This is a genomic window from Rhizobium ruizarguesonis (genome assembly GCF_017357285.1).
GTDB lineage: Bacteria > Pseudomonadota > Alphaproteobacteria > Rhizobiales > Rhizobiaceae > Rhizobium > Rhizobium ruizarguesonis.
This window is the reverse complement of the sequence record NZ_CP071678.1, coordinates 2,429,894-2,487,564: the sequence shown is the minus strand read 5'-3', so window position 1 is coordinate 2,487,564 and position 57,671 is coordinate 2,429,894. Positions and strand designations below refer to the sequence as shown.

Genomic DNA, 57,671 nt, shown 5'->3' with positions numbered 1-57,671 from the left:
GTATGGGCCTGGATGCTGCTGCGCTTCCTGCTCGGCTTCTTCGCCAATCCGCTTTACGTGATCAGCGAGACCTGGCTGATCTCGCTCACGCCGGCGTCACGCCGGGGCCGTATCATGGGCCTCTATTCATCGATCGTTTCGGGTGGGTTCGCCATCGGCCCACTGTCGCTTGGCCTTACCGGCGCCGAGGGTTGGCCGCCCTTCATGATTGGTATGACGGCCTTCCTTTTCTGCGGCCTGATCGTGCTTGCCGTCGCCCCTCGTCTGCCCGGCATGCCTGATGAAGGCGAGGCAACATCGGTCGGCAGTTTCTTCCCACTGGCGCCGCTGCTGTTGTTGGCGGTTTTCACGGCTGCCGCCTTCGAGCAGATCCTGCTTTCCCTATTCGCGGTCTATGGCGCAGCGCTCGGCAGCGCCGAAGAGCACATCGCCTCGCTCATCACCTGCTTCATCGCCGGCAATGCCGTGCTGCAGATTTTGCTCGGGCGCATCGCCGAACGGCTCGGCTCGACGCGGACGATGTTATTCTGCGTCTTGGCTTGCCTGGCCTGTTGCCTGCTGCTGCCGCCGGTCTTCACCACGTGGCTTATCTGGCCGCTGGTTTTCGTCTGGGGCGGGGTCTCGTTCGGGATCTACACCCTGTCGCTGATTCAGCTCGGCGAGCGTTTCACCGGTCAAGCCCTAATCGCCGGTAACGCGGCCTTCGCCTTGGTATGGGGCATCGGCGGCATCGTCGGCTCGCCCGCGACAGGACTGGCGATGCAACTGATCGGACATCAGGGTTTGCCATTGTCCCTTGGCCTGCTCAGCTGCATGCTGGCGGTGTTTCTGACGGTTAGGAAATGGCGGGGCTGATCGAGACATTTGCTCGTGCCGCCCTTCCCCTGACCTCATCTGCCGACCACCTTTGAAGAATTGCCATTTAATCTATAACACGTTATATAACATCCAATACAAATGAGGAGTCGGCATGGTCGAGGATGTGGTCCGGACGCTGGGATTTCTGTGCATGGGCAGCCGGCTGCGGCGCATCGGAGAGAGGCTGCAGGCCGATACGCAGCAGGTCATCGACGAGGCCGGTCTCAGCATCCAGGCGGGCCAATATCCATTCCTTGCGGCGATCGACCGGGCCGGACCGCTGACGATCGGCGAGCTCGCGCAGGCGGTGGGCATCACCCAGCCCGGCGCAACGCGGACCACCGGCCAGCTTCTCGAACTCGGTTACGTCGACATGCAGCCGGCACCGGATGATCAGCGTCGCAGACTGGTCTCGCTGACCGACAAGGGACAGGACCTCATCGATCATTCAAAGAAGGTGATCTGGCCGCGCATCGCCGCCGCCGTTGCCGATCTCTGCGGCGATCTCGACGGACCGATCCTCGAACAGCTGGCCGCCATCGAAGATGGGCTTGCGGCGGCGCCGCTTGCGCGCCGCAGCCCTGCCAAGGGGGAAACACCATGAAACATATCCTCGACCGGCCGATCTGGAGCGCATTGGAGACCGCGCATGCCGATCTTGCCGAAGGCGGCAAGTCCGCGCGGCGATACCCAGTCTCCATCGTGCCCTTCGCGGCGTCCGCCGACGACACGCCGGAGAGCCTCGACGCCCTGGAGAACCTGCCTTCGCAGGCGGAGAGCATGATCCTCGTCGAATCAGGTCCGATCGCCATTCCACCGGGTCTCGCCATTGTCACGGAAGCATCGCTGGTCCAGATGGTAGCCGAGCGGCCCCATGAGAGGCTTTCGGATACCCGCATCCAGCCGCTCACCGAGGCCGATGCCGCCGACATGCTGGCATTGGCGACACTGACCAAACCCGGGCCGTTCACGTTGCGAGCCCAGAGCCTCGGCAGCTTCTGGGGTATCAAGAGTGAAGGCCGCCTGGTGGCGATGGCCGGGCAGCGGATGCGGCAAACAGGCTTCATCGAGCTCAGCGGCCTTTGCACCCATCCCGATTTCCAGGGACGCGGCCTCGGCACCCTGCTCTTCCGTTTCGTTGCCGGCGAGATCGCATCCAGCGGCGACACGGCCTATCTGCATGCCTATGCGGCGAACACATCCGCCATTTCGCTTTACAAGACACACGGCTTCGCGCTTCGGTCGGAGATGAACATGCGCGTGGTCAAACGCCGGTCCTGAGCGGTGCTCACCACCTATCGTACCGCCACCGGCAGCACTTCGAATTTCCAGAATTTTTCGGGGCTGAAATAGGCCGTGGCAAACGCGCGGATATCCCCGGCGGTGACCTTGCCGTAGCCGCTGAGACTATCGCGTATCCGGTCCAAACGACGCGAGTCCTCTTGGGCGTGGTGCAGATATGCGATCCAATATTCGTTGCTCTGCTGCTGATGCTTCAATGTCTCGATGATGGGTTCCCGGGCGCGCGCGAGCTCGTCTTCGGAAACGTCATGCGACCGCAGATCATTGGCGGTCTCGTCGACAAGTGCATAGAAGCGCGCAACCTTTGCCGGGTCGGTCTCGACGTAGAAATATGCGTAGCCGTAGCCGGGAACTTCCCTTGAAAGCTCAACATCGCCCTGCAGGGCATAGCTTGCTCCCTCTGCAATGCGAAACTGGTCGATCAACCTGTTTTGGAAAATCTGGGTGGCAATATTGGCGGTGAAGGACCGCGGCAGATCGGAGAGCAAATCGCCGATGGAGGCCCCTACGGCGGCAGCGGCATTATCGGCCCTACCGCTATGGGTCTGTAAAACGGGTTTCTCGGTCGTTGCCGGAAAATGCACGTCGTCCCGATCGTTGCTCGACGCCGTCTCCGGGCGCGGCGGCAAAGCCCCAAAGGTTTCAGCCGTCAGCCGGATTGCGTCATCCACGGTTACGTCGCCGACGATGGTGATGTCGATCGGGCCATTGGAAACCATGGGTCGGAACAGCGCCTCGAATTCGTCTGGTTTGGCGGCGGACAACTGCGCGCGGTCGGGGAAGGTCCAGCGCGGGTCGCCGGAATGCACAAGACCTGCGAAATCGCGGCTGAAAACGCCGCCGGGCGACGCGTCATACTGATCGAGGCCGCTCAAATAGGCCTGCTGCACACGCTTGAACGCCTCGGGGCGATAGGCGGGATCGGAGGTGTATGCGCTCATCAGCTGCAGCTGCGTCGCAAGATCTTCAGTCCGTGTACGACCGTCGAACCTGAAGGAACTGTCGCCGACCGAGAAGTCGACGCCGACAATGTTGGCCGTCAGCGCTTTCTGTATATCCTGGTAATCCATGGCCTTTACGCCAGACAGCACGACGGCCGGAGATGCCCAGATCGCGGCGGAACGGTCGTGCGGCAGGTCCAGCCGACCGCGGCCGATATCTTCGCGCACCAGCACTTCGTTGGCACGCAGCCTGGTTGGCTTGACGGTAAGCCGTACACCGTTGGAAAAGCGCACCATGGTCAAGCCGAGATCTTCAACCGCACGGCGTTCGACCACAGCGCCCGGTTCGCCGAAATGGGTGTAGGGCCAGGCGACGTCAGTTGCACCGGATGGTGCCGAGGCGGCAATGGCCTTTGAAGCGTCATAGACTTGCCGAACCGTGTCGGCTCCACCCTCAGGTGATTGGTCCGCCTGTAGCACGACCTGCGGACCGTTGCCGGAGAAAGCACGCTGCAAGGCCCGATTGACCTCGTCCGCCTTGACGCCGTTCGTCATCGTCTCGAACATCGAGAGGTCTTCGGCGGGCGAGGTGAAGACTTGATCGTCATCGACGCTTCGAGCCAGCATGGAAGCAATGTCGGTGGTCATCCGCGTCGCGGCTCCGGCCGCAGCAGCCTGCAGGGCCGAGCGATATTCGCGGATTTCGCGATCGATCTCCGCCTGCGCAACGCCGAACTCCTGGATCCGGCGCTGTTCCTGGTCAATCGCCGTGAGCGCCGCCTGCCATTTGTCCGGCTCCGAATTCGCCGCGATCAGGACGACATGGGCGGAATCGAGGAGATCCTGGGAGCCGACGTCTGCACCGATGAAAGGGGCATCCGCCTTGCTGGCGATGGCGCTCACCCGACGTTTGAGCACCAGGAAACCGAGATCCTCAATAAGCTCAGCGCGGCGCTTGGCGAAGGTGTCAGGCGCGGGGTCATAGGGACGCGTCCAGGCGATCTGTATGCTGGTCATGCCGCCGGGAACGACGATGACCTCGGCGCTTTCGCCCTTCGTCACAAGCGCGCCAAGACCCGCTTTTGTCGGCGCCGGACCCACGGCCTTCCAGTCGCCGAAGCGCTGCCGGATTTCGACTTCCATGGCGGCGGGGTCGATATCGCCCACCACTATCAGCGTTGCCCGATCGGGTCGGTAATTGGCCCGGTAATAATCACGGACGAGGTCCACGGGCGCATTGCTGATGATGTCGGCTTTACCGATCGGCGCGCGCATGGTCGCGCGCTGGCCGGCGAGCAGCGAATTCATGATTCCGAGTGACGCGCGATACTGCGGCGTGTCGCGCAGCCGCTCTTCCGACAGGATGACGCCGCGTTCGCGATCGAAGGCGCCGGCCTCGAGGGTCAACTCGCTCGCCGTTTCTCGCATCAGCATCAGGCCCGTCAAAATTGTGTCTGCATCGACCTCGGGCAGATCGAGCGCATAGACGGTCTCGTCATAAGAGGTATGCGCGTTGGTGTCCGGTCCAAAGGCCAAGCCCTTGCGCTGCAAGATACGGATCATCTCCCCTTCGGCGACATGTGTCGAACCCTTGAAGGCCATGTGCTCGAGAACATGCGCCAGGCCCTGCTGGTCGTCGTTTTCATCGAGCGAACCGGAGCCAATGCGAAAGCGGATCGCTGCCTGTCCGGGCGGCGTGACATTGCGCATGATCGCAAACCGCATACCGTTGGCGAGCGTGCCAAAATGCACATCGGACTCGGCTTGCATGTCGCTTTGCGTTTGTGGCCAAGACACGGACGGGCCGTCCGCATAAGCTGGCGACGTGAAGTTTGCGACAAGCGAGACCGCCGCAAGAAACAACCACGCCGTGGAGCATTCCATTTTCTTGTGAGACATGCTTGTCCAGGTGATGAGAATGAAGAGGGCAGATGGTGTCAATCCGACTATTCCACAGGTTGCATTTCCCAGCAACGTCCATGTTTGTAATGAACAAGAAGTAGATAACTCTGCCTAGAACAGGATGATTTTAGGCCCGGTCGGCCTAAAATCTGAATCCTGTTCTCAATTAAAGAGTAGAGCATGATGTCGTCCGAAAACCGCTCACACTTTTCGGCATCATGCTCTGGGTGTCAGACCAATGTCATCGAATCCGCCTAAGGGATTACGCCTCGATGCTGTCACCAGGAGGCGTTTTCGATGGCGACATTGGAGCAGGTCGCGTTCAGGGCAGGATGCTCGCTGGCGACCGCAAGCCGCGTTCTCAACCGCAACGGACCGGCCAGCGATCTGATGGTGCGCAAGGTGCGCCGTGCGGCCGCAGAACTCGGCTATCGCCCGGCCGGCCTGTTTGCCGGGCGGCTCGGGCGCAGGCCCGTGGTCGGCGTGCTGATCCCGAGCATCACCAATCCGGTCTTCGCCTCGTCGTTGTCGAGCATTCAGAACCGCATGCTGGTGGCCGGCCACGGCGTCCTGATCGCTCAGTCGAATTACGATCCGGCGCGCGAGGCCGATGCGGTCGCAGCCCTCCTGAACGACCGGCCGACCGGGCTGATCCTCACGGTCTGCGATCCCTCGACCAGCGAGGCGCTGCTTGCGAAGCTCCCGCCGACCGTGCTGCTCAACAACTTGCCGACAGCGCAGTTTCCGGCGGCCGTTACCGCCGACAATCGCGGCGCCGGCCGGGAGATCACGACCTTCCTGATCGGCATGGGCCATCGCCGCATTCTGTTTCTCTCCGGCAATTTCGCCGCCTCCGACCGCGCCCACCTTCGCTACCGTGGTTATCGCGACGCCATGGCCGAGAACGGGCTGACACCCTTCGATGCCGTGCAGATCCCCTTTGTCAGCGGCTATGACCAGCTCGATCTTGGCGTCACGATGACTTCGCTGGCGCCAACGGCGATCATCGCCTCCAACGATCTGCTGGCGCTCGGCGTCATCGGTGCACTGAAGCGCGAGGGGCTGTCGGTGCCTGGGGATGTTTCGGTCGCCGGCTTCGACGGCATCGCCATCGGCCGGCTGATCGATCCACCGCTGACGACCATCGAAATGCCGAATGCGAGCATGGGCGCGACGGCTGCCTCGCTGCTGCTCGACATGGCGGAGAATGCCGCGCCCGCCCGCCATCTCGACGTCGCCTATACGCTGCGACGCGGCGGCACGGTGCGCGCCATCTGATGCTTGCAAAACAAGAAGGCCGCCACACGCTCGGCGTGGCGGCCCTGCCCTTTCCTCGATGAGGAAGGTGATCAGCTGCGCGGCAGCATGTCTTCGACGTCAGCGGCTGCGTCGTCGAGCGCTTCCTTCGGTTCGGCCGACTGATCGACGATGCGCGAGAGGTTGTCGACGATCGTCTGCGTAACCTTGACGCCGTTCGAGCCGGGGAAGGCATACCACGGGATCATCACCGGCATCTGGCTGAGACCTGCCTGGAACAGCGGGTTCTGCTTGTAGAAATCGCCGAGATAGTCGGCCGATTTCGCGGCAAGCTCGTTGTTCGGGACATAACCGGTGCCGGGCACGACGACGGAGGCGCCATAGGGACCGGCGGCGAATTTGGCGAACTTCCAGGCGGCATCCTGCTTGGCGCCATCATGCGTCAGGATGACGACGGCGTTGCCGCCGGTCGGCAGATGTCCGTTCGCCGGATCGATCAGCGGGATCTTGGCGGTGCGCAGATCGAACTTGTTGCCGACATTCTTGATCGTGTTGCGCAGCGCGCCTGTTGTCTGGAACTCGAAACCGACCTTGCCGGCTGCGAAAGCCTGTTCGCCGGCGGCCTTGGTGAAGACGGGCATGCCGCCTTCGGTAACCAGGCGATGCAGGACCCCGACGGCCTTCTGGCCTTCCGGGCCGTTGAAGGCGACCTTGCTTTCGTCGTCGCTCAGCATCTTGCCGCCGGCGCCGAAGAGCAGTGCCGAAAACATCCAGTCGTCACCCTGCCAGCGGAAATCGATGCCATCGACGCCATTGCCGAGCGCCTTGATCTTGCCGCCGAGCGCGATGACCTCGTCCCAGGTCTTCGGCGGATTTTCAGGGTCGCCGCCGGCCGCCTTCACGAGATCGGCGTTGTAATACATGATCGGGTTGGAGGTCGCGAAAGCGAGGCCCACCTGCTTGCCCTTGACCTGGGCGAGCTTGAGGATCGTGTCGGAAAAGCCCTGCTCGGCCATGTTGCCGTCCTTCTGGACGAGCGGACCGAGGTTGACGGCGACGTCGCGTTCGTCGAGCATGCGCAGGCGGTTGAGGCCGATGAAGGTGATATCGGGCATTTCGCTGGTGCCGACCTGCCGAAGGATCGTCTGGATGCCTTCTTCGTAGGTCGCCGACGGGCTGGCGAACTGGATCTTGATATCGGGATTTTCTTCCATGAACTTCTTCGAGATCGTGTCCATCACGTCCTTGAAGAAGCCCGGCATCGGGTAGTGAACCGTCAGCGTCGTCTCGGCATGCGCGGGAAGCGCGATTGCCATCGATACGGCCGCTGCGGCGAGAAGCTGGGTGATATGTTTCATCGCTCGTTCTCCTGGGTTGAAACCGGTCAGCCTTTGAGACCGGTCATGGTGATGCCCTCGACGAAGCGCTTCTGCGCAAGCAGGAAGGCGATGACGAGGGGAAGGGTAATGATGAGGGTCGCCGCCATCAGCGCGCCGTAGTCGTCGCCGGCCTCGGCGGCGCGGAAATACATCAGACCGAGCGGTGGTGTGGCATAGTCCTGCTTGCTGATGACGATCAGCGGCCAGTAGAGATCGTTCCAATGGGCGACGACCGAGAAGATGGCGAAGGCGGTAACCGCCGGCCAGGCATTCGGCACGATGACGCGGGCGACGATGCCGAGTTCCGACATGCCGTCGAGACGCGCGGCATGGATCAGATCATCCGGCATGGCGCGGAAGAACTGCAGGAACATGAAGATCGCGAAGACCGAAATGGTGAAGGGCGCGACAAGTGCGGCATAGCTGTTGAGCAGCGCGGCGCGGTCGAAGGCGACATAGAGCGGCAGCGCGGTCGCATGGATCGGCACCAGAAGCCCGAGCATCACCAGCACCATCATGGCGCGGGCGGCGCCGAAGCGCAGCTTTGCCATGGCGTAGGCGCAAGGGATCGCCACCAGCACCTGGAAGAAGAAAATCAGCCCGCAGACGACGACGCCGTTCCACAACAGCCGCGCCATCGGTACCCGGCTCAAAGCCTTGGCGAAATTCTCGGCATAGGTGAAGTGCGCCGGGATCAGCGACAGCGACGAGGTGAAGATGTCGCTTTGCGCCTTGCCCGCCGTCGAGATCATGAAGACGTAGGGCGACAGGAAGATGATCGCGCCGAGGGAAAGCAGGGTCAGGCGGATGATCCTGCCGAGGGAAAAAGCGTTGAACATCATGTGTAATGCACCCGGCGATCGAGGACGCGGTACTGCAGGAACATCAGCACCACCAGGATCAGCAGGAAGACCACCGTCATCGCCGAGGCATAACCGACGCGCAGATAGACGAAGCCTTCCTGGTAGATCGTGAAGAGCAGCACTTCCGACGCCTTGTTCGGGCCGCCCTCGGTCAGCGTCTTCACAGTCTCGAAGACCTTGACTGAATTGGTGATGCTGATGGTGATGACGAAGAGCGTCGTCGGTCCGAGCATCGGCCAGGTAACCAGCAGGAAGCGGTCGAGGGAGGATCTGGCCCCATCCACTTCGGCGGCGGCGTAAAGCTCGCGCGGGATCGCCGTCAGTCCGGCGAGGAACAGCACCATGTTGAAGCCGGCCGATTGCCAGACGCCGATGATCGAGAGGCTGTAAAGCACGGTGCCGGAGCTGCCCAGCCAGTTCGGACCGGGAAGCCCGACGAGGGCGAGCAGCGCATTGATTGGGCCGATTGTGGGGTGGAACATATATTGCCAGACGGTCGCCATGGCGACGATCAGCGAGGCGACCGGCAGGAAATAGGCGGTACGGAAGAAGCTGCGCGCCTTCGTCTCGCTCTCGATCAGCATGGCGATGCCAAGGCCGAGAAGGATCGAAATGGGTGCGACGATCGCGGTATAGACTGTCGTATTCCACAGCGATTTGCGAAACGTCCGGTCGGTGATCAGGTGCGCGTAATTCTCGAAGCCGACGAAACGAAACTTGCCGTAGCCGAGTTCGAAATCGGTAAAGCCGAGCACGATGACTGATACAACCGGCAAAAGCACGAAGAGAAACAGCAGGATCATCGCCGGCATCACCAGCATCCAGGCGATGCGGGCCTCGCTGCGCCGATGCGCCACGGTGGCATCCTGCGGCATGGCCATGGAGATGATGCTAGCCATGCGCCCTCTCCCATTGAGAGTCGCCCGCAATCAGCCCGGCATCGCCTGTTGCAACGCTGCCGGCCAGCCGGGTGCCGTCCTCGGCAAAGATCAGCGTGCGGCCGGGCGAAAGCCGCAACCCGACCGGATCGCCGGCCGCAAGGCCGGAGGCTTCGGAGGGTTGAACCTTGGCGACGATAGTCTCGCCGATCGCCTCGAGCCGGCAATGGAGGATGACCTCGGAGCCCAGGAATTCGACGCGTTCGATCCGGGCGGCAAGGCCGTCATGCCGGCTCTTGGAAAGAAAGACGAATTCCGGGCGAATGGCGAGCGTGACCGGCGTCTTCCTGTCGGGTGCGTTTTCAAGCATCAGGCGCAGGCCGCCGCAGAGAATGACGCCGCCTTCGGCAAAGGCCGGCAGCAGATTGATGCGCGGCTGGCCGATGAAGCGGGCGACTTCGATATGGGCGGGATCGTCGTAGATGACCTCAGGGCTGGCGATCTGCAGCAGCTTTCCGCCCATCATCACGGCGACACGGTCCGCCATCGACAGCGCTTCCGCCTGGTCATGGGTCACATAGAGTGTCGGCACACCGGCGCGGCGATGCAGGTCGACGATCTCGCCGCGGGCGTGGACGCGCAGGTTGGCGTCGAGGTTGGAAAGCGGTTCGTCCATCAGGAAGATGCTCGGCTGGCGCACCATGGCGCGGGCCAGCGCCACGCGCTGACGCTGGCCGCCCGACATCTGGCCGGGCTTGCGGTCGAGCAGGTGATCGATCTTCAGCGATGTCGCCATATCCCTGACGTCGCGGGCGATCGCCCTGCGGGTGGCGCGCTGGCCCGGCATCAACGACCCGATGAAGGGCAACCGCTGCATCCTCGACAGCCGGCGCATCGCCAAGGGCACGGCGATATTCTCAGAGGCCGTCAGATGCGGATAGAGTGCGTAGGACTGAAAGACCATGGCGATGTTGCGGTCGGCGGCCGCAACGCCGAACATATCCAGCCCGCCGATCAGGATCTCGCCTTGGTCGGCATGGTCGAGGCCGGCAAGGACGCGCAACAGGGTGCTCTTGCCGCAGCCGGAGGGGCCGACCAGCGCGATGAATTCACCGGCGGCGACATCCAGGCTGACGCCATCAAGGATCTGGTTGCCGCCGAACGCTTTGGTGATGCCGCGAAGCGAGAGCGCGCTCATTCGACCGGTTCCCGCGGCTTGACCGCCTGGGGGTAGACTTCGTGGACGACATCGTCGAGCACATGCGCGGTCATGCCGGGAACGGCGACGATCGTGCTTTCGACACCAGTATCGAACTCGTGGACGACCGCGCCGATCAGGCGCTCGCCCGGCATCTCGCGCTCCATCTTGTCGATGATGAAGGCGGCCGACGGACCCCATATCAGTTGGGTATTGCCGAAGCGCCCCTGCCAGGCCCAGTGGAGATGGCCGCTCGCAAACAGCGCCACGTCATGAGCCGCGATCAGATCATAGAGCCGCCGGCGCTGGGCCGGGCGAACGCTCCAATATCCGGTATCGCCTTCGTCGGGTGCATCGACGAATAGCGGCTTGTGCGCGAACAGCGCCACGCGCTGCCCTGCCCTGTCGGAGAGCGCCTGGTGAAGCCATTCGAACTGCGCCTCCTCCTCGTCATCCTCATGACCGAGAAGCAATGAGTTCAATCCGATGAAGCGCCAACCGGCCGCATCCTCCAGCCAGCGGTCGTCGCCGGCAAGGCTGCGCCAGCGGGACAGCCGCTCGGCATTAATGGGCTGGTCCGATCCCTTGAGGTGGCCGACATCGTGATTGCCGGGGACGATCAGCATCGGGATCGACACCTGACGCATCAGGTCCATCGAGAAGGTGATATCCGCGTCCTTGTCGGCGCCATCGACGGTGAGATCGCCGGTATGGACGATCAGGTCTGCGCCGGTCTCTTCGATCCACGTCAGAAGCGGCGCCCAGTTGCCGTTGAAATGCGGCTTGGCGGGACTGAAATGGGTGTCGGTGATCTGAATGATTTTCATGGGGCGCGTCTCCGAGACCTCGGCAGCGCGTCACGGGCGCTCCCTTCTCGTGCCCTCTCTAGAAGGCTCCCATGTCAATCACACAGCTGAGGTTTTCAGCTGTTTCTCAGTTTTGACATCAATCTGTCATGCAGACCAAGGCTGCTCGCGGAAACCGGAGGAGCCTTGGGCTGTGTTTGGAATTAAGAACACGCGGGCTCTTGCAACATTGTGTTGCAATCAGTGCCGTGGCGCGTTTGCGGGAATGGACGATACCGTTGCCGAGACAGGATCGCTTGCAGGAAAGCTGTCCTCGAGGCCTTCATCGAGTTCCTCTTCCAGCGTTTGCCTGTCGCCGGCCGAACGCGCGCTCGGCTGGCCGATCAAGCCCTTGCTGCCTTCGTCGAAATTGCCGTTGCTCAAGGCATCGTAACGGTTGATGCTGCCGTCTGCTTCCCCGCCGGCAAAGGCGGTCAGCTGAACCATCATGACCTTGGCGTGGTGGACCGCCGTCTTATCGTCGAGTTCGCCATGGGAGTTGTCGATTTTCACGGAAATCGATTCTCCTCTCTCGCCCAAGAATTCGACAGTGAAGATGTCGCCGGCTTGTGTCACCCGAGTATCGATCAACTGCATGGAAACCTCCTGTGTTCATGCACCTCAACGGCCATCCAGGTCCGGAGTTCCACTGCAATGCCAACGCTAGGCGACACGCCCTTGGGACAATGACCCAGCTCGGAACAAAAAACGCCTATGCGAGTTCACAGGCAGGTCAACAGGTCGTATCCATGCCGAAATTGCCGCTATCGCCTTCTGAGAAATTCTCCTTCTCCAATATTCCCGCAGACCAGAAACTCGCTTTGATATCGAGCTATTCGGAGGCGCTGCGTAAGCTCGCCAGATCGACCGAGGCGGTAGGACGCGCAGATATGCTGCCGAAGCTGATCCAGGTGGCGGACGGACTGGACAGTATGGCAACCACGATTGCCGAGACGGAGGCCGGAGCCGAGGTGATGGGGCGCGCAGCGCGGCTGATCCGGGCGACCGAGGGGATGCTGGCGTCGATGTCCTCGTCGTCAATCATCCACTAAAGCGCGTCGCAATCTTTCAGATTCGCTCCTTGCGCTTTAGGTCTTTGTTTTTAAGCATGTCGTTAGCGCAAAACCGCGGCACACTTTTGCGCGACATGCTTTAATGTCCCCCTTGCGAGAATGACGGGATAGATGCGGCGACGACACCTTGTCCTTAAGCCTTATGGTTAATTTATTAATAATTCAGGGTTTATAAACGGAACCAGACGGCCTTTCCGAGTGTTGATGGTGCGCCGTGGAGGAACCCTGATGATCCTGAAAATCCTTGCCCCCAAGATCGACGCCGATTGCCATGACACCGGCACCTGGCCCGATGGGATCTTCGCCGAAAACCGCATCGATCTTTCCGCTCGCCGCGATGGCCGTCGTCGCTCGCCGCACGAGCGCGACTACGGCAATGACAGAAAAGTGGAAAATCTGCCGCTCGGCTTTGCCTGACCGTTCCGTATGCGTCAGAGACTGCGAAAGACCAGAACGCCTGATGCCGGCAGCACGGCATCGAGCACTCCCGCCGTTGCTCTGATTCTTCCGCCGCCGTTGCCGACGTTCCAGCCGCCATATGCGTGAGCATCGGTATTGAAGATCTCCTCCCAGAGATCATCTCCCAGACGTTCGCTGTGCAGCCGATAGCCGTGTTCGAAGGGAGCGTCGTTCAGCGACCCCACGACGAGGAAATCCTCGCCGTCATTCCATCGATGAAACGCGATCACCCGATTTTCGTCATGAACCAGGGGAATGGCGATGTTGCGGGATCGAATGGCATCCTGATGGACGCTGAGCGCGATCAGATCGCGATAACAGCTGATCATCCCTGCCCCGCTGCCATCAGCTTCGCCGAGAATATTCTCCCGGTTCTCGAGGAAATCATTGTAGCGATAGGGCTTCTGTGCGCCGATTTCCTCGCCCATGAAAAACATCGGCGTCCCCGGTGATAGCAGCGTCATCGCCGCCGCGAATCGGGACCTCGCCTCTGCCCACGCCCTGGTCTCGCCGACAACAGGCGCGAAATTGACCGCGATAACCGCGGTTCGTGCCGATCCTTCACGATTGCCGCAATCGTCATGCGACTGGTTGTAGACCACCTTGGATCGCGCGCTCGTCTGCAATGCGCCGGCAAGAGACGACATGGTCAGCGCCCGCTTGTCCCCGAAACCGGCATTCTTCAACAGCTGTGCCTGTGCGCCGCCGTGATATTCGACGAGGTTGTGATGAAAATCGCCATACCAGGTGGCATCGAAGCCGAGCCCGTCGCCGGTCAGGCTCGGCTCCGTCATCGCCGACCAGTCCGAATAATCCTCGGCCGTCAGGAAAAGCTGCGGCTTGATCAGCCGCATCGTGCGGGTCCACTGCTTCAGAAACTTGGCCCCGAAGGCAGCGGCCCGATCGGCGCGCCGGCCATCGGCATGCAGGACCGGATATTGATGGATCGAACTTGTCTGATCGAGCCGGAAACCATCGATATGGCAGATGGAGACGAGGAATGCAGCGCTCGAGATGAAAAGCTGTCGCACGGCTTCCTCATCGAAGCGAGGCGCCCATCCCGTCGAAATGTTGTCGATGTAGCCGCCCCTGGGATCGGCATAGTCCTCGGGACGTCCCTCGTACCAATAGTAGATATTGCGGGTGTGATCGTTGGAATCATAGGCCCATTGCGCCCGCTCGCCATCCGGATCGAAGTGGTTGTAACAGACATCGAGGATGACGGCGATGCCGCGCTGGTGGCAGACCTTGACGAACATCTTCAGCCGGTCGGTGCCGCCGGCCCCCTGGTCGGCGGCAAAGAAATGCGACGTGCCGTAACCCCAGTTGGCCCGGGTCTCGAATTCCGCAATCGGCAGCAATTCCACGGCGTTGACGCCGAGTGCCGAGAGATGCTCGACGAAGACGATGGCATCATCAAGCGTGCCGGGCGCGGCCTTGCCGAAACCGAGGGCGCCGACGTGCAGTTCATAGATCACCAGATCCTCGAGCCGATCCGGAAGCTTTCGACCGCCGGCGAATTCGTCGGCCCAGAACGCCTCGGCGGCAAGCTCCTGCCCGGACGGGAGCACCACCCGCTTCGGGTCGCAGACGACCGAACAGCTTTGCGGTCCGTCCAATGCCGCCGGCGATCCGTGATAGATCGCTCCATCGGGATCGAAGTCTCCCGCGCCGATCTGCATGAGGGACCAGATATCGGTGCGGTAGGCGAGCGATCCATCATCCCTGGTGACGCGGTACATATAGGGCGTGCCGACCATGCTGTCGAAGTCGGAAAGGCCGTGGTCCTCGCTGGTTTCAACGCTCCAGAAGCCATCAACGGTCCTGCGCATCCTGATGGTTGCGACCGTTCCGGTCCCGTCATCGGCGATATAGCCAATGGCGGGATCGGCGAGCACGAGCGAGACGTCCCTGGCATTCGGCGCCCAGACCGAAAAGCGAATGCCGTCTGCACTGTTGCGCCTTTCAACCCGGTTCGCCCCCAGACGGCCGATCCATGTCAGATAATAGGTCTGCGGCGCTATCCCCTGCTGGAGATCGAAGGAGCGTTCGCGACGCGTCGAATTCTCGTCGTCCACTTCGGCGGCGATTGCCCATAGGCCGGAAGCGCCGGGTCGATCGAGTTCGATCCCCCAGCGAAAATGCGCGCCGATCTCGTCATCGGGAAAGGGAACCCTGATGACAAAGACATCATAGCCATCCTCGTCACGAGAGCGCTGCATCGGGTGAGACGTCCAATCATTCGAGGGGCGGCCTTGTTCGTCCCAACTGCCGCGGAGACGGACATTGTCGAACGCCATGGAGGGCAAGCCGCAGCGAAACCGGAATTGAACATTGACGGTCATCGGATCCTCCAAAACCATGTCGGATTTCTCCAGACTCTGCCTATGGGCCGTCCCACTCGCGCATGATCAGCCGCCCGAACGAAAAAATGCAAGCGAAGATTACATAATAAATACAATTCGAATTGAGCCACATTCGCAACAATATATCATGGATAACGAGTCATCGCCGCACGATCCTCCTCGTGTATTAAATCGAATTGGCAGCCACAAATGGGGATTCTTTCCCATTGCCACTTCCCTCGTAAACCGGGAGAAAAGCTTATGGCTCAAGCCGTTAGAATAAACGATATTATTCGTTCCTTTGGAATTGATACGCATATCGACTACACCGACGGAAAATATTCCAATGTCGGAGAAGTTGTTAAGGCTCTCGACTATCTTGGCCTTGATACCGTCCGCGATCATGCCCCCAACTCCGCTTCCGACCCCAACGGCCAAACGCATCTCGGCGATACGGCCGAAGCCGGCGTGCAATTCGTCTTCAGCGCCCAACGGGAAGTCGACCCCGCCGCCGTCGCCCAGCGGCTGCATGGTTTCGTGCAGGCCCATCCCGGATCGGTCGTCGGTATCGAAGGTCCGAACGAAGTCAACAACTGGCCGGTCAGCTATCATGGCCTGAGTGGCCAGGCCGCAGCGGTCGCCTATCAGAAAGACCTCTCTGCCGCCGTCAACGCCGATCCCTTGCTGAAAAACATCCCCGTTCTCGGCTTTACCGGATATACGGTCGCTTCCGCCTCCGACTACACGACGATCCACACCTATGCGAAGGATGGCGACCAGCCATATTCATGGCTTTCCCGAGAATCCGGCGTTCAGCGCGCTGCCGATCCGGGCAAGCCGCTGGCGATCACCGAGACCGGGTACCACACCTCGCTCACCGCCGACACCAATGGTGGCTGGGAAGGCGTCAGTGAAGCGACGCAGGCAAAACTCCTGCTCAATACGCTGATGGACGGCGCCGCACTTGGATCGAAACAGACGTTCATCTACGAGCTGCTGGACGCCTATTCCGATCCGCAGGGCACCAATCAGGAAAAGCATTTCGGCCTTTTTCATCTCGACTATTCCGCCAAGCCGGCTGCGACGGCGATCCACAATCTGACCGAAATCCTTGCGGACGACGGCGCTGCGAAGGCGAGCTTCAGCACGGGGACCCTCAATTATTCGATCGACGGCCTGCCGTCCTCGGCCCGTAGCCTGCTGACGGAAAAATCGGACGGAAGCTACCAGATCACCATCTGGAATGAGCCCGATATCTGGAACCAGTCCACCGATACAGCCATTCAGGCTATGACCACGGCCGTCAAAGTCAATCTCGGCGCCGCGTTCGGCTCCGTGAAGGTCTTCGACCCGCTGACCGGAACGACGGCGATCAAAAGCCTCAGTGATGTCTCGTCGCTGACGGTTGATGTCGTCGACCATCCCGTTATCATTGACATCGAAAGCGGCAGTGCCAGCACGCCGCCGCCGGCCACCGGCCATATCTATGGCGGCACGGGCAACGACATATTCACCGTGAGCAACCCCGCTCAAATCGTCGACGAAAGCCGGGGCGGCGGAACCGATACCGTCATGTCGTCGATCAGCTTCAGCCTCAAGGATACGGCGCATACGATCGGAAACGTCGAGAATCTGACGTTGACCGGCACCGCCAATCTGAACGGCACCGGAAATGGCCTGGCGAATGTTCTCGTCGGCAATTCCGGCAACAATATCCTCGATGGAAGCACCGGCGCCGACCACATGTCGGGGCGCGCCGGCAACGATACTTATGTGGTCGACAATGCCGGCGATTTTGCCGATGAAACAGGCGGATCCGGTATGGACACCGTCAAGGCTTCGACTTCCTTCAGCCTGGCCGATCTGAAGCGCACGGCCGGAACGATCGAGAACCTTGCCTTGACCGGAACGGCCAATCTCAGCGCGACGGGCAACAACACGTCCAACGTGCTGACCGGCAACGACGGCAGCAACAGTCTCAATGGCGGTAAAGGCGCCGACCAGATGAGCGGCGGGCTCGGCAACGACAAGCTGATCGGCAAAGCCGGCGCAGACATTCTGACCGGCGGCGGAGGGGCCGATTCCTTCGTTTTCGACGTTAAGCCCGACAATGTGAGCATCGACAAGATCCGGGATTTCTCCTCGGCGGCCGGCGACAAGCTGCTGCTCGACCATTCGATTTTCGCGGCACTCAGCCTATCCGGATTTTCAGATGAGAATTTCGTTGTCGGAACGAAAGCGCTCGAAGCTGACGATAGACTGATCTACGACCAGGCCAGCGGCATTCTATCCTTTGATGCGGATGGAAGTGCCGCGGGTGCGGCAATCCATGTCGCCGATCTCGACAATTCTCCGGCGCTTCACTTCAAGGATTTCGTGCTGATCTGACCCGGCCAGGCCCGTCGCTATTCGACGGCGGGCGGCCGCACCACGTGCGTTTCTAAAGCGCGTCGCGATCTTTCAGATTCGCTCCTTGCGCTTTAACTCTTTGTTTTTACGTATGTCGTTGCCGCAAAACCGCTGCACACTTTTGCGCGACATGCTTTAGTCTCCTCTTGCCGGCATGAAATTCCCGGCCACATTCTCCGTTGACGCCACTCGTGCCGCAACGGAGAAGCCTTTGCCCTGGATCGCCTATATCGCCCATTTCATCGCCGCGGCATTTCTGACCAACGGCGTCCCACATTTCGTCAACGGCGTCAGTGGCAGGCCGTTCCGCATCCCATTCGCGCAAGGGGCAAAGCTTGGCTCGCCGACAGCCAATGCCGTCTGGGGCTGGGCGAATTTCCTCATCGCCTTCCTGCTCTTTGCCAATGTCGGGCCGCTCTATATCGGCACGCCGGGCGATACGATCTTCGTGGCGGCCGGCATGCTCGTCACCGGCATTCTGCTCGCCCGCATTTTCGAGGGCGACGCCAGATAGTAACTTGCATGATGATAGTTACTGCTATAATGACATTAGCCATGCAACGGACGAGCTTCAGCGACTTCAAATGCCCGGCGGCGCGCGCGCTCGACAGCGTCGGCGACTGGTGGAGCATGCTGATCCTGCGCGACGCCTTCCAGGGGCTTTCGCGCTTCGACGATTTCCAGAAGAGCCTCGGCGTGGCGCCGAACATCCTGACGCGGCGGCTCAAACATCTGACGGAAAAGGGGTTGTTCGAACGGCGGCTCTACCATCAGCGCCCTGCCCGCTACGAATATCTGCTGACGGACAAGGGCCGTGATTTCTTTCCTGTTCTGATGACGCTGTTTTCCTGGGGAAGCCGGCACATCCCCGAAGAGGACCTCGCCTTTCTCTTGGGCGATGCCGCTTCCGGCAGAGAGCGCCAGACGATGCTGGTCGATGCGCGGACCGGCGAACCAGTGACACCAGAAAACACCAGCCTGCTTGCAGGCCCCGCCGCCGATGATGAAGTGCACGAGCGGATCGCCCGCATGCGCGCCTGGTATCTCGGCATCGACGCCTAATTCAAAAAGTTACAGAGTCCTTTGCGCGTCTGAAAAACGCGCGGCGCTGTCGGAGGAAAATACAATGGATCGCATCGTTGTCACCGGCATGGGACTTGTCTCGCCACTCGGCACCGGCGTCGAGCCCGCCTGGAAGCGTCTTCTCGACGGCGGTTCCGGGCTGAGGGCGCTGGCGGAGGATATCGTCGGCGAACTCTCGGCCAAGGTCGGCGGTATCGTTCCCGACGTCGCTGGGGATGCGCAAGCCGGCTTCGATCCAGACCGTTACGTCACGCCCAAGGACCAGAAGAAGATGGACCGCTTCATCCACTTCGCCATGGCGGCGACGGAGCAAGCGGTAAAACAGGCTGGCTGGATGCCGACCGACGAAGGCGAGCGCGAGCGCACGGCAACGATCATCGCGTCGGGCGTCGGCGGCTTTCCGGCGATCGCCGAAGCGGTGCGGATCGGCGAAACGCGTGGCGTGCGGCGACTGTCGCCTTTCACCGTGCCGTCCTTCCTCGTCAACCTTGCCGCCGGCCAGGTCAGCATCCGCTACGGCTTCAAGGGGCCGCTGGGTGCTCCGGTGACGGCCTGTGCGGCCAGCGTCCAGGCGATCGGCGATGCGGCGCGGCTGATCCGCTCCGGCGAAGCCGATGTGGCGATCTGCGGCGGTGCCGAGGCCTGCATCGACAAGGTGAGCCTTGGCGGCTTTGCCGCTGCGCGTGCGCTTTCCACCGGCTTCAACGAGACCCCGGAGCTGGCATCTCGGCCCTTCGACACGGCGCGCGACGGTTTCGTCATGGGCGAAGGCGCCGGCATCCTGGTTATCGAAACACTGGAGCATGCACTTGCCCGCGGCGCCACACCGCTCGCCGAACTCGTCGGCTACGGCACGGCGGCGGACGCCTACCACATGACCTCAGGCCCCGAAGACGGCGACGGCGCCCGCCGCGCGATGGAGACGGCACTCAAGCAGGCGAAGATCCCGGCTTCGCAGGTCAGGCATCTGAACGCGCATGCGACCTCGACACCGGTCGGTGACAGGGGCGAGATCGCGGCGATCGGCACGGTCTTCGGCCGCGACGGCGGCATTGCCGTCAGCGCGACGAAATCGGCGACCGGCCACCTGCTTGGCGCCGCCGGCGGGCTGGAAGCGATCTTCACCATCCTTGCGCTGCGCGACCAGATCGCGCCGCCGACCCGCAACCTGGAGCATGCGGATCCGGCCGCCGACGGCATTGATATCGTCGGCAAGACAGCGCGGCCGCTGGTGATGGACTATGCGATTACCAACGGTTTTGGCTTCGGCGGGGTGAATGCCAGCGCTCTCTTCCGGCGCTGGTCGTAAAGTCCGCTTTTCTTGCGTCAGAAATCGCCTACACTTCTGCCTGTCGGGGGATCGTTTCCCTGACAGAGCCGGAGATCAATCCATGCGCGCCTTCTTCGCAGTTCTCATCCTGTGTGCCGCATCCGCCCTCTCCCCCGTATCGGCCCGCGCCGAAGATCCGATCGACACGACGCGGACGATGATCGAGGAACAGATCAAAGCCTTCCTCAAGGACGATGCCGAGACCGCCTATTCCTTCGCCGCGCCCGGCATCAGGGCGATGTATCCCGACAAGAACCTGTTCTTCGCCATGGTGAAGAAGAGCTACGAGCCGGTCTATCACCCAGGCAACTACGCCTTCGGGCGCAGCCGCTCGATCGACAACGGCGCGCTGATCTATCACGAGGTGCTGATTTCGGGCCGTGACGGCAAGGACTGGACGGCGATCTACCAGATCACCCGCCAGCCGGACGGCAGCTACGGGATCAACGGCGTGCAGATCATGCCGGACGCGGACAGCAAGGGCATCTAGGGTCAGGTCTTGTTAGTCACAGCCAGAAGATGACAGAAGCTGCAAGCAGATTGCAGAAAAGAAGGTGTGGTCGCATCGGTCATAGCGTGTTGCGATGCGCCTGCAATCCTTGAGTTTGACGAATAAGTTCTCGACCTTGTTGTCTGCGACGACAGAGGACTTTGTCGTAGACGTATCCTTTGCTCCGGCTTTTGAAAGCGGGAGCAGGGCTCCATGCCCTGTCGAGGAGCTCTTGGCGGAGCCAAGTGCTGACGTAAGCCCTTATCGGCGATGAGGCAATCGCTTGGCAACGCGTTGTGCACGACCGGACACCCTTGTGGTCGCTCAGCTGGCCTTCAGAGCAGCATGATGATCAGCCGGCCGTCATCATCGCAGACGGCATAGAGCTTCGAATTCAGTCCGCCCTTGGTTCGCCCGTATAACACTTGCATTTACGTCTCCTTAAGCTGAGCCGAAATCAGTTTCTGCCGTGCAGGTCTATTTGAGCTTGAGAGTTTTGGCCATAACCAGGAATTTCACTGGCCGGCAAAGGCTGATGCGCGTGCGAAACGCAAGCTCCCGTTCCGTTCGATGTTGGCGCAGGCGCCGGTTTTGCTCCGGATACTGCCCGGTCCTCACCTCCCGCGATCATCCTACCCGCCAGCGAATAACGCTTCCTGAGGGACAGGATTGGCTTTTCAATCAAGTGCCAAGAGACTGCGGCGACGCAGAGGACGATAGTGCCTGCCATCAAAATCAGCATGACAATGCCGACTACCGTGCCGACGAGGATCGGCGGCCCGAGCATGATAGCGAGTTGAATGAAGGGCACATGGTAGAGATAGACGCCATACGAATAATCGCCGCCCTCCAGAATCTTCGGTAGTGCCAGGTGCGACAGGCCGGTATAGATGGTGATGTAGGTAAGGACAGGCATCAGCACTAGGCGATTTGCGACACTTTCAGTTGCACTCATTTCGAGCAGGAGCATGGCGGTGAGCGCAACGGCAATGCAGGCAGCAAACAGAATCCTGCTCATCGGGATCCTGTGGCGCAACTGATAGGCAAGGATGCCGCACAGGAAGGCCGTGATGAGTTGGGCGCCTCGGCCGACGAAGAGCGTATTTAGACCCGAAACGTCCCCTGCCTCCGCAGACGTGAAATGCTCGACCGCAAGGCCCGCGACGACAAAGGCCGCTAGCAGCAGGACGGTTGCCACCGCCCGCCGCACTACACCTGTGAGCATCATGACAGACATGATGATGTAGCAGTTGATCTCCCAGGGAATGGTCCACAGTGCGCCGTTGACCTGCGGCACCGGGTGGCCTGTGAAGACACCTGGCAGTTCAAAATGCGCCCAGCCGATAATGTTCAGCATATAGGCGAAGAAGCCCGCATCGGTGAAATATTCGCCGAGCGGCAGCGTGGTAACGGCCGGACCAATGATGAAGGCGCACACCAGAATATCGACCGCGAGCGCCGGAACGATGCGCAGGGCGCGATTGAGCAGGAAATTTTGCAGGCTGAGACGCTGGGCGCTGCCGGTGATCAGAAAGCCGCTCAGGGCGAAAAACATCGGCACCAGGCTGTATTCAAGGAACCACAGCACCGGGCCGTGCGCCAGCGCCCAGTGGCCGGAATTGGTGAGAACGTGATAGAAAACGATGGAGAATGCTAGCGCAATACGCAGAAAATTGAAGCCCGGCCCAAAGCCCCCATAGTCCGCCAGCATCGCTCCAAAGCTCTTCATCACACTCTCCGCAAACGCGACGCCTACCTGGCAAACCCGTCGTCCTGGCGGCGTTGAGGAAGCCGCCAGGACGACGTGGCGCATCTTTTGGATGCACCTTACGATGCGTTCCTCAACGAAAGGTAAGGGGGAGAGGTGGGCGTGCGTTGAGAGAGCATTGTTTTTGGACGCGGCGAGGCTCAGGACTCGTTAATCAGAGCCAGAAGATGACTGTTGGTGCGATGTAGATAGCTGAGAAGAAGGTGTGAACGCCTCGGTCGTATCGGGTTGCGATGCGCCGCCAGTCTTTGAGCTTGTCGAAGAGGCCTTCCACCTTGTGACGTTGGGTCGCCGCCGCGGTGATCGGCTTTGCCGTCATGCCGGGCATTGCGCAGGCGGAATCCTTTTCGAAGCTTGCAGGGCAGAATTATGCCATCGGCAAATTCAGCAAGGGGAAGACCGGCGCTACGGCTGGGTCGTTTCGAACGGTAGCAGGCGGTTCTTCTGCCGGCTGGATGCCAGCCTGGCCTATGTCAACGAGAAAGGGATGGTGAGCATCCTTTCAAGCGGACGGCTCATCAAAGTGCACCGTGCTACGTTTGAGGCATCGATCGGTGTTCCTGACCCGTCAATACCGCAATGGAGCGATCTCAGGCCGGCCTCGTCAAGCTGGCTGATGTCGGGAGCTGCACGGCTGCTCGCTGATTAACCGAGGGGCACTATACGGGTTCGAGATCGCCCCTCGCCCATTCCTCCTGCGTTTCCGCCATGAAATCGGCGAAGCGGCCTTCGGCGATCGCTTTGCGGATGCCCTGCATCAGTTCCTGGTAATAAGCGAGGTTGTTCCAGGAGAGGAGCATGCCGCCGAGCGCCTCGTTGGCGCGGACGAGATGGTGCAGATAGGCGCGGGAATAGTCGCGCGAGGCCGGGCAGTTCGACTGTTCGTCGAGCGGGCGCATATCCTCGGCATGGCGGGCATTGCGGATATTGACCTTGCCGCGGCGGGTGAAGGCCAGGCCATGGCGGCCGGAGCGGGTCGGCATGACGCAGTCGAACATGTCGATGCCGCGAGCGACCGATTTCAGGATATCGTCCGGCGTGCCGACGCCCATGAGGTAACGCGGCTTTTCCAGAGGAAGTACCGGCAGCGTCGTTTCCAGCATCTGCAGCATGACGTCCTGCGGCTCGCCGACCGCCAGGCCGCCGATCGCATATCCCTTGAGGTCGAGCTGGCTCAACGCCTCGGCCGAGCGGATGCGCAGCGCCGGGATATCGCCGCCCTGGACGATGCCGAACATCGCCTTGCCGGGCTGCTCGCCGAAGGCGACCCTGCAGCGTTCGGCCCAGCGCAGCGACATTTCCATGGCGCGCTCGATCTCCTTCGGTTCGGCCGGCAGCGCCACGCATTCGTCGAGCTGCATCTGGATGTCGGAGCCGAGCAGCCCCTGGATTTCTATGGAGCGCTCCGGCGACATATGGTGCAGGCTGCCGTCGACATGCGACTTGAAGGTGACGCCCTGCTCGTCGAGCTTGCGCAGGCCGGACAGCGACATGACCTGGAAACCGCCAGAGTCCGTCAGGATCGGATGCTCCCAGCGAATGAGCTTATGCAGGCCGCCGAGACGGGCGACACGCTCGGCCGTCGGGCGCAGCATCAGGTGATAGGTATTGCCGAGGATGATGTCGGCGCCGGTCTCGCGCACCTGGTCGAGATACATGGCCTTAACAGTGCCGACGGTGCCGACCGGCATGAAGGCCGGCGTGCGGATCTCGCCGCGCGGCATGGAGATCTGGCCGAGGCGGGCGCCGGCATCGGTCTTCTTCAGGGTGAATTGGAAGGTGTCGGTCATCTAGTCTTTCCGGAAGAGAAGGCTGGCATCGCCATAGGAATAGAAGCGGTAGCCCGTCTGAATGGCGTGGTCATAGGCGGTACGCATGGTCTCGAAGCCGGCAAAGGCCGAGACCAGCATGAAGAGCGTCGAGCGCGGCAGGTGGAAATTGGTCATCAGCATGTCGACCGCCTTGAAGCGATAACCCGGCGTGATAAAGATGCCGGTGGCGCCGCTCCAGGCGCGGATTTCGCCACTCTCTTCCGCCGCACTTTCGATCAGCCGCAGCGAGGTCGTGCCGACGCAGACGATGCGCCCGCCGCTTGCCTTGACGGCGTTCAGCCGTGCCGCCGTCTTGGCGCTGACCGTGCCGCTTTCGAGATGCATCTTGTGATCGGCGGTATCGTCGGCCTTGACCGGCAGGAAAGTGCCGGCACCGACATGCAGCGTGACGAAATGGCGTTCGATGCCGGCGCTATCGAGCGCATCGAACAGCCTGGGTGTGAAATGCAGGCCGGCGGTCGGGGCGGCAACGGCACCCTCCTCGCGAGCATAGATCGTCTGGTAATCCTCGCGGTCGCGCGCGTCCTCGGGACGCTTGGCGGCGATATAGGGCGGCAGCGGGATATGGCCGACGGCGGCGATCGCCTCGTCGAGCGCCGGGCCGGAGAGATCGAACAGCAGCGTCACCTCGCCGGCCTCGCCCTTTTCCTCGACGGTGGCGTCGAGCGAGCCGAGGAAGCAGCTCTCGCCGGAATGGCCGAAGGAGATGCGGTCGCCCTCCTTGATGCGTTTGCCCGGCCTGGCGAAGGCCTTCCAGCGGCTGGGGTCGATGCGCATGTGCAGCGTTGCGGAAACCTGCTGGCCGCCGGCGCCGTCGCGATGGCGGATGCCCTCGAGCTGGGCGGGAATGACCTTGGTATCGTTGAAGACCAACGCGTCGCCGGCCCGCAGGAACGACGTGAGATCGCCGACGCGATGGTCCGACAGGCTGCTTTCCGCATTCGGATCGATGACGAGCAGGCGCGCGCTGTCGCGCGGCTCGGCGGGCCTCAACGCAATGCGTTCGTCGGGCAGATCGAAATCGAAAAGGTCTACGCGCATCAGGGCACTTTCAGGCAAAGCGAAACCCGCCCCACGCAGCTATGCGCAAGGGCGGGTTTGAGCAGAAATCACAATCAGACGTCGGCGGCAACCCGCATGGAGACGATCGAGTCCGGATCGGAAACCGGCTCGCCGCGCTTGATCTTGTCGACGTTGTCCATGCCTTCGATGACCTGGCCCCAGACGGAATACTGCTTGTTCAGCCAGGGCGCGTCGGTGAAGCAGATGAAGAACTGCGAATTAGCCGAGTTCGGGTTCTGCGAACGGGCCATCGAGCAGGTGCCGCGCGTATGCGTGGTCGCCGAGAATTCAGCCTTCAGATCCGGCTTCGAAGAGCCGCCCATGCCGGCGCGACTGGGATTGAAGGTTTCCGAGCCCTTCTTGCCGAATTCGACATCGCCCGTCTGGGCCATGAAATCCTGGATAACGCGGTGGAAGACGACGCCGTCATAGGCCTTCTCGCGGGCGAGTTCCTTGATGCGGGCGACATGCTCCGGGGCGACCTGCGGCAAAAGCTGAATGACAACCTTGCCCTTGGTGGTTTCCAGAATGACGGTGTTTTCGGGATCCTTGATCTCGGCCATTTGCCTTCTCCTCTTGTTTCTCTCGTAACTTACTTCTTGCCCAGGGTGACTTTGATCATCCGGTCGGGATTGCTGACTTCGCCGTTCTGGCCTTCGCCCTTCTTGATCTTGTCGACATTCTCCATGCCGGAGACGACCTTGCCAACGACGGTGTACTGGCCGTTCAGGAACGAACCCTCGGCGAACATGATGAAGAACTGCGAATTGGCGGAATTCGGATCCTGTGAGCGGGCCATGCCGACCGTGCCACGCACGAACGGGGTCTTCGAGAATTCAGCCGGAATGTCAGGCATGTCGGAGCTGCCGGTGCCGGCAAGGCTCGCATCGAAGCCCTTCTCCATGTTGCCGAACTTGACGTCGCCGGTCTGGGCCATGAAACCGTCGATGACGCGGTGGAAGGCGACGTTGTCGTATTCGCCCTTCTTGGCCAGCGTCTCGATCTGGGCGACATGCTTCGGCGCCACATCAGGCATGAGCTGGATGACGACAGGGCCGTTCTTCAACTGGATGGTGAGATAATGATCGGCCGACTGGGCGAAGACATCCCCCGCGAAGGAGGCGAGATACAGCACGCCGGCAAATGCGAGATAGAAGAGTTTCATGTGGGCTCCGTTGCGGCGGGTTCCGCCTAGTCTTTGTTCTTACTAGTTTGGGCGCTTGGATGTGAGGGCTTGCAAGACGGCGGCCGGCACGAAAGCGCTGACATCGCCGCCCATGGCGGCGATCTGGCGAACCAATGTGGCGGTAATAGGCCGGGAGGCCGTGCCCGCCGGCAAAAAGATGGTCTGGATATCAGGCGCCATCGTCCGGTTCATGCCGGCCATCTGCATTTCGTAATCGAGATCGGTGCCGTCACGAAGGCCGCGGATCAACAGCGTCGCACCATGGGTGCGGGCGGCATCGACCACCAGATTGTCGAAGGCGACGACGGTTATGTCGCCGGTCTTGCCGGGCAGCGCTTGCGCCAGAGAACGGCGGATCAGCTCGGCTCTCTCTTCGAAGGAGAAGAGCGGCGCCTTGCCGGGATGGATGCCGATCGCGACGATCACCTTTTCGGCGACGTTCAGCGCCTGGACCAGAACATCCACATGTCCATTGGTGATCGGGTCGAAGGACCCAGGATAGAAAGCTGTCGTCATGTGGCCCGGCCGTTGGTTTGACGCCTTTTGTCACGGATGCTGCCTTGCCGCAAGTGATTTGGCCAGTCGTTCCGGGCGACTGAACGACGGATGAATGGCCCGTTCAAGGCCGTTTCAGGCACGATCTGCTTAATTCGCATCATCAAAGCAGCCGATGCCATTCCGGCATCCGGCGCTCCCCGAAAGACCAAGTCCATGCTGATCGTGCTCGTTGCACTTGCCGTCGTTTTCTCTCTCGCCGCCGAGATGGCCTATGGCTATTTCGCCGATCGAGACGAGGTGCGCTGGGTACGACCGGAGCTCGCCGAGCATGCGGCGATCGTGCGCGCCCAGGGCCGGCTGCGCGAAGCTTCGAATCTGAACGCCAGATGAACGAGACATTCAAGGTCGCTTCAGATCGCCATTGGTAAACACCCGATCAACATCCGGCGGAACCATTTTCAGACGGATGCGTTCATTCAACCGATACATAGATGCGGCGCGGAAGGAATAAAAATGCCCGGTAAGATTACGATGATTAACGTGCTCTGGATGGTAATGGTCACGGGCATGCTGACCGCAACTGTCGCTCTCTATGATCAAAAGGTCGATACGTCCAAGGTTTATGGTCCCTATGCTTCGGCCCGGACGGCCGTGCTGGGCCAGTACTGAGGGGCGAGAACGCAACTCCCCAGGAAAGGAATGCCTATGTTCACGATCTTGACAGTGCTCACCGCCCTTATCAGTGTCATGTTCATCGTGTCTGTGGCCTCAACGATTTCAGCGCTCCGGCGCGAAGGCGAAGAGGTGAAGGCGCTGAACGACAAACATAGAGCGTTCTGACATTCCTCCCTTGCCTACACCCTCTTCCCACCCTTGAGCGGCACCCTTCCGTCGCCAGGCCCATTCAAAGCCGGATGCATCAGCGTCCGGCTTTTTCTGTGGCGTGGTCCCGAACCATCATCCGATTTGAAAAGCAAAAGGGCGGCTTGAAAAGAAAAGGGCGGCTCGAAGCCGCCCCATTCACTTGATCACTCTTCGGCAGGCCCGGCAGGCCCGGCAGGCCCGGCCGGATCGCCATCGGCAATCGGCGCCCCGTCGCCACCACCTTCGTCGGCAGCACCTTCGTCGGCAACAGCGACGCCTTCGGCGACCTCGACAGCCTCTTCCGTCTCGTCCTCCTCCGGCTCGCTGATGCGCTCGACGGAGACTACCTTCTCGTCCTTGGCCGTCGAGAAGATGGTGACGCCCTTGGTGGCGCGGCTGGCTATGCGGATGCCGCCGACCGGTACACGGATCAGCTGGCCGCCATCGGAGACCAGCATGATCTGGTCGCCATCATCGACTGGGAAGGCCGCGACCAGTTCGCCGATCTCGGTGGTCTTCGAGGTGTCGGTGGCGCGGATGCCCTTTCCGCCGCGGCCGGAAATGCGGAAGTCGTAGGACGAAGAACGCTTGCCGAAGCCCTTTTCGGAAACGGTGAGCACGAACTGCTCCAGCGCCTTCAGCTCTTCGTAACGCTCGTCGCTCAGCTGTCCCTCTTCGGTGACTTCCTCGCCGACCAGCGCGATCTCCTCGGCCTCGCCCGTCGTCAGGCGCCGGTCGTTGGCAGCGCGCTTCAGATAGGCGGCGCGTTCCCACGGCTCGGCGTCGACATGGCGCACGATGGTCATCGAAATGATGCGGTCGCCGCCGGCAAGCGAGATGCCGCGCACGCCGATCGAATTGCGGCCGGCAAAGACCCGGACGTCGTCGACGGAGAAGCGGATGCACTGACCGAGCGCGGTCGTCAGCAGCACGTCGTCATGTTCGGTGCAGGTCTCGACGGAGAGGATTTCGTCCCCCTCCTCCTCGAGCTTCATGGCGATCTTGCCGTTGCGGTTGACCTGGACGAAGTCCGACAGCTTGTTGCGGCGAACCGTGCCGCGCGTCGTCGAGAACATGACGTCGAGATTGTCCCAGCTCGTCTCGTCCTCGGGCAAAGGCAGGATGGTGGTGATACGCTCGCCGGGTGCGAGCGGCAGCATATTGATCAGCGCCTTGCCGCGTGAGGTCGGCGTGCCGATCGGCAGGCGCCAGACCTTCTCCTTGTAGACGATGCCACGCGAGGAGAAGAACAGCACCGGCGTGTGAGTATTGACTACGAATAGCCGGCTAACAAAATCCTCGTCGCGGGTGGTCATGCCGGAGCGACCCTTGCCGCCGCGGCGCTGGGCGCGGTAGGTGGTCAGCGGCACGCGCTTGATATAACCGAGATGCGAGACGGTGACGACCATGTCTTCACGGGCGATCAGATCCTCGTCGTCCATTTCGAGACCGCCATCGACGATCTCGGTGCGGCGCGGCGTGCCGAACTCGTCGCGGACGGCGATGAGTTCATCCTTGACGATGGTCTGGATGCGGACGCGCGAGGAGAGAATATCCAGGTAATCCTTGATTTCCTCGCCGATCTTGTTGAGTTCGTCGCCGATTTCGTCGCGGCCAAGAGCCGTCAGGCGGGCAAGGCGCAGTTCGAGGATGGCGCGGGCCTGCTCTTCCGACAGATTGTAGGTCAGGTCCTCATTGATGCGATGGCGCGGATCGTCGATCAGACGGATAAGGCTTTCGACATCTGCCGCCGGCCAGCGGCGGGTCATCAGTTCTTCGCGGGCCGACTGGGGATCGGGCGCCTGACGGATGACGCGGATGACCTCGTCGATATTGGCGACGGCAATGGCGAGGCCGACCAACACATGGGCGCGGTCACGCGCCTTGCGCAGCAGGAATTTCGTTCTCCGGCTAACGACTTCCTCGCGGAAAGAGACGAAAGCGCGCAGCATGTCGAGCAGGGTCAGCTGTTCGGGCTTGCCGCCGTTCAGCGCCACCATGTTGCAGCCGAAGGACGTCTGCAGCGGCGTATAGCGATAAAGCTGGTTGAGGATGACCTCGGCATTGGCATCGCGCTTCAGCTCGACGACGACGCGATAACCCTGGCGGTCGGATTCGTCGCGCAGGTCGGAGATGCCTTCGATGCGCTTGTCGCGCACCAGCTCGGCCATCTTCTCGATCATCGTCGCCTTGTTCACCTGGTAGGGAATCTCGCTGATGATGATCTGCTCGCGGTCACCGCGCATCGGCTCGATGGCGGCAACGCCGCGCATGATGACGGATCCGCGGCCGGTCTCATAGGCGGATCGGATGCCGGCACGGCCAAGGATCTTCGCACCTGTGGGGAAATCGGGGCCGGGAATGATCTGCATCAGTTCCGGCAGCTCGATTGCCGGATCGTCGATCAGCGCGACGCAGCCGTCGATGACTTCGGAGAGATTGTGCGGCGGGATGTTGGTCGCCATGCCGACGGCGATGCCGCCGGCGCCATTGACGAGCAGGTTCGGGAACTTGGCGGGCACCACGACCGGCTCGGAGAGCGTACCGTCGTAGTTGTCGCGGAAATCGACGGTTTCCTTGTCGAGATCGTCGAGCAGCGAATGGGCAGCCTTTTCGAGGCGGCATTCGGTGTAACGTTCGGCCGCCGGCGGATCACCATCGACCGAGCCGAAATTGCCCTGACCGTCGATCAGCGGCAGCCGCAGCGACCAGGGCTGCGCCATGCGGGCGAGCGCATCATAGATCGCGGAATTGCCGTGCGGATGGAATTTACCCATCACGTCACCGGTGACGCGGGCGCATTTGACGTATTTCTTGTTCCAGTCGATACCGAGCTCGGACATGCCGTAGAGGATGCGCCGGTGCACGGGCTTCAGGCCGTCGCGCACGTCGGGCAGCGCGCGGCTGACGATGACGCTCATGGCGTAATCGAGATACGACCGCTGCATTTCCTCCATGATGGAGATGGGCTCGATGCCTGGCGGGAGCTTCCCGCCGCCGGGGGGTGTTTGCTCAGTCAAAACAGATCACGATCTCTTCTAGAATCACTTGAAGATTTATAGCGGAAAGCCTGTTGCCACGCCAATTTCACAGCGCGTTTTGAACAGGCTTTTGCGGCTTAAAGACGGTAAAACATACAAGTTGCGCGGCCAGACCGGACAAATCCGCTGCGGGCCGCCGCGGGATATTTGCCAAATCGGAATCCCCGCTTCACAATCATAAAAAACCACACACCCATATGGGGTTCCGGAGAGCCGATGGCAAGCGCCGACCAATTGATCAACGCCTTCACGACGCTGCTCGTCACCATCGATCCGCCGGGGCTCGCACCGATCTTCCTGGGCCTGACGACAGGCATGAGCCGCAGCGAGCGTACGCAGGTGGCGCTGCGCGGCTCGACCATCGCCTTCATCATCCTCGCCGTCTTCGCGCTGTTCGGCGCGGGCGTGCTCGGCGTGCTCGGGATTTCGATCGGCGCCTTCCGCATCGCCGGCGGGCTGCTGTTGTTCTGGATCGCCTTTGAGATGGTGTTCGAGAGGCGGCAGGAGCGCAAGGAGAAGGCGACCGAGGCGGCGATCACCAAGGATCACATCGAGAATATCGCCGTCTTCCCCCTCGCCTTGCCGCTGATTGCCGGTCCGGGTGCGATCTCGGCGACGATCCTGCTTGCCGGCACGCTGGCCACCTCGATCGGGAAAGCGCAACTGATCGGCGTCATTGCCGCCAATCTGCTGCTGACCTTCCTCATGCTGCTCATCGCCGAAAGGCTGGACCGTTTCCTCGGCGTCACCGGCCGGGCGATCCTGACACGCCTTCTTGGCGTCATCCTCGCTGCCCTTGCCGCACAGTTCGTCGTCGACGGCGCGAAATCGGCGTTCAATCTGATCAGCGCGACGCCGCACTGAAAACGGCCGTAGACGATTGAGGCCGATCCGATCTGAACGATCTGCCGCGAGATCAAAGAAAAAGAGCATGACGCCGTTATAGACGCCATGCTCTCCACTCATTCACAAAACCAGGAAAGCCCACCGATCAGAACGGGATGTCGTCGTCGAGATCCCGCGAGAAGTTGCCGCCACCGCCACCGCCGCGGCTCGGTGCTGAGGAGGGAGCCGGGGCGCCGTAGTCGTCGCCATAATCGTTGCCGCCACCGGCGCTGCCACGGCCGCCGCTCGCACCGCCGCCTTCGCCGCGGCCGTCGAGCATCGTCAGCGTCGAACCAAAACCCTGCAGCACCACTTCCGTGCTGTAACGGTCCTGGCCCTGCTGGTCCTGCCACTTGCGGGTCTGCAGCTGGCCTTCGATATAAAGCTTGGCGCCCTTCTTCACATATTGCTCGACGACCTTGCAGAGGCCCTCGTTGAAGACGACGACAGTGTGCCATTCGGTCTTCTCACGGCGCTCGCCGGAATTGCGGTCGCGCCAGGTCTCCGAGGTCGCGATACGAAGATTGGCGATCGGCCGGCCATCCTGAGTGCGGCGGATTTCGGGGTCTGCACCGACGTTTCCAATCAGAATTACCTTGTTCACGCTACCAGCCATGCTTCTCACCCTGCCTGCCGCCCTGCCCGGCGGCGTTTAATCGATCGGCGCACCTTAAACCATCACGGACCGCCGATGCGCATGGGCGGCATTTAATCCACATGTTTATCCATCAGAAAGCCGCATGCATCCATCAGGAATTTTGTTCTTTATTTGTTCTAGTTTATCCGTATGATCCTGTCAACAGAATCGAAAACCTTGAGCCCTTGCGAATATTCAGCCTCGACTCGCCCGTCGGCATCACTAAATAAGGGCTGTTATCCAGAAAACCAAAGCAGAGACGATGAGCGAACTGAAGACGATCTCCATCCGCGGCGCGCGCGAGCATAATCTCAAGAGCATCGATCTCGATCTGCCGCGTAACAAGCTGATCGTCATGACCGGGCTTTCGGGTTCGGGCAAATCCTCGCTCGCCTTCGACACGATCTATGCCGAGGGCCAGCGGCGTTATGTCGAGAGCCTGTCGGCCTATGCCCGGCAGTTCCTCGAGATGATGCAGAAGCCCGATGTCGACCAGATCGACGGGCTGTCGCCGGCAATCTCGATCGAGCAGAAGACCACCTCGCGCAATCCGCGCTCGACGGTCGGCACCGTGACCGAGATCTACGACTATATGCGCCTGCTCTTTGCCCGCGTCGGCGTTCCCTATTCGCCGGCGACCGGCCTGCCGATCGAGAGCCAGACCGTCAGCCAGATGGTCGACCGTATCCTCGATTTCGGCGAGGGCACCCGTCTTTATATCCTTGCGCCGCTCGTGCGCGGGCGCAAGGGCGAATACAAGAAGGAACTGGCGGAGCTGATGAAGAAGGGCTTCCAGCGCGTCAAGGTCGACGGCCAGTTCTACGAGATCGCCGAGGCGCCGGTGCTCGACAAGAAGTACAAACACGACATCGACGTGGTGGTCGACCGCATCGTCGTGCGCTCGGACGTTTCGGCGCGCCTGGCGGACAGTCTGGAGACCTGCCTGAAGCTCGCCGACGGGCTGGCGGTTGCCGAATTCGCCGACAAGCCGCTGCCGCCGGAGGAGACGTCGGCCGGCGGTTCGGCGAACAAGTCGCTGAACGAGACGCATGAACGCGTGCTGTTTTCGGAGAAATTCGCCTGCCCGGTCTCCGGCTTCACCATTCCCGAGATCGAACCCAGGCTCTTCTCCTTCAACAACCCGTTCGGCGCCTGCCCGACCTGCGACGGCCTCGGCGCTCAGCAGAAGATCGATGCGGATCTGATCGTGCCCGAGCCCGAGCGGACGTTGCGCGACGGAGCGATCGCGCCTTGGGCCAAGTCGACCTCGCCCTATTACAACCAGACGCTGGAAGCGCTCGGCAAACATTACGGCTTCAAGCTGGGCACGCGTTGGAACGATCTGTCCGACGAGGCCAAGGATGTCATCCTCAACGGCACTGACGACAAGATCGAATTCCATTACGCCGATGGCGCCCGCTCCTATACGACGCAGAAGAATTTCGAAGGCATCATCACCAACCTCGAGCGCCGCTGGAAGGAGACCGATTCCGCCTGGGCGCGCGAGGATATCGAGCGCTTCATGTCGGCCGCCCCCTGCCCTTCCTGCAATGGCTTCCGCCTGAAGCCGGAGGCCTTGGCGGTGAAGATCGACACGCTGCATATCGGCGAAGTGACTGGTATGTCGATCCGCGTCGCCCGTGACTGGTTCGAGACGCTGCCGGCAAGCTTCAACGCCAAGCAGAACGAGATCGCCGTGCGCATCCTCAAGGAAATCCGCGACCGGCTGCGCTTCCTCAACGACGTCGGCCTGGAATATCTCAGCCTGTCGCGCAATTCCGGCACGCTGTCGGGCGGCGAAAGCCAGCGCATCCGGCTTGCCTCGCAGATCGGCTCGGGGCTGACGGGCGTGCTTTACGTGCTCGACGAGCCGTCGATCGGCCTGCATCAGCGCGACAATGCCCGGCTGCTCGACACGCTGAAGCACCTGCGCGACATCGGCAACACCGTCATCGTCGTCGAACATGACGAAGATGCGATCCTGTCGGCCGACGACGTGGTCGATATCGGCCCGGCAGCCGGCATTCACGGCGGCCAGGTGATCGCCCATGGTACGCCGCAAGACATCATGGACAATCCGAACTCGCTGACCGGCAAATATCTCTCGGGCGAACTCGGCGTTCCGGTTCCCAACGAGCGCCGCAAGCAGAAGAAAGGCCGCGAGATCAAGGTGGTCGGCGCACGCGGCAACAATCTGAAGAACGTCACGGCGGCGATCCCGCTTGGGGTCTTCACGGCGGTGACCGGCGTTTCGGGCGGCGGCAAATCCACCTTCCTGATCGAGACGCTCTATAAATCGGCGGCAAGGCGCGTCATGGGCGCGCGTGAAAACCCGGCCGATCACGACCGCATCGACGGCTTCGAGCATATCGACAAGGTGATCGACATCGACCAATCGCCGATCGGCCGCACGCCGCGCTCGAACCCGGCGACCTATACCGGCGCCTTCACGCCGATCCGAGATTGGTTCGCCGGTCTGCCGGAGGCGAAGGCCCGCGGCTACCAGCCGGGCCGCTTCTCCTTCAACGTCAAGGGCGGACGCTGCGAGGCCTGCCAGGGAGACGGCGTCATCAAGATCGAGATGCACTTCCTGCCCGATGTCTACGTCACCTGCGACGTCTGCCACGGCAAGCGCTATAACAGAGAGACGCTCGACGTCACCTTCAAACAGAGGTCGATCGCCGACGTGCTCGACATGACTGTGGAGGAAGGCGTCGATTTCTTCGCGGCGGTGCCTGCCGTGCGCGACAAGCTGCAATCGCTGAAGGATGTCGGCCTCGGTTATATCAAGGTCGGCCAGCAGGCGAATACGCTCTCGGGCGGCGAGGCGCAGCGCGTCAAGCTTGCCAAGGAACTGTCGAAACGCTCGACGGGACGCACGCTCTACATTCTCGACGAACCGACGACCGGCCTGCATTTCCACGACGTCGCCAAGCTGCTCGAAATGCTGCACGAACTGGTCAACCAGGGCAATTCGGTGGTGGTGATCGAACACAATCTCGAAGTCATCAAGACGGCCGACTGGGTGCTCGATTTCGGCCCCGAAGGCGGCGATGGCGGCGGTGAGATCGTCGCAACCGGTACGCCCGAAGCGATCGTCAAGGAAAAGCGGTCCTATACCGGACACTTCCTGAAGGAATTGCTGGAACGGCGCCCGGTGAAGAAGGCGGTTGCGGCGGAATGACGATGAGGCCAGCGTCACCCGATGATCTGGAAACGATCGTGACGCTGACAGCCGCCGCCTATCGGCCCTATACCGAACTCTTCGGCGCTCCGCCGATCCCGGTGACGGAGGACTACGCGCCGCGGATCGAACGCGGCGAGGTCTGGCTGCGCGAGATCGGCGGGCAAACGGCCGGCGTGGTGGTCCTCGAACGGCATTCCGATCACCTCATGCTGTTCAGCATCGCGGTCTCGCCGGCCTTTCAGGGTGCCGGACATGGGCTGGCCATGCTGCATTGGCTGGAGGGCAAGGCGCGGGAATGGGACGTGCCGGAGATCCGGCTCTACACCAATGCGCGGATGGAGCGGAACATCGCGGTCTACAGCGCCTTCGGGTTTCAGGAAACGGGTCGCCGGCCGAACCCTTATCGGCCAGGATGGACACTCGTCGACATGACGAAAGAGATCAATGCGGCTTGAGCGGCTGCGAATGGGAGGACGACATGACGAAATCCGGCACTATCCGCACCGGCATCGGCGGCTGGACTTTCGAGCCCTGGCGCGGGCATTTCTTTCCCGACAGCCTGAAACAGAAGGACGAGCTGAATTATGCCAGCCGCCAGCTGAAGGTCATCGAGGTCAACGGCACCTATTACAGCACGCAGAAGCCCGCGGTCTTTGCCAAATGGGCGGCTGACGTGCCCGACGGTTTCATCTTTTCGCTGAAGGCGACGCGTTTCGTCACCAATCGGCGAGTGCTTGCCGAAGCCGGTGAATCGATGGAGCGGTTCCTGTTGTCAGGCATTAGCGAACTCGGCGATCATCTCGGGCCGCTGCTCTGGCAGTTCGCGCCGACGAAGAGGTTCGATGCAGACGATTTCGAAGCCTTCCTGAAGCTGCTGCCGGCAAAACAGGACGGGCTGACGCTCCGCCACGTGGTTGAGGTACGGCACGATTCCTTCAAGGTGCCGGAGTTCGTGGCGCTGCTTTCGAAATATGGCGTGGCGCCTGTTTGCGCCGAACATTTCGAATATCCGATGATCGCCGACGTGACGGCCGATTTCGTCTATATCAGGCTGCAGAAGGGATCGGACGATATCCCGACCTGCTATCCGGAAAAGGACCTGAAGGCCTGGGCAGACCGGCTGGAGACCTGGGCCGAGGGCAAGGTTCCTGATGATCTGCCGCTGATCGATGGAGATCGCAAAGTGAAGTCTGAGCCGCGCGACGTCTTCGCCTTCATGATCCATGAGGGCAAGGTCAATGCGCCGCATGGGGCAATCGCCCTGCAGCAGGCGCTGGCGAAATAGGCGAGGCTGGATATGACGCTTTGCTCGTCGATGGACTCTGGCTTTATTTTTTCCCGTTCGCCAGCGCCTCTTTCCGCCGGCGGCGCGGCAGGAGCGATTTGAGGTACCGCCATAGCGGCGAGACGGCGTAGCCTGTGACCGGAATTGCGATCAAGCCGGCGACGATACCGACGATGCCCGCGCCTGCGGCCTCGACGATCCAGCGCAGCACCGATGCCAGAACGGGAATGGCATGCGTCGTCGCCTCACCGGCATCATGGATCAGATGCGCAAGGCCGCCGATCCCGTAGGCTTCGAGGCCATGAACGATTATGCCGCCGCCGACCCAGATCATGGCGGCCGTTCCGACGATGCCGAGCACTTTCAGAAAATAAGGCATGCCTGTGACAAGCCCCTTCCCGATCGAACGCAAGACGGCGCCCATCGGAGATGCCGTCCGCAGACGCGCCAGCATCAGACCCAGATCATCGGCCTTCACGATAAGCGCCACGCCGCCATAGACCATGATCGTGATCCCCAGCCCAACGACGGCGAGGATGAGGGCTTGCGTGAACATGCTGCCTGACGGCACCGCGGCGAGCGTAATCGCCATGATTTCGGCCGACAGGATGAAATCCGTCTTGATTGCGCCGGCAACCTTCTCGTCTTCTAGCGATTTGGCATCGAGGCTTGTCGTCTCGAGTGCCGATTCATGGGCATGGGCTGCATGCGGCATCACCAGTTCGTAGACTTTTTCCACACCCTCGTAGCAGAGATAAAGCCCGCCGATCATCAGCAGCGGCGTGATCGCCTGCGGTGCGACAAGGCTCAGGATCAGTGCTGCCGGAAGCAGGATCAGAAGCTTGTTCTTCAGCGAGCCGAGCGTGATCTTGCCGATGATCGGCAATTCGCGTGCTGCCGAAAATCCGGTGACATAGCGGGGTGTGACGGCCGCATCATCAATGACGACGCCAGCCGCTTTCGCGCCTGCCTTGGCCGCCTGGCCGGCAATATCGTCGAGCGACGCCGCAGCCACCTTGGCCAATGCCGCGATATCATCAAGAAGGGCGATCAGGCCAATACTCATTCGAGCCTCCGTCGAGAAGACAGACTTACGCAGTAAAAAACGGAAAGCCCGTCAATGAGACGTGGAATCCTCCGCCGGGAAGATGCCACGCAAGGAGCGCGACGACAATGGCCGTTATTCAGCCGGCATCGGGCTCAACCCGCCTCGTCCAGCGGAGGACGGACCTGCCGTTCCCGTTTCTGCGAAACCCGCATTTACAATTGTAAAACAATCCCAGACTGCGCCACAGTCAGACATGTCGGGTGACGGTCCAGATTCTGCGTTCAAGGTGCAGAAGGCCAGCAGCGGGCAGGCGCTCTAAAGCGGCAATACTTCGGCTGCAAGCTCCTCTGCCGTCAGCCCTTTGCCGGCGCGTTGGCCAGCCTTGCCGTGCAGCCAGACGCCGGCAGCCGCGGCCTCGAAGGCCGGCAGGCCCTGGGCGAGCAATCCGCCGATGATGCCGGCAAGCACGTCGCCGGAACCGGCGGTGGCAAGCCAGACGGGAGCGTTGGTATTGATGAGCGCACGGCCGTCTGGCGCGGCGATGACGGTATCGGCGCCTTTGTAGATAATCGCGGCATTGGCGCGGCGGGCGGCGGCCAAGGCCTTATCCACCTTGCCGAGCGCTTCGTCGCCGCCGATATCGGGAAAGAGCCGCGCGAATTCGCCTTCGTGCGGCGTCAGCACCAGACGCGGCTCACCCCGGAAAAGATTAAACAGCTGTTGCGGATCGTCCTTGAACGAGGAGATGCCATCGGCATCGAGCACCAGATGGCGATCAGCAAGGGCCGAGACGAAGCCGCGCGCCCTGGCGCCAATGCCGAAACCCGGGCCGAGGACGAAGGTCTGCAGCCGCTTGTCCGAGAGCCAGTCGCCGAGGTCGGCCTCGTCGTCGATGGCATGCAGCATGACGGCGGTGAGATGCGCGGCATTGGCCGCCATCGCCGCGCGGGGGGCGGCGATCGTCACCAGGCCGGCGCCGGCCTTCAGGCCCGAGATCGCCGACATGCGCGCCGCACCCGTCTTGTCGGCCTCGCCTGAGAAGACGACCAGATGACCACGCTTGTATTTGTGGGTTTCCAGTTGCTCGGCCGGCAGCGCACTCTTCCAGGCATCCGGCGTGTTCTCGGCGATGAGACCGCCCGCCTCAGCCCTGATGATGCGGGCGGGAATGCCGATATCGAAGACCTCCAATTCACCGCAAAGCTCCCTGCCCGGCATCAGCAGATGGCCGGGCTTACGGGTCATGAAGGTGATGGTGTTGTGGGCCCGGAAGGCGGCACCCAGCACCTTGCCGGTGCGGCCATCAAGGCCGGAGGGCAGATCGATGGCGAGCACCGGAATATCGGCCTGCGTGACGCGGCCGATCAGCGCGCGCACATCGTCTGACACCGCGCGGCCAAGCCCCGCCCCGAACAGGCCATCGATGACGACGTCGCCGGTTTCGGGCCGATAGAGGTCGAGTTCCTGTCCCTTCAATTCGCAGCCGATGCGGGCGCGGGCGGCATCGCCCTTCAGCCTCACGGGATCGCCGAGGTGGAACAGCGCCACCCTCGCCCCGCTCTGCTGCAGATGACGTGCTGCGACATAGGCGTCGCCGCCATTGTTGCCGGGTCCGCAAAACGCGACGAAGCGCAACGCTCCGGGATGAAGGCGCAGAGCCGCGGCCGCAACTGCGGCGCCTGCCCTTTCCATCAGGGCGAAGGAATCGATGCCGGATGCGGCAGCGGCCGTATCGACGGCGGCCATTTCGGCGGGCGTAAGAAGAAGGTCGGACAGATGTTTGATCATCATTCCTATTCAATCAAAAAACGCCTAAAAAACAACCGCCTGAAATACCAAAGAGAAGAACGCAATTTAATCATTTGCCTATATTTTCACCGCCTCGAGATGTGTATTCGCAGTTGCGAAAATACCTGACTTTTTCCGTTTCGGATGTGTTTTTGATCGGAGACAATGTTTTTCCACCTGTTCCGCCACCAAAACCACATGGAATTCCCCGCAAACGCGCCGTTTTTGACAGAATCGACGTCTTTTTTCGAGAAGATGGATTTCAAACTGGCACGATATCTGCATCATATCCGGCGAGCGGGAAAATTCCTGCCATAACAGGAGAAGCGGAGAGACATTTTCTCATGAAAAAGATCGAAGCGATCATTAAGCCTTTCAAGCTGGACGAAGTGAAGGAAGCCCTTCAGGAAGTCGGTCTGCAGGGTATCACGGTCACGGAAGCCAAGGGTTTCGGCCGTCAGAAGGGCCACACGGAACTCTACCGCGGAGCCGAATACGTCGTCGATTTCCTGCCGAAGGTAAAAGTCGAGGTTGTACTGGCCGACGAGAACGCGGAAGCGGTCATTGAAGCGATCCGCAAGGCGGCGCAGACCGGCCGCATCGGCGACGGAAAGATCTTCGTCTCCAACGTCGAAGAGGTTATCCGCATCCGCACCGGCGAGACCGGCATTGATGCCATCTGACCACTTTGCCAATCGCGCAAAGTCCGTTACCGTCATCGCCGACCCACACCGTCATCGCAAATCGGAGGAAACTACTTAATGGCGACCGCAAGCGAAATTCTGAAGCAGATCAAGGAGAACGACGTAAAGTTCGTCGATCTGCGTTTCACCGACCCGAAGGGCAAGCTGCAGCATGTGACGATGGACGTTGTCTGCGTCGATGAGGACATGTTCGCTGACGGCGTGATGTTCGACGGCTCCTCGATCGGCGGCTGGAAGGCCATCAACGAGTCCGACATGGTGCTGATGCCCGACACCGAAACGGTGCATATGGACCCGTTCTTCGCACAGTCGACCATGGTCATCGTCTGCGACATCCTCGATCCGGTCTCCGGCGAGGCCTATAACCGCGATCCGCGCGGCACCGCCAAGAAGGCCGAAGCCTACCTCAAGGCATCCGGCATCGGCGATACGGTTTTCGTCGGCCCGGAAGCCGAATTCTTCGTCTTCGACGACGTCAAGTACAAGGCCGATCCTTACAATACCGGCTTCAAGCTCGATTCGACCGAACTGCCGTCGAACGACGACACCGATTACGAGACCGGCAACCTCGGCCATCGCCCGCGCGTCAAGGGCGGCTACTTCCCGGTTCCCCCCGTCGACAGCGCCCAGGACATGCGTTCGGAAATGCTGACGGTGCTCTCCGAGATGGGCGTCGTCGTCGAAAAGCATCACCATGAAGTCGCGGCCGCCCAGCACGAACTCGGTATCAAGTTCGATACGCTGGTGCGCAACGCCGACAAGATGCAGATCTACAAATACGTCGTGCACCAGGTGGCCAACGCCTATGGCAAGACGGCGACCTTCATGCCGAAGCCGATCTTCGGTGACAACGGCTCGGGCATGCACGTGCACCAGTCGATCTGGAAGGGCGGCAAGCCGACCTTTGCCGGCGACGAATATGCCGGTCTTTCCGAGAGCTGCCTGTTTTATATCGGCGGCATCATCAAGCATGCCAAGGCGATCAACGCTTTCACCAATCCGTCGACGAACTCCTACAAGCGTCTCGTCCCGGGTTACGAAGCACCTGTGCTGCTCGCCTATTCGGCCCGCAACCGCTCGGCCTCCTGCCGCATTCCGTTCGGCTCCAACCCGAAGGCCAAACGCGTCGAAGTCCGCTTCCCGGATCCGACCGCCAATCCCTATCTCGCCTTCGCCGCCATGCTGATGGCCGGCCTCGACGGCATCAAGAACAAGATCCATCCCGGCAAGGCCATGGACAAGGATCTCTACGATCTGCCGCCGAAGGAATTGAAGAAGATCCCGACCGTCTGCGGCAGCTTGCGCGAAGCACTCGAAAGCCTCGACAAGGACCGCAAGTTCCTGACGGCCGGCGGCGTCTTCGACGACGATCAGATCGATGCCTTCATCGAGCTGAAGATGGCTGAGGTGATGCGTTTCGAAATGACGCCGCATCCGGTCGAATACGACATGTACTATTCGGCCTAATTGGGCTCTGAACACAGAAAGTCCCGGCCCGCCGGGGCTTTCGCCTCCCAGGTCATGGACGCCACTACAGCGCCGCGCGTCTTTCAGACGCGCAAAGGACGCTGTAGAACTTGGAGTGCTGCATAATTTTGTCCTTAAATCGATTCCGATTTAAGGAATTATGCAGAAGGAGGATATGACGTTCATGTGACGAACTCGCGCAAAAATCTTGATTTGCGCGACACCAATCACCAAATTTGGTGATGAAAGGAAGTCGCACCATGAAAGAAAGAGTAGCAAAGTTCAGTATCGGCGAAGTGGTTCGGCACAAGGTATTTCCGTTTCGCGGCGTCATCTTCGACGTTGATCCGGAGTTCGCGAATACGGAGGAATGGTGGAATTCCATTCCGGCCGAGGTGCGCCCGAGCAGGGACCAGCCCTTCTATCACTTGCTCGCTGAAAATGACGAAAGCGAATATGTTGCTTATGTCTCCGAGCAGAACCTGATGAATGACGAGAGCGGCACGCCGCTTCGCAACCCACAGATCTACCAGATTTTCGATCAGGCCCCGTCAGGGCAGTTCAAACCCAAGATGAGCTTCGCCCACTAAGTCAGTCGTGCCGATCGTTGAATCAAGGCCTCGCTTCTCCCGGCGAGGCCTTTTCTTTGCGCAACAAAAAACCCGGCGCAAAGCCGGGTTTCTGCTTAGAGATGATGGCAGGATTACTGCGCCTTGGCTGCCTTCTGGGCGTCTTCCAGCTTCTTGCGGGCTTCTTCGGCCTTCTTCTGCATGCTGTCCTGCAGGCTGCGCTGGCTTTCAGCGAGCTTGGATTCGGAAACCGGTTCGCCGTCATAAGCACCGGTGAAGCCTTCAAGCGAAATCTTGATCGGGTTCGGAGCGCGGCGGAAGTTGATCGAGGTGAAGATCACGTCGCTGCCCTTCTTGAGGCTGGCGATCATCGCGTCGGTCAGCGGAATTTCAGCGGTGCACTTGTCCGGCAGGCAGACAGCGTAGTCGAGCTTCTGGCCCTTGCCGCCGTCGATCTGCATGAGGACGCCCGGAGGAACGAGGCGTGCGGTGGGAACCGAGACCTGCAGGAGCTTGCGGTTGATCTTGCCGGAAACCGAGATCAGGCCGACGGCCGTGACGAGCTGGCCGCCATTGGCGAGGATCAGGTTCTGGACAACACAGATGTCGTTGTCTTCCTGCTTGCTGCAGGTCTTGTACCAGCCGAGCTTCGGCGCTCCTGCGGCCTGTGCCGGGGCATCGGCCGGAGCCTGTGCCGCCGCATCCTGTGCGAAGGAGGAGACCGGAGCCGAAGCGCCGAACACCACTGCCAGAACGGACAGCGCTGCCCGCATTTTCTTTTCAGACTTGAACATCATAACGAATTCCGTCTCCTGATATCCGTTCGGGGCAACGGTTTGCCGCCCCAACCATCGGGTCGTTCGGCACTCCACCTCTTAAAAAAATAAGGCAAATGCATGACCCCGAAACTTCGGGTTCACCTGTTACATCGCAGCGTTCAAGATATCCAGCATTTCTTTGGCAATTTGAGGTGCATTTCGTCGCCATGCCAAAGAAATCGCCGCTCCGTGTTGGAATCGGTCGACCCCATGATAATCTCCGCGGTGAATCATGCCCGTTTTCACGGATCAAGGATTGCCGAATGCTCCGTATCGTCGTCCCCCTCGTCCTCTCGCTGCTGTGCGGCACGGTCGCCGCCGAGCCGCTGCACGGCATCGCGATGCACGGCGAACCGGCTTTACCACCGGATTACAAGCACTTCCCTTACGTCAATCCCGACGTGAAAAAAGGCGGCAAGATCACCTATGGCGTGGTCGGTACCTTCGATAGCCTCAACCCGTTCATCCTGAAGAGCATGCGCACGACGGCGCGCGGCATGTGGGATCCGGATTATGGCAATCTCGTCTACGAATCGCTGATGCAGCGCTCCAGGGACGAGCCCTTCACGCTCTACGGCCTGCTTGCCGAGACGGTCGAATGGGATGACGACCGGAGCTTCATCCAGTTCAACCTCAATCCGAAGGCGAAATGGGCCGATGGCCAGCCGGTGACGCCCGAGGACGTGATGTTCACCTTCGAGCTGATGCGCGACAAGGGCCGCGTGCCCTTCGCCAACCGCCTCAACGTCGTCGCCAAAATGGAGAAGGTCGGCGAGCACAGCGTGCGTTTCACCTTCAACGACAAGGCCGACCGCGAAACGCCGTTGATCTTCGGCCTGTTCCCGGTGCTGCCGAAACATGCGATCGACCCAGAAACCTTCGACCGTTCGTCGCTGACGCCGCCGGTCGGGTCCGGTCCCTACAAGGTGAAGACGGTGAAGCCCGGCGAGAGCATCACCTATGAGCGCGATCCGAACTATTGGGGCAAGGACATTCCCGCCAAGGTCGGCACCGACAATTACGACCAGATCACCGTCCAGTATTTCCTGCAGGATACGACGCTGTTCGAGGCCTTCAAGAAAGGCGATGTCGACATCTATCCCGACGGCAATCCCGGTCATTGGGCCAATGCCTATAATTTCCCCGCCGTTACCTCGGGGGCCGTGGTCAAGGACGTGTTCACGCCGAAACTGCCGAGCGGCATGCTCGGCTTCGTGTTCAACACGCGCCGGCCGATCTTTGCCGATCTCAAGGTGCGCGAAGGCCTGTCGATGGTGTTCGATTTCGAATGGGCGAACAAGAACCTCTATTCCGGCGCTTACAAGCGCACGCAGAGCTTCTGGCAGAATTCCGAGCTGTCGAGTTTTGGCGTCCCCGCCAATGCGGCCGAGCTTGCCCTGCTTGGGCCGATCAAGGACAAAATTGCCCCGGAGATTCTCGACGGCACCTACAAGCTGCCGGTCACCGACGGCTCCGGCCGCGACCGCAATGTGCTGAAACAGGGCGTCGAGCTGCTGAAACAGGGCGGTTATACGATCCAGGGCGGCAAGATGCTCGATGCCTCCGGCCGCCAGCTCGCCTTCGAGATCATGACGCAGAATGCCGACCAGGAGAAGCTTGCCGTCGCCTACCAGCGTTCACTGCAGACCATCGGCATTGCCGCTTCGATTCGCACGGTCGACGATTCGCAGTATCAGAGCCGGACGAACAGTTTCGACTACGACATGATCATGAAGTCCTACACGTCCTCGCTATCGCCTGGAAACGAACAGCTCGGCCGCTGGTCTTCGGCCGCGAAGACCCGCGAGGGCAGCGACAGCTTCGCAGGCGCTGCCGACGCCGATCTCGATGCGTTGATCGATCACCTGCTCCGGGCGCGCTCGGCGGAGGATTTCACAGCAGCGGTGCGCTCTTACGACCGGCTGCTGCTGTCCAGCCATTACGTGCTGCCGCTCTATCATATGGGTCAGCAATGGGTGGCGCGCAGCAAACGCATCGGCCATCCCGACACGGTGCCGCTCTACGGCTACCAGCTGCCGCTATGGTGGGATACGAGCGCCCAATAAGAAGCAGCCGAACCACCCCGGCTCAAATGTCTCCCTTGGAGACGCACAGAATAAGGAAAATCATCATGGAGCGTATCACCATCGACGTCGTCTCGGATGTCGTCTGCCCCTGGTGCTATCTCGGCAAGGCACGGCTGGAGCTCGCCATCGCCGAGGTGCAGGACGTAATCGGCGTCGACATCAACTGGCGGCCGTACCGGCTCAATCCCGACTATCCCAAGGAAGGCGTCGACCAGAAGAAGGCGCTGGCTGAGAAGCTCGGCGGCGAGGAGCGCGTGGCGCAGGCGCACAAGATGCTCACCGATTACGGCCGCGAAGTCGGCATCGCCTTCAATTTCGAAGCGATCAAGATCGGCCCGAACACGCTCGACGCGCATCGACTGATCCACTGGGCGATGATCGAAGGCCGCGAGAAGCAGGACAAGGTCGTTGCCGCGCTGTTCAAGGCGAATTTCGAGGAAGGCCGCAATGTCGGCGACCACGCGGTACTGCTCGATATCGCCGACAAGGCCGGCCTTGATCGCTCGGTCATCGCCTCGCTGCTTGCCTCCGATGCCGATCGGGATCTGATCGTCGCCGAGATCACCGCGGCGCAGGAGATGGGCGTCAACGGCGTGCCGTTCTTCATCTTCGACCAGCAATATGCCGTCAGCGGCGCACAAACGCCGGACGTGCTGGCCAATGCATTGCGCGATATCGCCAAGGCGAAAGCCGAGGCGCGATCAGGCATGAACTGACGCCGACGGCTCCAGCTTCAGCCCAGAATCGGAACGCAGCGCACCTCGGTCTTCACCGAATTGGCGATGAAACATTCGTCGTGGGCGCGATGGTGAAGGCTTTCCAACTCGCTGAGCGAGGGCTGCTTTTCGCCGCTGAAGACGACATGCGGACGGAGGGTCACGACGGTCATGGCGAGGCGGCCGTCGGCATTCTTCTCCATGATGCCCTCGGCGGCATCGGTGTAGCTGTCGACGCAAAAGCGCTGTTTTGCTGCGATCGACAGGAACCAGAGCATGTGGCAGCTGGAGAGCGAAGCGACGAAAGCCTCTTCCGGATCAACGGCATCCTCGGCGGAATAGGGCAGCGGCACGACAAGCGCGGAAGAGGACGCCCTCACCTCGATGCCGCCGTCGAAGGTCCAGCGGTGGGCGCGGCTGTAGCGGTTGTCGGTGAAGGTCTCGCCGTTGCGCTGCCAGGCGATCGTTGCGCCGTATGTTCCCATCTCCATCTCCTTTTTCCACGCAATTCAGGACGCAAAACCGTGGCACAGTTTTGCTGGAATTGCTCTATTTCGCGAATTCGGCCAGCTGCGTCATGATGACGGCAGCGCCCTGCAGGCGTTTTTCCGGCGTCGGCAAGTCGCGGGTCAGGAACAGGCTGTGATCGGGGCGGATCTTTGCCATCGTGCCCTGCTTGCCGATATAACCGACGAGGTTTGCCGGGTTGGGGAATTCCTTGTTGCGGAACTGCACGACGACACCCTTCGGGCCGGCATCGAGCTTTTCGACATTGGCGGTGCGGCAGAGCGACTTGATGTAGACGATCTTCAGCAGGTGCTGGACTTCGATCGGCATCGGGCCGAAGCGGTCGATCATCTCGGCGCCGAAGCCGTCGATCTCTTTGAGTTCAGTGATTTCCCCGAGACGGCGGTAGAGCGCCATGCGCAGATGCAGGTCGGGAACGTAAGTTTCCGGGATCATCACCGTCGTGCCGACCGAGATCTGCGGCGACCAGCCGGTATCGTGGATCTCGTCGACACCCTTGACCTCGGCGACCGCCTCTTCCAGCATCTGCTGATAAAGTTCGAAGCCGACTTCCTTGATATGGCCTGACTGCTCCTCGCCGAGCAGGTTGCCGGCGCCGCGAATATCGAGATCGTGGCTTGCCAGCTGGAAACCGGCTCCGAGCGTATCCAGCGACTGCAGCACCTTGAGGCGGCGTTCGGCGGTGGCCGTCAGCACCTTGTTGACCGGCAGGGTGAAGAGGGCGAAAGCGCGCACCTTCGAGCGGCCTACGCGGCCACGCAGCTGATAGAGCTGGGCAAGGCCGAACATGTCGGCACGGTGGACGATCAGCGTATTGGCTGTGGGCACGTCGAGGCCGGATTCGACGATGGTTGTGGACAACAGCACATCGTAGCGGCCTTCATAAAAGGCGTTCATGATGTCTTCGAGTTCGCCGGCCGGCATCTGGCCATGGGCAATGGCGACCTTCAGCTCCGGCACATCGGACTGCAGGAAGGCATGCACGTCCTCGAGATCGGCAAGCCTGGGGCAGACATAGAAGCTCTGGCCGCCGCGATAATGCTCGCGCATCAGCGTCTCGCGGATGACCAGGCTGTCGAAGGGCGAGATGAAGGTGCGCACCGCCATGCGGTCGACCGGCGGCGTGGTGATCAGCGACAATTCGCGCACGCCGGTCATGGCAAGCTGCAGGGTGCGTGGGATCGGCGTTGCCGACAGCGTCAGCACGTGCACGTCGCTTTTCAGTTCCTTCAGCCGCTCCTTGTGCTTGACGCCGAAATGCTGCTCCTCATCGATGACGAGCAGACCGAGATTGGCGAATTTGATGCCGGCGCCGAGCAGCGCATGGGTGCCGACGACGATATCGGTCTTGCCTTCCGCCACTTCCTTCTTGGTCAGCGCCAGCTCCTTGGCGCCGACGAGGCGCGAGGCCTGCTGGATACGCACCGGCAGACCGCGGAAACGGTCGGAAAAGGTCTTGAAATGCTGGCGGGAAAGCAGCGTCGTCGGCACGACGACGGCGACCTGGGCGCCGTTCATTGCCGCGACGAAAGCGGCGCGTAGCGCCACTTCGGTCTTGCCAAAACCGACGTCGCCGCAGACCAGACGGTCCATCGGTCGGCCGGCGCCGAGATCGGAGCGCACCGCCTCGATGGCGTTATCCTGGTCCTCGGTCTCGTCATAGGGGAAGCGGGCAGCGAATTCGTCGTAAAGGCCCTCCGGCGTCGTCAGCATCGGCGCATGGCGCGTCAGGCGCTCGGCGGCGATGCGGATCAGCGCATCGGCCATGTCGAGCAGGCGCTTCTTGAGCTTGGCCTTGCGCATCTGCCAGGCGCCGCCACCGAGCTTGTCGAGTTGGGCTTCGGTGCCCTCGCCGCCGTAGCGCGAGAGAAGATCGATGTTTTCGACCGGCAGGAACAGCTTGGCCTCGTCGGCATATTGCAGCTCAAGGCAGGCATGCGGAGCACCAGCGGCCTCGATGGTCCTGAGCCCTATAAAACGGCCGATGCCGTGTTCGGCGTGGACGACGATCGAGCCTTCGTCGAGGCCCGCGACTTCCGAGATGAAATCGGCTGCGCGCTTGCGGCGCTTGGAGCGGCGCACCATGCGGTCGCCGAGGATGTCCTGCTCGCCGATGACGACGAGGTCGCCGGCCTCGAAGCCGGCTTCGAGACTGAGCACGGCAGCGGCCGCCTCGCCTCTCGCCAGCGAACCGACATCCTTCAGCGCCTCGATCGGCTTGACCTTTTCCAGGCCATGCTCGTTCAGCACCTGCAGTAGCCGCTCCAGCGAACCTTCGGTCCAGGCGGTGACGAGCACTTTGGCGCCGGCGGCACGGCGATCGGCAATATGCTTGACGACGACGTCGAAGATGTTGATGCGTTCGGCATCGCCGCCGCCTTCGGCATTCGAACGCGCCCAGCGCTGGCTCTGGCGGGCGTCGACATTGACGACCCGCCGCGCCTCGCCCTCATGCTCGTTGAAGGGGCTGATGCGGATCGCGCCGAGCGCGTCGAGGGTTTTGACGAAAAGCTTGCTGTCGAGATAGAGCTGGCCCGGCGTCACCGGCTTGTAGGGCGTGCCCTGCGTCATCTGGCCCTTGGCCGGCTGGCCGGAATTCAGGCGGGCGTCATAATAATCAAAAACGAGCTTGGAGCGCTCATCGGCTGCCTCACGTACCGTATGGTCGATGACGATCCGGAAGCCGCTGAGATAATCGAAGACGGTATCGAGTTTCTCGTAGAAGAGCGGCAGCCAGTGCTCCATGCCGGGGTAACGGCGGCCTTCGGAGACGGCGAGATAGAGCGCGTCGTCGCGTGTGGTCGCGCCGAAAGCGGAGAGGTAATTCTTGCGGAAGCGGCTGATCGTATCCGGCGTCAGCGTCACTTCGCTCATCGGGTTGAGATCAAGGGAGCGCACCTGCCCTGTCGTGCGCTGGCTGGCCGGATCGAAGCTGCGGATGCTCTCCAGCGTGTCGCCGAAGAAATCGAGGCGGACCGGCTCTTCGGAACCCGGCACGAAGACGTCGAGAATGCCGCCGCGCACGGCATATTCACCGACCTCGCGAACGGTCGCGACGCGCTCGAAACCGTTGCGTTCCAGACGACCGGCGAGATCGTCCATGCGCAGCTGGTTGCCGGGACGGGCCGAGAAAGTCAGGCTTTCGATGACATCCTGCGGCGCCACCTTCTGCAGCATGGCATTGGCGGTGACGAGCACGATTGCCGCATGCGGCTTCTTGCGATGGGCGATGAGGCCGCCGAGTGCGGCAAGCCGGCGGGCCGAGGTGTCGGCGCTTGGCGAGACGCGGTCATAAGGCAGACAGTCCCAGGCCGGCAGAGTGAGAACCGGAATGTCGGGGGCGACGAAGCCCAGCATCTGCTCGAGATCGGCCATGCGATGACCGTCGGACATGACATAGGCGACCGGCTCTCCCGTTCGGGCGAGCTCCGCGAGCAGCAGCGTCTCAAGACCTGCCGGCACATTGCCGATCGTCAGCGGCTCGGCAATGGCCGCAAGCTTCTTCGCATCGAAACCAGGGATCATTCCGGCGTCCTGAGGGGCTTGTCGAAATCGGGCTTGTAGGCAGCGATGCGGGCAAACATCGGTGTCTGGAAACGCTCAGGCACCGGCCATGTTCCCATGATCCAGCGGACGAGATCATTGTCCTCTTCCGCCATGATCGTCTCGAACTCGTCGAGTTCGGCTTCCGACAGTCTGGCGACCTCGGCTTCGGCGAACTGGCCGAAGACCAGATCCATCTCGCGGATGCCGCGATGCCAGCAGCGGAAAAGGATTCTGCGGCGGCGCGGGTCGAGACCGGCACTGGTGAGCGTGACACCTGTCATGGCATTACCTTCCTGTTGATGCGCCTCTATAGACCCTGGAAAGCGGCTTGTCAGCCTTGCCAAGGCCGCATTGTTCATCGCATTTTGGCCGCATGCGCCCCGCCATTCTCGATCCTCTGTTTTCCCCCATTTCGGGCCTTCCGGGCGTCGGCCCGAAGATCGCCGACCTGCTGGTCAAGCTGCTCGGGCGCGAGACGCTGGAGGATTGCCGGGTCATCGATCTGCTCTTCCACGCGCCCTTTTCGCTGATCGACCGGCGCAACCAGCCAGGCATCGCCCGCGCGCCGCAGGGGGCGATCGTGACGATCACGGCGCGCGTCGACCGACACCAGGTACCGCCGGGCGGCAAAAGCAATATCCCTTACCGCGTCTTCCTGCATGACGAGACCGGCGAACTGACGCTGGTCTTCTTCCGCGGACAGGCGGCATGGCTGGAAAAGCAACTACCTGTTGACGCGGAGGTGACCGTCAGCGGCAAGATCGACTGGTTCAACGGCCGCGCCTCGATGGTGCATCCCGATTATATCGTCAGGGCTGACGAGGCGGAGAGCCTGCCGCTGGTCGAGCCGATCTATCCGCTGACGGCGGGGCTCTCGCCGAAGACGCTGCGCAAGATCATCGACGCTGGCCTGCCGCGGTTTCCCGAGCTGCCGGAATGGGATGATCTGGCACTGACGCAGAGAGAGGGCCTGCCATCGATCCGCGACAGTTTCCACATGCTGCACGAGCCGCACGATCCTGGGGATATCGACCCGCAGGCCCCTGCCCGGCGGCGGCTTGCCTATGACGAGTTCCTCGCCGGCCAGCTCTCGCTGAGCCTTGTGCGGCAGAGGCTGCGCAAGGTGGCGGGCCAGCCGGTCACTGCGACCGGCGCCATCAGCAGCAAGATCCTGAAGACCTTGCCCTTCTCACTCACATCAAGCCAGAACGAGGCGATCGCCGAGGTTTTGAAGGATATGGCCGGCAACGAGCGCATGCTGCGGCTGCTGCAGGGCGATGTCGGTTCCGGCAAGACGCTGGTAGCGCTGATGGCGATGGCGGCGGTGATCGAGAGCGGCGGCCAGGCCGTGCTGATGGCGCCGACCGAAATCCTGGCACGGCAGCACCACGCGACGATCTCGAAATTCGCCGCCGCCGCCGGGCTGAGCATCGAGGTGCTGACCGGGCGCACCAAGGGACGCGAACGGGAAGAAATCCTGGAGCGCATCGCCTCGGGTGCTGCCCAGATCATCATCGGCACGCACGCGCTTTTCCAGGACAGCGTCGCCTACGCCAATCTGATGCTTGCCGTCGTCGACGAGCAGCACCGTTTCGGCGTGCATCAGCGCCTGCGGCTGACCGCCAAGGGCCTCTCGCCGCACATGCTTGTCATGACGGCGACGCCGATCCCGCGCACGCTGGTGCTCGCCGCCTTCGGCGACATGGACGTCTCCAAGCTCACCGAAAAACCGGCCGGCCGCAAGCCGATCCAGACGATCACCGTGCCGATGGAACGGACTGGCGAAATCGTCGGCCGCCTGCAAAGCGCGATCGCCGAGGGCAAGAAGGCCTACTGGATCTGCCCGCTGGTCGAGGAGTCCGAGGAGCTCGACCTGATGTCGGCCGAGGAACGGCACGCGACGCTGGTCGCCGCACTTGGCCCCGGCATCGGCCTCATCCACGGCCGCATGAGCGGGCCGGAGAAGGATGCGGCGATGATGGCGTTCAAGAACGGCGAGACCCGGCTGCTCGTCGCCACTACCGTCGTCGAGGTCGGTGTCGACGTACCGGATGCGACGATCATGGTGATCGAACATGCCGAACGCTTCGGCCTGGCGCAATTGCATCAGCTGCGCGGCCGCGTCGGGCGCGGCGACGAGGCCTCGACCTGCATCCTGCTCTACAAGGGACCACTCGGCGAGACCGGCCATGCCAGGCTTTCGATCATGCGGGAGACGGAGGATGGCTTCCGTATTGCCGAGGAGGATCTGAAGCTGCGCGGCGAAGGCGAATTGCTCGGCACAAGGCAATCCGGCACGCCGGGATTCCGCATCGCCAGCCTCGAGGCGCATGCCGACCTGCTGGAGATCGCCCGCAAGGATGCCGCTTACCTCATCGAGCGCGATCCGGATTTGACCACCGAGAGGGGAACGGCGATCCGCACCCTGCTCTATCTTTTCCGCCGCGACGAGGCGATCCGTTTTCTCAGGGCTGGATAAAGCGCGCCGCGGCGCGCTTTAAGTCTCCTTCCATGCATGTCTTTATCCCAAAACCGCTGAACACTTTTGGGCGACATGCATCATTCAGCTTTGGAAACCGCCACCGGCTTCGGCCGCGGCAAATGCTTCTGCTTGGGATCGGCCGGCTTGTGTTCGGGCGCGACAAGCCCGCCTGAAATCAGGAACTTGGCGGCATCTTCCGGCGACATATCGAGCATGACGATCTTCTCGCGCGGCACGAAGATGAGGAAGCCGGCTGTCGGCACCGGCGTCGGCGGCAGGAAGACGGCGACCATATCCTGGCCCATGGCATTGAACTTCGAAGCGATTTCGCCCTTGGCGTCGGTGGCGATGAAGATCAGTGCCCAGAGGCCGGGACCCGGATATTCGATGAGGCCGACCTTCTTGAAGGAGTTCGCCTGTTCCTTCAGCACGGTTTCGAAAATCTGTTTCACGCTTCTGTAGATCGTGCGTACCAGCGGCATGCGCTGGACGATCGATTCGCCGAAACGGACGATGCTCTGGCCGATGAGGTTCTTGCCGAGGAAGCCGACGACGGTGATCAGCACGATGGCGATCAGTAGGCCGAAACCGGGAATGGCGAAATTGAGATAGCTTTCCGGGTTCCAGCGCGCCGGAATATAGGGCCTGACCCAGCTGTCCGACCAATGGATGAAGGTCCAGGTCAGCCAGATGGTGATCGCGATCGGCGCGCAGATGATCAGCCCTGCTAGAAAATTATTCCTCAACCGGGTCGCGACCGGCATTCTGGGGGTGTTGTCGGTCATCGTGTCCTGATGAGCTCCATCTCAGTCCTGGACAGGCCGGTATGCCCGCCCCTTCCCCCTTGTCCGCAAACCAAAATTGCCAGAATTCGGGGCCTGGCACAATATGTTTCGAAACGAAGGTTGCGGCGTTACAGGCTTATTCCACCGTCACGGATTTCGCCAGGTTGCGCGGCTGGTCGACATCGGTGCCCATGAAGACGGCGGTATGATAGGCGAGCAGTTGGATCGGCAGCGAGAAGATCATCGGCGCGATGATTTCGTCGACCACAGGCAGGGTGATCGTCGCCATGGTCGGCAGTTTCGAGGCAGCCGCACCGGCCTCGTCGGTGATGAAGATGATGCGGCCGCCGCGGGCTGCGACCTCCTGCATGTTCGAGACGGTCTTTTCGAAGAAACGGTCGTAGGGGGCGATGACGATGACAGGCATGTTCTCGTCAATCAGCGCGATCGGCCCATGCTTCAATTCGCCAGCGGCATAACCTTCGGCATGGATATAGGAAATTTCCTTGAGCTTCAGCGCGCCTTCCATGGCGAGCGGGAAGCTGGTGCCGCGGCCGAGATAAAGCACGTCCTTGCACTTCGACAGCTCGCGCGACAGGCTTTCCATCTGCGGCTGGATGAGGTTCAGCACCCGGCTCATAATACGCGGCATTTCGGCGAGATGGCGCACCAGCGCCCTCTCCTCATCGGCACTCACCGTGCCGCGCGCCTTGCCGGCACCGATCGCCAGCGCTGCCAGCACGGCAAGCTGGCAGGTGAAGGCCTTGGTCGAGGCAACGCCGATTTCGGGGCCGGCCATGATCGGGAAGACGGCGTCGGATTCCCGCGCGATCGTCGATTCGCGGACATTGACGACGGCGCCGATCTTCAACCCGTTGTCGCGGCAATAGCGCAGCGATGCCAGCGTATCGGCGGTCTCGCCGGACTGTGAAATGAAGAGCGCTACCTGCGACGACGACAGCGGCATTTCGCGATAGCGGAATTCGGAGGCGACGTCGATCTCAACAGGCAGGCGAGCATAACGCTCGAACCAGTATTTGCCGACGAGGCCGGCGAGATAAGCAGTGCCGCAGGCCGAGATCGCAAGGCCGGTCGCCGCCTTGAAGTCGATCGCGGCGGCATTGGCGCCGATCGTGTTCTCGGCGAAATCGACATAATGGCTGAGCGCGTGGGAAATCACCTCCGGCTGCTCGTAGATTTCCTTTTCCATGAAATGGCGGTGGTTGCCCTTGTCGACGACATAGGCGGTCGCCTGCGAGATCTGGCGCGCGCGCTTGACCGGCTTGCCGGCGAAATCGAGCACTGAGACACCGTCGCGGGTAAGGACAGCGAAATCGCCGTCGACGAGATAGGTGATCTCGTTGGTGAAGGGCGAGAGCGCGATCGCATCCGAGCCGAGGAACATCTCGCCGCGGCCGTAGCCGACGGCAAGCGGTGGTCCGGACCGGGCGGCCATGATCGTGCCGGGATCGGTCTTGAGCATAACAGCCAGCGCATAGGCGCCGGTCACCCGGTTCAGCATCTTCAGCATGGCGTCGCGCGGCTCGAGGCCCTCGCGCAGGTATTTCGCCAGCAGATGGGCGACCACCTCGGTGTCGGTCTGGGTTTGGAAGACCGAACCCTCCTCGGTCAGTTCATCGCGAAGCTCGGAGAAGTTCTCGATGATGCCGTTATGGACGACGGCGACGCCTTCGACGAAATGCGGATGGGCATTGGTCTCGTTCGGAACGCCGTGGGTCGCCCAGCGCGTGTGGGCGATGCCGACGGTGCCGGGCAGCGGTTCGCTGTCGAGGCGCTTTTCCAGATTGAACAGCTTGCCCTCGGCCCGGCGGCGATCCATCACGCCGTCATGAATGGTGGCGACACCGGCGGAATCGTAACCGCGATATTCGAGACGCTTCAGCGCATCGACCAGGCGCCCGGCAACAGGCGCAGTTCCGACGATCCCCACAATTCCACACATGCAACATCCCCACTAGGCCCCAACAATGAGGCCAGTCCTAACGATTCCTGCTTATTTCTCAATCACCTCGACGGTCACTTTCAATTTCCGCCGGTTACGCAAGGCCGGTCAGGCTTTCGCCTTCTTCGCCGCCTTGATGGCCAGCGCACGCTCACGCAGCAGCGTCGCGCGGCCGGGCTTGATCTCCTGCCGGGCACGGCCGAGCGCCAGTGCATCGGCCGGAACATCGACGGTGATGACGCTGCCGGAGCCGATATAGGCGCCGTCGCCGATCGTTACCGGCGCGACCAGCGAGGAGTTGGAACCGATGAAGGCGTTTTCGCCGATCACCGTCTCGCTCTTGTTGACGCCGTCATAGTTGCAGGTGATCGTGCCGGCGCCGATATTGCTGCCGGCGCCGATGACGGCATCGCCGATGTAAGTCAGGTGGTTGACCTTGGCGCCCTCGCCCAGCCGGCCGTTCTTGACCTCGCAGAAATTGCCGACCTTGGCGCCGCTGGCGAGATCTGCACCCGGCCGCAGCCGCGCGAAGGGACCGACGGTCGCGCCTTGGCTGACATGAGCGCCTTCGATATGCGAGAAAGCATGAATGACGGCGCCGCTGTCGATCACAGCACCAGGGCCGAAAACGACATTCGGCTCGATCAGCGCATCCTGGCCGATGGCGGTATCGTAGGAAAGAAAGACCGTTTCCGGCGCGATCATGGTGACGCCGGCCAGCATCATCTCGTGGCGGCGGCGCTCCTGCCAGAAACGTTCGATGACGGCGAGTTCGGCACGGGTGTTGCAGCCGGTCATCTCGATCTCGGGAGCGTCGACCGCAGTCACGCGTCCGCCGAGCGAACGGGCGATCTCGACGAGATCGGTCAGATAGAATTCGCCCTTGGCATTGGCATTGCCGATGCGCGTGAGAAGGTCGAGCGCCTTTCTGCCGTTAATCGCCATCAAGCCGCTGTTGCACCAGGTGACGGTGCGCTCGGCATCGGTCGCGTCCTTCTCCTCGCGGATGGCGATGAGTTCGCCATCCTTGACGAGCAGGCGACCGTAGCCACTCGGGCGGTCGGTGTGGAAGCCGATGACGACGACATCGCTGCCATCGGCAAGGCCCTGGCGGGCAGCCTTCAACGGTCCGTCGGTCTGGAGCGGCACGTCGCCATAGGTGACGAGGATATCGTCGTAGCCCTTGGCGATCGCTTCACGCGCAGCCAAGACTGCGTGGCCGGTGCCGAGGCGTTCCTTCTGCAGATAGGATTCGATGCTGACGCCGGCGATGCTTGCCGCCTTTGCCACGTCCTCGGCGTCACGGCCGACGACAAGGGCGACGGACGAGATGCCGGCAGAGGCCACCGCCTCGACCACGTGGGCGATCATCGGCCGTCCAGCGACAGGATGCAGGACCTTCGATTTCGAGGATTTCATCCGCGTGCTGTCACCGGCGGCAAGGATGACGGCAAGACAAGTGCGTTCCATGATTTGCTCCGCGAATCCGCGCCATGAGGCGGCTTTATCGCCTCATACTGCATAATTCCCTAAATCGGAATCGATTTAAGGATAAAATTATGCAGCACTTCGAAGTGCTGCAGCGTCCCTTGCGCCTCTCGAAAGATGCGCGGCCCTGCAGACAAGCAAAGCCTTCACAAGGGTAAAATTGCGCCCGAAATCGACCCTGTGACGGCCTCGGAACCGCGGGCCGCGAAAGCTTCATGCACATGAATGCGACCGTCCAGGATGACGTCCTCCATCGCGCGGCGCGCGGCGGCGTTATCGCCGGAAACGATCGCATCGACGATGCGCATATGGGTATCGGCGATATTGGCGAAGCCGTTTTCGGTTGGCGGCGTGCTCATCCGGAACATGCCGACGAGAGCTGCTTCGATGAGGCTGCCCAGTGTCCGCATGAAGGGATTGTGCGAGGCTTCGGCGATCGCCAGGTGAAAACGAAGGTCGGCGAGTGCCAGGCTGTCGGCCGTATGACCAGCCGCTGCCATTTCGAGCGCGAGCGCGCGCAGCATCTCGATCTCGTCAGCATTCGCTCGCTCGGCGACGAGACCGGCGGCGAAGGGTTCGAAGGCGAGCCGAATATCGTAGAGCTGCAGCAGAAACTCTTCCGTCACACCGTTGTCGAAGTGCCAGGCGATGATCTCGCTGTCGAACATGTTCCAGAGGTTCTTTTCGGTCACACGCGTGCCGACCCGCGCCTTGGCGACGACCATGCCCTTGGCGGCGAGCGTCTTCATCGTTTCACGCAAGACGGTGCGGGACACTTTGAAACGCTGCGCCAGTTCCGTATCGCCTGGCAGGATCGAACCAACG

At 61.5% G+C, this 57,671-nt stretch carries 50 protein-coding genes and 1 pseudogene (2 of these 51 running past the window's edge); 24 read left to right on the top strand and 27 right to left on the bottom strand.

From position 1 onward, the window contains the following. The 3 genes from J3P73_RS12375 to J3P73_RS12365 all read left to right on the top strand — a co-directional run. Positions 1-855, top strand: the 3' portion of a protein-coding gene (locus J3P73_RS12375) for an MFS transporter (protein WP_018069544.1). 312 nt of this gene lie to the left of the window's left edge; the window shows 855 of its 1,167 coding nt (coding positions 313-1,167); its start codon lies off the left edge, out of view; it ends in the stop codon at positions 853-855. Positions 856-970: 115 nt separating this feature from the next. Next, a complete protein-coding gene (locus J3P73_RS12370; RefSeq protein WP_024322005.1) occupies positions 971-1,462 on the top strand; it encodes a MarR family winged helix-turn-helix transcriptional regulator in 492 nt (163 codons plus the stop codon). Then, positions 1,459-2,139 carry a GNAT family N-acetyltransferase gene (locus J3P73_RS12365; protein WP_024322004.1) on the top strand — a complete coding sequence of 227 codons (681 nt, stop codon included), beginning with the start codon at positions 1,459-1,461 and terminating at the stop codon, positions 2,137-2,139. Before J3P73_RS12370 ends, J3P73_RS12365 begins: the two co-directional genes overlap by 4 nt. Before the next feature lie 14 nt (positions 2,140-2,153). Here the strand turns inward: J3P73_RS12365 and J3P73_RS12360 are convergent, their stop codons facing one another. Next, the gene (locus tag J3P73_RS12360; protein WP_197726859.1) at positions 2,154-5,000 is read right to left on the bottom strand and encodes a M16 family metallopeptidase; all 2,847 of its coding nucleotides are present in this window, start codon (positions 4,998-5,000) and stop codon (positions 2,154-2,156) included. 300 nt (positions 5,001-5,300) lie between these two features. Between J3P73_RS12360 and J3P73_RS12355 the strand changes: the two genes are divergently transcribed. Continuing rightward, a complete protein-coding gene (locus J3P73_RS12355; protein WP_130691773.1) occupies positions 5,301-6,281 on the top strand; it encodes a substrate-binding domain-containing protein in 981 nt (326 codons plus the stop codon). Between the two features lie 71 nt (positions 6,282-6,352). Here J3P73_RS12355 and J3P73_RS12350 read toward each other — a convergent pair whose 3' ends face one another. From J3P73_RS12350 to J3P73_RS12325, 6 genes are all read right to left on the bottom strand, one after another. Further along, positions 6,353-7,618, bottom strand: coding sequence for an ABC transporter substrate-binding protein (locus J3P73_RS12350; protein WP_130771511.1), 1,266 nt, complete (start codon positions 7,616-7,618; stop codon positions 6,353-6,355). A gap of 26 nt (positions 7,619-7,644) precedes the next feature. Further along, positions 7,645-8,481, bottom strand: a complete 837-nt coding sequence (locus tag J3P73_RS12345) for a carbohydrate ABC transporter permease (protein ID WP_130691083.1) — start codon at positions 8,479-8,481, stop codon at positions 7,645-7,647. Beyond that, complete coding sequence (locus tag J3P73_RS12340; protein ID WP_130691081.1) at positions 8,478-9,401, bottom strand: carbohydrate ABC transporter permease; 924 nt, start codon at positions 9,399-9,401, stop codon at positions 8,478-8,480. Before J3P73_RS12340 ends, J3P73_RS12345 begins: the two co-directional genes overlap by 4 nt. Continuing rightward, a complete protein-coding gene (locus J3P73_RS12335) occupies positions 9,394-10,578 on the bottom strand; it encodes an ABC transporter ATP-binding protein (protein ID WP_130691769.1) in 1,185 nt (394 codons plus the stop codon). Before J3P73_RS12335 ends, J3P73_RS12340 begins: the two co-directional genes overlap by 8 nt. Next, the gene (locus J3P73_RS12330; protein WP_130691077.1) at positions 10,575-11,405 is read right to left on the bottom strand and encodes a metallophosphoesterase family protein; all 831 of its coding nucleotides are present in this window, start codon (positions 11,403-11,405) and stop codon (positions 10,575-10,577) included. Before J3P73_RS12330 ends, J3P73_RS12335 begins: the two co-directional genes overlap by 4 nt. A 219-nt stretch (positions 11,406-11,624) precedes the next feature. Beyond that, positions 11,625-12,020 (bottom strand): hypothetical protein, encoded by a 396-nt coding sequence (locus tag J3P73_RS12325; protein ID WP_130661591.1) that lies wholly within the window; start codon positions 12,018-12,020, stop codon positions 11,625-11,627. Positions 12,021-12,172: 152 nt separating this feature from the next. Here J3P73_RS12325 and J3P73_RS12320 point away from each other — a divergent pair, with 152 nt between their 5' ends. Together J3P73_RS12320 and J3P73_RS12315 are read left to right on the top strand one after the other, a co-directional pair. Next, complete coding sequence (locus J3P73_RS12320; RefSeq protein ID WP_245002729.1) at positions 12,173-12,475, top strand: hypothetical protein; 303 nt, start codon at positions 12,173-12,175, stop codon at positions 12,473-12,475. A 249-nt stretch (positions 12,476-12,724) separates the two neighbouring features. Next, a complete protein-coding gene (locus J3P73_RS12315; RefSeq protein ID WP_003539671.1) occupies positions 12,725-12,913 on the top strand; it encodes a hypothetical protein in 189 nt (62 codons plus the stop codon). 14 nt (positions 12,914-12,927) lie between these two features. Here J3P73_RS12315 and J3P73_RS12310 read toward each other — a convergent pair whose 3' ends face one another. Further along, positions 12,928-15,300, bottom strand: a complete 2,373-nt coding sequence (locus tag J3P73_RS12310; protein WP_130691767.1) for an alpha-amylase family glycosyl hydrolase — start codon at positions 15,298-15,300, stop codon at positions 12,928-12,930. Positions 15,301-15,561: 261 nt separating this feature from the next. Here J3P73_RS12310 and J3P73_RS12305 point away from each other — a divergent pair, with 261 nt between their 5' ends. From J3P73_RS12305 to J3P73_RS12285, 5 genes are all read left to right on the top strand, one after another. Then, entirely contained in the window at positions 15,562-17,688 is a 2,127-nt protein-coding gene (locus tag J3P73_RS12305; protein ID WP_130691765.1) for a calcium-binding protein, read from the top strand. 232 nt (positions 17,689-17,920) lie between these two features. Further along, positions 17,921-18,223 (top strand): hypothetical protein, encoded by a 303-nt coding sequence (locus J3P73_RS12300; protein ID WP_130655521.1) that lies wholly within the window; start codon positions 17,921-17,923, stop codon positions 18,221-18,223. Positions 18,224-18,264: 41 nt separating this feature from the next. Continuing rightward, positions 18,265-18,771 carry a winged helix-turn-helix transcriptional regulator gene (locus J3P73_RS12295; RefSeq protein WP_130655520.1) on the top strand — a complete coding sequence of 169 codons (507 nt, stop codon included), beginning with the start codon at positions 18,265-18,267 and terminating at the stop codon, positions 18,769-18,771. A gap of 64 nt (positions 18,772-18,835) precedes the next feature. After that, positions 18,836-20,101, top strand: a complete 1,266-nt coding sequence (gene fabF / locus J3P73_RS12290; protein ID WP_207579989.1) for a beta-ketoacyl-ACP synthase II — start codon at positions 18,836-18,838, stop codon at positions 20,099-20,101. Positions 20,102-20,183: 82 nt separating this feature from the next. Continuing rightward, on the top strand, positions 20,184-20,612 hold the full coding sequence (locus tag J3P73_RS12285; protein WP_130655518.1) for a DUF4864 domain-containing protein: 429 nt from the start codon (positions 20,184-20,186) through the stop codon (positions 20,610-20,612). 457 nt (positions 20,613-21,069) lie between these two features. Here J3P73_RS12285 and J3P73_RS12280 read toward each other — a convergent pair whose 3' ends face one another. The 7 genes and pseudogenes from J3P73_RS12280 to coaD form a co-directional block, all read right to left on the bottom strand. Further along, on the bottom strand, positions 21,070-22,344 hold the full coding sequence (locus tag J3P73_RS12280; RefSeq protein ID WP_392711608.1) for an acyltransferase family protein: 1,275 nt from the start codon (positions 22,342-22,344) through the stop codon (positions 21,070-21,072). Positions 22,345-22,534: 190 nt separating this feature from the next. Continuing rightward, positions 22,535-22,642: pseudogene (locus J3P73_RS12275) on the bottom strand (IS5/IS1182 family transposase); the annotation flags it as partial. A 397-nt stretch (positions 22,643-23,039) separates the two neighbouring features. Next, positions 23,040-24,170: a tRNA guanosine(34) transglycosylase Tgt gene (gene tgt, locus J3P73_RS12270; RefSeq protein ID WP_130675105.1), complete on the bottom strand. Its 1,131-nt coding sequence runs from the start codon at positions 24,168-24,170 to the stop codon at positions 23,040-23,042. Continuing rightward, positions 24,171-25,253, bottom strand: coding sequence for a tRNA preQ1(34) S-adenosylmethionine ribosyltransferase-isomerase QueA (gene queA, locus J3P73_RS12265; RefSeq protein WP_130655514.1), 1,083 nt, complete (start codon positions 25,251-25,253; stop codon positions 24,171-24,173). 74 nt (positions 25,254-25,327) lie between these two features. Next, the gene (locus tag J3P73_RS12260; RefSeq protein WP_003539661.1) at positions 25,328-25,837 is read right to left on the bottom strand and encodes a peptidylprolyl isomerase; all 510 of its coding nucleotides are present in this window, start codon (positions 25,835-25,837) and stop codon (positions 25,328-25,330) included. A gap of 29 nt (positions 25,838-25,866) precedes the next feature. Beyond that, a complete protein-coding gene (locus J3P73_RS12255) occupies positions 25,867-26,439 on the bottom strand; it encodes a peptidylprolyl isomerase (protein ID WP_130655513.1) in 573 nt (190 codons plus the stop codon). Positions 26,440-26,481: 42 nt separating this feature from the next. Continuing rightward, positions 26,482-26,976, bottom strand: coding sequence for a pantetheine-phosphate adenylyltransferase (gene coaD / locus J3P73_RS12250; protein WP_018069566.1), 495 nt, complete (start codon positions 26,974-26,976; stop codon positions 26,482-26,484). Between the two features lie 90 nt (positions 26,977-27,066). On the opposite strand from coaD, the gene J3P73_RS12245 reads away from it, so the two are divergent. The 3 genes from J3P73_RS12245 to J3P73_RS38075 all read left to right on the top strand — a co-directional run bounded on the left by J3P73_RS12245 (position 27,067) and on the right by J3P73_RS38075 (position 27,798). Further along, positions 27,067-27,348 (top strand): hypothetical protein, encoded by a 282-nt coding sequence (locus J3P73_RS12245; protein ID WP_130691761.1) that lies wholly within the window; start codon positions 27,067-27,069, stop codon positions 27,346-27,348. A 123-nt stretch (positions 27,349-27,471) separates the two neighbouring features. Then, on the top strand, positions 27,472-27,627 hold the full coding sequence (locus tag J3P73_RS12240) for a hypothetical protein (RefSeq protein WP_003539654.1): 156 nt from the start codon (positions 27,472-27,474) through the stop codon (positions 27,625-27,627). A gap of 36 nt (positions 27,628-27,663) precedes the next feature. Next, positions 27,664-27,798: a hypothetical protein gene (locus J3P73_RS38075; RefSeq protein WP_269207301.1), complete on the top strand. Its 135-nt coding sequence runs from the start codon at positions 27,664-27,666 to the stop codon at positions 27,796-27,798. A gap of 188 nt (positions 27,799-27,986) precedes the next feature. Here J3P73_RS38075 and gyrA read toward each other — a convergent pair whose 3' ends face one another. Then, positions 27,987-30,842, bottom strand: a complete 2,856-nt coding sequence (gene gyrA / locus J3P73_RS12235; RefSeq protein ID WP_130691069.1) for a DNA gyrase subunit A — start codon at positions 30,840-30,842, stop codon at positions 27,987-27,989. A 237-nt stretch (positions 30,843-31,079) separates the two neighbouring features. Here gyrA and J3P73_RS12230 point away from each other — a divergent pair, with 237 nt between their 5' ends. Next, on the top strand, positions 31,080-31,727 hold the full coding sequence (locus tag J3P73_RS12230) for a MarC family protein (protein WP_018069570.1): 648 nt from the start codon (positions 31,080-31,082) through the stop codon (positions 31,725-31,727). Positions 31,728-31,854: 127 nt separating this feature from the next. Here J3P73_RS12230 and J3P73_RS12225 read toward each other — a convergent pair whose 3' ends face one another. Further along, entirely contained in the window at positions 31,855-32,364 is a 510-nt protein-coding gene (locus tag J3P73_RS12225) for a single-stranded DNA-binding protein (protein WP_075223847.1), read from the bottom strand. Between the two features lie 283 nt (positions 32,365-32,647). On the opposite strand from J3P73_RS12225, the gene uvrA reads away from it, so the two are divergent. Genes uvrA through J3P73_RS12210 form a run of 3 tightly spaced genes read left to right on the top strand, consistent with a single transcriptional unit; the run spans position 32,648 to position 36,857 of the window. Further along, entirely contained in the window at positions 32,648-35,569 is a 2,922-nt protein-coding gene (uvrA, locus tag J3P73_RS12220; protein WP_018494639.1) for an excinuclease ABC subunit UvrA, read from the top strand. Continuing rightward, positions 35,566-36,027: a GNAT family N-acetyltransferase gene (locus J3P73_RS12215; RefSeq protein ID WP_075223848.1), complete on the top strand. Its 462-nt coding sequence runs from the start codon at positions 35,566-35,568 to the stop codon at positions 36,025-36,027. Before uvrA ends, J3P73_RS12215 begins: the two co-directional genes overlap by 4 nt. A gap of 23 nt (positions 36,028-36,050) precedes the next feature. Continuing rightward, the gene (locus J3P73_RS12210; RefSeq protein WP_075223977.1) at positions 36,051-36,857 is read left to right on the top strand and encodes a DUF72 domain-containing protein; all 807 of its coding nucleotides are present in this window, start codon (positions 36,051-36,053) and stop codon (positions 36,855-36,857) included. A 43-nt stretch (positions 36,858-36,900) separates the two neighbouring features. Here J3P73_RS12210 and J3P73_RS12205 read toward each other — a convergent pair whose 3' ends face one another. Then, the gene (locus J3P73_RS12205) at positions 36,901-37,923 is read right to left on the bottom strand and encodes a DUF808 domain-containing protein (RefSeq protein ID WP_130688233.1); all 1,023 of its coding nucleotides are present in this window, start codon (positions 37,921-37,923) and stop codon (positions 36,901-36,903) included. Positions 37,924-38,220: 297 nt separating this feature from the next. Continuing rightward, positions 38,221-39,693, bottom strand: coding sequence for a bifunctional ADP-dependent NAD(P)H-hydrate dehydratase/NAD(P)H-hydrate epimerase (locus J3P73_RS12200; protein ID WP_018069579.1), 1,473 nt, complete (start codon positions 39,691-39,693; stop codon positions 38,221-38,223). Between the two features lie 344 nt (positions 39,694-40,037). Here J3P73_RS12200 and J3P73_RS12195 point away from each other — a divergent pair, with 344 nt between their 5' ends. The 3 genes from J3P73_RS12195 (at position 40,038) to hspQ (ending at position 42,454) form a co-directional block, all read left to right on the top strand. Beyond that, complete coding sequence (locus J3P73_RS12195) at positions 40,038-40,376, top strand: P-II family nitrogen regulator (protein ID WP_015339877.1); 339 nt, start codon at positions 40,038-40,040, stop codon at positions 40,374-40,376. 78 nt (positions 40,377-40,454) lie between these two features. Further along, positions 40,455-41,864, top strand: a complete 1,410-nt coding sequence (gene glnA, locus J3P73_RS12190; protein ID WP_011651961.1) for a type I glutamate--ammonia ligase — start codon at positions 40,455-40,457, stop codon at positions 41,862-41,864. A 260-nt stretch (positions 41,865-42,124) separates the two neighbouring features. After that, entirely contained in the window at positions 42,125-42,454 is a 330-nt protein-coding gene (hspQ, locus tag J3P73_RS12185; protein ID WP_003539613.1) for a heat shock protein HspQ, read from the top strand. Positions 42,455-42,567: 113 nt separating this feature from the next. Here hspQ and J3P73_RS12180 read toward each other — a convergent pair whose 3' ends face one another. Continuing rightward, positions 42,568-43,230, bottom strand: coding sequence for an invasion associated locus B family protein (locus J3P73_RS12180; protein ID WP_018069581.1), 663 nt, complete (start codon positions 43,228-43,230; stop codon positions 42,568-42,570). Positions 43,231-43,514: 284 nt separating this feature from the next. Between J3P73_RS12180 and J3P73_RS12175 the strand changes: the two genes are divergently transcribed. Both J3P73_RS12175 and J3P73_RS12170 read left to right on the top strand, forming a co-directional pair. Then, complete coding sequence (locus J3P73_RS12175) at positions 43,515-45,317, top strand: extracellular solute-binding protein (RefSeq protein ID WP_024321977.1); 1,803 nt, start codon at positions 43,515-43,517, stop codon at positions 45,315-45,317. A gap of 65 nt (positions 45,318-45,382) precedes the next feature. After that, positions 45,383-46,054 (top strand): DsbA family oxidoreductase, encoded by a 672-nt coding sequence (locus J3P73_RS12170; protein ID WP_024321976.1) that lies wholly within the window; start codon positions 45,383-45,385, stop codon positions 46,052-46,054. 17 nt (positions 46,055-46,071) lie between these two features. Here the strand turns inward: J3P73_RS12170 and J3P73_RS12165 are convergent, their stop codons facing one another. The 3 genes from J3P73_RS12165 to J3P73_RS12155 all read right to left on the bottom strand — a co-directional run bounded on the left by J3P73_RS12165 (position 46,072) and on the right by J3P73_RS12155 (position 50,409). Beyond that, positions 46,072-46,539 carry an OsmC family protein gene (locus tag J3P73_RS12165; RefSeq protein ID WP_130691759.1) on the bottom strand — a complete coding sequence of 156 codons (468 nt, stop codon included), beginning with the start codon at positions 46,537-46,539 and terminating at the stop codon, positions 46,072-46,074. 64 nt (positions 46,540-46,603) lie between these two features. Further along, on the bottom strand, positions 46,604-50,107 hold the full coding sequence (gene mfd / locus J3P73_RS12160) for a transcription-repair coupling factor (protein WP_130688231.1): 3,504 nt from the start codon (positions 50,105-50,107) through the stop codon (positions 46,604-46,606). Next, positions 50,104-50,409, bottom strand: coding sequence for an FAD assembly factor SdhE (locus tag J3P73_RS12155; RefSeq protein ID WP_012757428.1), 306 nt, complete (start codon positions 50,407-50,409; stop codon positions 50,104-50,106). The genes mfd and J3P73_RS12155 overlap by 4 nt, the downstream gene beginning before the upstream one ends. Positions 50,410-50,501: 92 nt before the next feature. Between J3P73_RS12155 and recG the strand changes: the two genes are divergently transcribed. Next, on the top strand, positions 50,502-52,607 hold the full coding sequence (gene recG, locus J3P73_RS12150; protein ID WP_130691757.1) for an ATP-dependent DNA helicase RecG: 2,106 nt from the start codon (positions 50,502-50,504) through the stop codon (positions 52,605-52,607). Between the two features lie 80 nt (positions 52,608-52,687). On the opposite strand, the gene J3P73_RS12145 is transcribed toward recG, so the two are convergent. The 4 genes from J3P73_RS12145 to J3P73_RS12130 all read right to left on the bottom strand — a co-directional run. Beyond that, a complete protein-coding gene (locus J3P73_RS12145) occupies positions 52,688-53,395 on the bottom strand; it encodes a DUF502 domain-containing protein (protein WP_012757426.1) in 708 nt (235 codons plus the stop codon). Between the two features lie 136 nt (positions 53,396-53,531). Beyond that, positions 53,532-55,358 carry a glutamine--fructose-6-phosphate transaminase (isomerizing) gene (gene glmS / locus J3P73_RS12140; RefSeq protein ID WP_130664574.1) on the bottom strand — a complete coding sequence of 609 codons (1,827 nt, stop codon included), beginning with the start codon at positions 55,356-55,358 and terminating at the stop codon, positions 53,532-53,534. A 108-nt stretch (positions 55,359-55,466) separates the two neighbouring features. Further along, complete coding sequence (gene glmU / locus J3P73_RS12135; RefSeq protein WP_130664573.1) at positions 55,467-56,828, bottom strand: bifunctional UDP-N-acetylglucosamine diphosphorylase/glucosamine-1-phosphate N-acetyltransferase GlmU; 1,362 nt, start codon at positions 56,826-56,828, stop codon at positions 55,467-55,469. A gap of 164 nt (positions 56,829-56,992) precedes the next feature. Then, positions 56,993-57,671, bottom strand: partial view of a FadR/GntR family transcriptional regulator gene (locus tag J3P73_RS12130; RefSeq protein WP_018494653.1) — the 3' portion only. Its footprint extends 107 nt past the window's final position; the window shows 679 of its 786 coding nt (coding positions 108-786); its start codon lies beyond the right edge, outside the window — the gene reads right to left on this strand; its stop codon occupies positions 56,993-56,995.

Coding starts and splice junctions, on each gene's coding strand:
- J3P73_RS12245 (WP_130691761.1), top strand. CDS start 27,067: ATGAATGGCCCGTTCAAGGCCGTTTCAGGCACGATCTGCTTAATTCGC.
- recG (WP_130691757.1), top strand. CDS start 50,502: ATGCGCCCCGCCATTCTCGATCCTCTGTTTTCCCCCATTTCGGGCCTT.
- J3P73_RS12165 (WP_130691759.1), bottom strand. CDS start 46,539: ATGGGAACATACGGCGCAACGATCGCCTGGCAGCGCAACGGCGAGACC.
- J3P73_RS12170 (WP_024321976.1), top strand. CDS start 45,383: ATGGAGCGTATCACCATCGACGTCGTCTCGGATGTCGTCTGCCCCTGG.
- J3P73_RS12315 (WP_003539671.1), top strand. CDS start 12,725: ATGATCCTGAAAATCCTTGCCCCCAAGATCGACGCCGATTGCCATGAC.
- J3P73_RS12240 (WP_003539654.1), top strand. CDS start 27,472: ATGCCCGGTAAGATTACGATGATTAACGTGCTCTGGATGGTAATGGTC.
- J3P73_RS12155 (WP_012757428.1), bottom strand. CDS start 50,409: ATGACAGGTGTCACGCTCACCAGTGCCGGTCTCGACCCGCGCCGCCGC.
- J3P73_RS12340 (WP_130691081.1), bottom strand. CDS start 9,401: ATGGCTAGCATCATCTCCATGGCCATGCCGCAGGATGCCACCGTGGCG.
- J3P73_RS12355 (WP_130691773.1), top strand. CDS start 5,301: ATGGCGACATTGGAGCAGGTCGCGTTCAGGGCAGGATGCTCGCTGGCG.
- glmS (WP_130664574.1), bottom strand. CDS start 55,358: ATGTGTGGAATTGTGGGGATCGTCGGAACTGCGCCTGTTGCCGGGCGC.
- J3P73_RS12210 (WP_075223977.1), top strand. CDS start 36,051: ATGACGAAATCCGGCACTATCCGCACCGGCATCGGCGGCTGGACTTTC.
- J3P73_RS12345 (WP_130691083.1), bottom strand. CDS start 8,481: ATGATGTTCAACGCTTTTTCCCTCGGCAGGATCATCCGCCTGACCCTG.
- hspQ (WP_003539613.1), top strand. CDS start 42,125: ATGAAAGAAAGAGTAGCAAAGTTCAGTATCGGCGAAGTGGTTCGGCAC.
- mfd (WP_130688231.1), bottom strand. CDS start 50,107: ATGATCCCTGGTTTCGATGCGAAGAAGCTTGCGGCCATTGCCGAGCCG.
- J3P73_RS12215 (WP_075223848.1), top strand. CDS start 35,566: ATGACGATGAGGCCAGCGTCACCCGATGATCTGGAAACGATCGTGACG.
- fabF (WP_207579989.1), top strand. CDS start 18,836: ATGGATCGCATCGTTGTCACCGGCATGGGACTTGTCTCGCCACTCGGC.
- J3P73_RS12330 (WP_130691077.1), bottom strand. CDS start 11,405: ATGAAAATCATTCAGATCACCGACACCCATTTCAGTCCCGCCAAGCCG.
- J3P73_RS12305 (WP_130691765.1), top strand. CDS start 15,562: ATGGCTCAAGCCGTTAGAATAAACGATATTATTCGTTCCTTTGGAATT.
- glmU (WP_130664573.1), bottom strand. CDS start 56,828: ATGGAACGCACTTGTCTTGCCGTCATCCTTGCCGCCGGTGACAGCACG.
- tgt (WP_130675105.1), bottom strand. CDS start 24,170: ATGACCGACACCTTCCAATTCACCCTGAAGAAGACCGATGCCGGCGCC.
- J3P73_RS12295 (WP_130655520.1), top strand. CDS start 18,265: ATGCAACGGACGAGCTTCAGCGACTTCAAATGCCCGGCGGCGCGCGCG.
- J3P73_RS12260 (WP_003539661.1), bottom strand. CDS start 25,837: ATGGCCGAGATCAAGGATCCCGAAAACACCGTCATTCTGGAAACCACC.
- J3P73_RS12230 (WP_018069570.1), top strand. CDS start 31,080: ATGGCAAGCGCCGACCAATTGATCAACGCCTTCACGACGCTGCTCGTC.
- J3P73_RS12195 (WP_015339877.1), top strand. CDS start 40,038: ATGAAAAAGATCGAAGCGATCATTAAGCCTTTCAAGCTGGACGAAGTG.
- J3P73_RS12370 (WP_024322005.1), top strand. CDS start 971: ATGGTCGAGGATGTGGTCCGGACGCTGGGATTTCTGTGCATGGGCAGC.
- J3P73_RS38075 (WP_269207301.1), top strand. CDS start 27,664: ATGTTCACGATCTTGACAGTGCTCACCGCCCTTATCAGTGTCATGTTC.
- glnA (WP_011651961.1), top strand. CDS start 40,455: ATGGCGACCGCAAGCGAAATTCTGAAGCAGATCAAGGAGAACGACGTA.
- J3P73_RS12350 (WP_130771511.1), bottom strand. CDS start 7,618: ATGAAACATATCACCCAGCTTCTCGCCGCAGCGGCCGTATCGATGGCA.
- J3P73_RS12335 (WP_130691769.1), bottom strand. CDS start 10,578: ATGAGCGCGCTCTCGCTTCGCGGCATCACCAAAGCGTTCGGCGGCAAC.
- J3P73_RS12310 (WP_130691767.1), bottom strand. CDS start 15,300: ATGACCGTCAATGTTCAATTCCGGTTTCGCTGCGGCTTGCCCTCCATG.
- J3P73_RS12320 (WP_245002729.1), top strand. CDS start 12,173: ATGCCGAAATTGCCGCTATCGCCTTCTGAGAAATTCTCCTTCTCCAAT.
- J3P73_RS12285 (WP_130655518.1), top strand. CDS start 20,184: ATGCGCGCCTTCTTCGCAGTTCTCATCCTGTGTGCCGCATCCGCCCTC.
- J3P73_RS12205 (WP_130688233.1), bottom strand. CDS start 37,923: ATGAGTATTGGCCTGATCGCCCTTCTTGATGATATCGCGGCATTGGCC.
- J3P73_RS12365 (WP_024322004.1), top strand. CDS start 1,459: ATGAAACATATCCTCGACCGGCCGATCTGGAGCGCATTGGAGACCGCG.
- coaD (WP_018069566.1), bottom strand. CDS start 26,976: ATGACGACAGCTTTCTATCCTGGGTCCTTCGACCCGATCACCAATGGA.
- J3P73_RS12175 (WP_024321977.1), top strand. CDS start 43,515: ATGCTCCGTATCGTCGTCCCCCTCGTCCTCTCGCTGCTGTGCGGCACG.
- J3P73_RS12200 (WP_018069579.1), bottom strand. CDS start 39,693: ATGATCAAACATCTGTCCGACCTTCTTCTTACGCCCGCCGAAATGGCC.
- queA (WP_130655514.1), bottom strand. CDS start 25,253: ATGCGCGTAGACCTTTTCGATTTCGATCTGCCCGACGAACGCATTGCG.
- J3P73_RS12180 (WP_018069581.1), bottom strand. CDS start 43,230: ATGATGTTCAAGTCTGAAAAGAAAATGCGGGCAGCGCTGTCCGTTCTG.
- uvrA (WP_018494639.1), top strand. CDS start 32,648: ATGAGCGAACTGAAGACGATCTCCATCCGCGGCGCGCGCGAGCATAAT.
- J3P73_RS12255 (WP_130655513.1), bottom strand. CDS start 26,439: ATGAAACTCTTCTATCTCGCATTTGCCGGCGTGCTGTATCTCGCCTCC.
- J3P73_RS12225 (WP_075223847.1), bottom strand. CDS start 32,364: ATGGCTGGTAGCGTGAACAAGGTAATTCTGATTGGAAACGTCGGTGCA.
- J3P73_RS12145 (WP_012757426.1), bottom strand. CDS start 53,395: ATGACCGACAACACCCCCAGAATGCCGGTCGCGACCCGGTTGAGGAAT.
- J3P73_RS12360 (WP_197726859.1), bottom strand. CDS start 5,000: ATGTCTCACAAGAAAATGGAATGCTCCACGGCGTGGTTGTTTCTTGCG.
- J3P73_RS12325 (WP_130661591.1), bottom strand. CDS start 12,020: ATGCAGTTGATCGATACTCGGGTGACACAAGCCGGCGACATCTTCACT.